Consider the following 51,655-nt stretch of genomic DNA (forward strand, 5'->3'; position numbering starts at 1 on the left):
GGCGCCGAATACGCTGCACGACGACCTGGAAATCACCGCCCCACATGTCCTAACCAGCACGTGGAAAACGACGCGCGTCTTCAATCGCTATCCCGAAAAGCATTTCGAAATTACAGAAGGTGAGTGCGTTCTCGGAGAGTTGCGCCCTAGCAAGGATAGCAACGGAAACGACATTTTCGTTCCCGCGCCTGAGGGTGAGTACGGCACCGTCCACACGGAGAAATGATCTGTGATCCATAACTGGCGCTCCTCACTCGGTCTCGGCGTTGCTGTCTCAATTATCGCTGGCAGCTTAGCCTTCGCCCATCACTCGACCGCCGGATACGACCTCGACCATCCGGAAGATTTGGCCGGTACCCTGAAGCAAGTGAACTGGGCCAATCCGCATATATCCTTCATCATCGATACCGACGCGAAGGATGGCCCGCGGTCAGGTACATGGGCCTTCGAGGCATCGAGCCCCGGCGTGCTGACCCGATCCGGCTGGACTAAGCGGTCTATCCAACCAGGCGATCACGCGATCTTCACGTTCGCGCCGCTGCGCGACGGAAAGCCGGGAGGGATCTTGAGGAAGGTCAAGCTCGATAACGGAACAGAGCTTAGCTACAGCTTCACGCCGGTCGAGTAAGCGCCATGGAATACACGCTTTACGAACTGACGGGTAGTTTGTCGCACACTTGGCTCAGCAGTGTCATCCAAACGACGCCATATCTGATCCCGGGCTTGCAGATCGTCCACATCCTCTGCGTCGCCATCGTATTTACTGCAGCTACAGTAACAGCTGGGCGCGTGTTCGGTTGGTTTGAACGCGACATTGAAGAGAGGCAGGTCGCTAGACGGTTTCTGACGTCGATCTGGAAGTTTCTGCCGATCCTAGTTCTGACCGGAAGCCTACTGGTGATCGGCGAACCGCGGCGATCGCTATTGAACGCCACGTTCGGCATTAAGATGGTTTTGCTTTTGTTTGCCATCATATTAACGGGTGTTTTACAGACGCGGGTCATGCACTTGCCCGACGGCCTACGGCGCCGCGAGGGACGCACGGCCACCATCATTGTCTCAATCGCCTTTCTGACGGTCTGGTCTGCCATTCTGGTTGCCGGACGGTGGATTGCTTACACGCCAACCGCCTGATGACCATCAGAGATCTTATCGCGCTGCTCGAAAACAGCAGCATCGCCGAAGCTATTCGCGAAGGAGACTGGCTTTTTCCCTCGATCGAGTCGGTTCACGTCATCGCGATCTGCGCAACGATCGGTTCCATCTTCATCATAGATCTCCGCCTACTGAATATAGCGTCGCGTGATCGACCCGTTGTCAACCTCGCGCGATCTGTCCTTCCCTTGACGTGGGTCGCTTTCGTGATCGCCGCGACGACGGGCTTCCTTCTCTTCATCTCGAACGCAAGCCGGTACCTTGCCAACGGCTATTTCGACACGAAGCTGGTTCTCATCGCCCTTGCTGGGGCAAACATGATAGTCTTCCACTTCCTCGGTGGCCGTGATCTCGCCAAGTGGGTTGCAGACGCTCCGCCTCCGGGCGCAGGGCGGATAGCTGGTGCGTTATCTATTGCTCTCTGGGTTGCGGTGGTGATCTGCGGTCGAATGATCGGCTTCACGATGGATCCGATATGAAACGCGCAGCTACGCTCAGTGTCCTGTGTGGTGTCGGAGCAATTCTGCTCGGGTCCGCGGTGAAGGCGCAGAACACGCCGTCGCCTTTCGTTGAACAAGTCGATATGAAGACCTTTATGGAGCACGTGCTGACGCCCGCAGCGACTAAGATCTGGGACGTCAACGCAGTCACCATCGACGTTCAAGGCGAGCATGACCTTGGTCCGAAAACGGAGGAGGATTGGGAAAATCTTGTGAGTGCGTCGGCTACGCTAGTGGAAGCGACGAACGCACTGATGATCCCGCAGCGGCAGCGCGATGCGCAATGGAACGACTATGCCACGCGCCTCGCTAATATTGCTAAGAAAGCCTATGTCGCGGCGGAAGCGCAGGATCTCAAGTCCATCTCCGAGGTATCCGATCACCTTGATGGCGTCTGTGCCGCATGCCATCGCCACCTCGGATTGGAGTGATGTTAGCCCGTCCGATCATGGGGGTTACCAACCGCCATTCTGTACCTGCAATCCCGAACTGGGACCTAGGCGCAGGCCGCCGTTGAGCCTCAGCTAATCACCCCCCGCCATCCTGCGTCTCGGGCCGGGTCGCGTACTTGCCCCTCGCCGTGAGGAACGGCACCGAGCCCCGCCAGCCCGTGATCAAATCGGGTGGCGGAAGATCGGCTGGGGTCCGGTTCCAGGATTGAAAGAGTGATCGGTATTAGACAGCTACCTCACCCAAAAGAGTCGAGGTGGTTTGCTGCTCGGTTAGGCACGGGGCACAGTTTGGCGCCCATCGTATCTTGAGCGCAAATCGTTGATCCGATTGAGCGCTCCGGCCGTTTCTGGACGTATCCAGGATCGGTCATGCGGTTCGTTCCGGTTTGCTGCCCCCAATGCGGCCTGTCGTTCAGTGTCGTCGTATCCTCCAGGCATCGTTCAGCGTGGGTTGATCGGGAGGCTTGGGGGCGAATGTGCCTGCGCGCCATAGAGGCTGCGGAACCACGCCTCTGCAACGATTTTCGGACAGTGACGATGGCGGTGCCCGGGGAGAACGAGACGCCCGTTCTCGTCGGCGCAAAGCAGCCACGGAACCATCACCGGAAGCCGGGGCCGGGTCGTGGACACAAGGGCAAGCGAACTGAGTGAGCCCGCTATAACGCGCTGCTTTGGCCGGGCGGCCATATCATCACGGCTCGCCCGGCCTCGCGCAGGAAGGCATCAACCAAAACAGCGTTGTCGGCCTACTTCAGCGCATCTGCCCCTGTCTGACAGATCAGCGCATCTTGATCTCCAGTGCCGCCGGAGCAGCCGATCGCGCCGATGACCTTGCCGTCCACGATCAGCGGAATGCCACCCGGCGAGGCGGCCAGATCTGGATCGAGAGTACCGTAGTAGGTCGAGCCTGCGGCATAGCCGTTGAAGAACACGCGGCTCTCGCGGCGCCACCGCGCGGCCGTTCGGGCCTTGTTTTGCGAGATGCGGATCGAAGGAAGCTGTGCGCCGTCAAGCCTGGCGAAATGGACGAGTTCGCCATGCGTGTCGACGACAGCGATGTTCATCGGCCACCCGCGCTTCTTCGCTTCGGCCTCGGCAGCACCCAGGATGGCTTTCGCCTGCTCGTAGGTGACTGGGGTGCCATACGGGAACCCGAACGGGATCTTCTCCGGTGTTCCTCCGGCCGGCGCCTGTGGTGGCCCCGCGGGCTTCGGAGGTTCGGTAGGCTGCGCCAGAGCCGGCGTGCCGATCAGCGCGAGGCACAGAGCCACGGTGCGAGCAAGTTTTGGCGTCATGTGGTTCCTCCGGTGCATTGGCCTCTCCAGGGCCCATCGCATCAGGTGAACTAAGCCAATGCCGATAGGACGCCCATTCCAGAAATCATGATCTGAGACAGAGTTGGCGTTTCGTAGGGCCATGCGAGACAAATGGCCGGGCGGTCGCATAATCACGGCTCGCCCGGCTTCGCGCACCTCCCGACCGCTCCCGCGGCTGATGCGGTTCAGATAGCGCGAGCAGCTCTGCACCACTACGGCGCCTCGATGCTTTCACGCTGTAATGCTGTAGCGCTACACCACTATCGCACGATGGTGCTGCCAGACCGTAGCGCTTTCGTGTCGTCGTGCCTTGCTGCTACAGCGCGACGGCATCATGAGGGGGCCATGCGAACGATAACCCTGGTCACACAAAAAGGCGGATCCGGAAAAACCACGATCGCCGCCAGTCTCGCTGTCGCGGCCGTCGAGGCGGGGGAGAAGGTCGCCGCCCTCGATCTCGACCCGCAAGGCTCGCTCGCGGCGTGGGGTGACGTTCGGACGGAGGATGCGCCGGCCGTTGATCGGCTCGGTTCGGATCGTCTCACGGATCTCCCGCAAATCCTAGCCGCGCTTGGTGCGCGGGGGTTCACGGTCGCGGTGCTCGACACGGCCGGCGTCGCCTCCACCGGGGGCAATCTGGCCATGCAGGCCGCAGACCTGGCGCTCATCCCCGCCCGGCCGTCGCGCCTCGATCTACAGGCAACCATGCCGACCATCGAAACCCTGATGCGTCTCGGCATGCGGGACCGGTTCGCGTTCGTGCTGAACCAGTGCCCCGCCGGGCGCTCGGCTCGAACCGTCGAAGCGGCCAGCGGGCTCGGAATGTTCGGCGTTCTAGCCGAACCGTCCCTGACGCAACGCGCCGACCATCAAGACGCGCTCGCGGCGGGGAAAGGCGTCACGGAGTACGCGCCCGACGGCAAGGCTGCCGAGGAGCTGCGGGCGCTGTGGGCCTGGGCGGATCGCAAGATGAAGGCGAACAAGGCATGAGCAAGCGCCCGTCCCTGATCGGCGGCTTGACCCTGCCGGGATCCGAACCCCGTGAGCCGGCGGCATCTGCTGCCCCTGCCCCGGCATCCGCGCCAGCCTCGCCCGAACTGGCGAGCGCCAAGCCTGCGAGCCGGCGAGCCCGTCCGGATGTGGTGCATACCTCCGTGTACCTGCCGAAAGAGGTGCATCGCCGCCTGCGCGAGATCGCGTTCACCCGGGACGTGAAGGTTCACGATGTCATCATGGAAGGGATCGACGCAGCCTTGCAGAAGCACGGGCATCCGCCGGTCTCGTCGCTCAAGCCCAAGGGCGAGGCGTAGCACGATAGCGGAACAGTGCTGTAGCGCTATCGTGCTATGGCATCGCGAGACTACCACGCTATGCCGGTTTCGTGCTGTCATGCTGCAGCACTACAGTGCTTTTGTCGAACATGGACGGCGGTTGCCTCCGCTTCCGACCTTTCGCAGACCCTCAGAAGGTCCGCTTCGTGGCAGCATGATAGGCGGCGACCTAAGACCGGGTTGGGTGGATTTCCGCCTGTCTGCTTTCGGGCAACGATCGATGGATGCGGACATCGCCTCCGCGCCCGCACACGACCCCTTGCCGACCCTCGGAAGGTCCGCTTCCAGGCTGTTGAAACAGAGGCCAACGACCGGGTCGGGTGGATAAGAGACTGTCTGGTTTCCGGCGTCGCATACGCTAACGCGGACATCACCGCGTGCCTGCGCTGGGGCGATCCCGATCCGCGGGCGAACCGGCATCAAACCTATTTTCTACCTTGTGTCGGCAACAGGCCGATGATCAGGCGCTCGGCCACGCGGGCCGCTAAGGCGTCGATCACCTGGGGGCGAACCTCGCGGTCCACCACACGATCGATTGTCAGCAGGGTGAACCCGTGAACGAGCGACCATGCGGTGACGACCGCCACTGAGACCTCCTGCTCATCCTCCGGGTCGATCGCGAATGCGCCCGCGCGTGCACCGGCCAGGATCACGCCCCGCAGCACAGCACGCGCCTCGGTCAGAACAGCCAAGACCGCGGGCGGAAGGCCCTCGATGCTGGGTAAGGCTTGACCGAACATCAGCCGGTAGAGGGCGGGGTTCGCCACGCCAAACCCGATGTAGGCTTGCCCGATGGCACGCAGGGTCCCGACCGCACCCGTGGCCTCATCGATCGCCGCGGTCATGCGGGTATGCAGCGTCTCGTAACCCGTGAGCGCCACCGCGGCGATCAGCGCTTCCTTATCCGTGAAATGCCGGTAGGACGCCGCATGGCTCACCCCGGCGCGGCGGGCGACCTCGCGCAGCGAGAACTCCCATCGGCCCGTTTCCGTCAGGATCGCCGTGGCGCTGTCGAGAAGGGCACGGCGCAGATCGCCGTGGTGGTACGGGGCGGCTGACGCGGATGTGTTCACGAGAACCTCGTGCGGTGTGTTGACGGTGGTAACATTAAGCGTATGTTGCCAATGGTAACACGCTCCTTGCGGGAGCGCATCCCGTCCAGGGCAACGACGCAGAGGTCATGATCATGCAGCAGATCGTCGAGGATGCTTGGCTGTTGGCGCTGGGCAACGGCAACGCCATCCTGCTGCGTCAGGGTGAGGAACTGGCCCTGATCGACGCGGGCTTCCCCGGCAAGGAGCAGATCGTCTTCGACGCGATCAGCAAACTCGGTCGGCGTCCCTCAGACCTGAAGCACCTCGTCTTCACGCATGGGCATCCCGATCACATCGGGAGCGCGGCCGCCATCATCCGCGCGACGGGTGCACGGACCTATATGCATGCCGCCGACGCTCCCCTGGCGGAAAGCGGCGGCCCGTTCCGGCCGATGGCCCCTGCGCCCGGCCTCGTGCACGCACTGATGTACAAGCTTGTTTGGGATCAGAACGAGCGCATGCAGCCGTTCCCGATCGACCAGCACATCGCTGACGGTGAGACGCTGCCGATCTTGGGTGGCTTGCACGCGATACACGTACCCGGTCATTGCGCCGGACAGGTCGCTCTGATGTGGCGAGGCGGACGGCTCCTGCTCGGCGGCGATACGTTCATCAACATCCTGGGTGTGAGCGACCCGATCGCGTTCGAGAACGAGGCGGAAGGGCGAGCCAGCCAACGCAAGCTCGCAGCGCTCGACTTCCAGGCCGTCGCGTTCGGGCACGGCAAGGCCATCACGAAGGATGCCCCCGGCAAGCTTCGTCGCTTCGTCGCGCGACGCTGACAGGCGTGCACAGATCACCGTAGGCCATAGGGATGGGGAGCGGGCCCATGACCGCTTTCCGGCCGCTCCGATGATCAGCGGTACGACTTACTTGGGTCGGATGCGGAACGTCCGCTTACGGACGCAAGGCCGGGGTCCGCTTGCCACCCCGAGCCGCAGTTGCCGCACGGCTGACGAACGTCCGCTTCGGGGGATAGCCGACAGCGTTTTGGGCGGCTGAGTTGGGTCGAATGCAGAACGTCCGGTTCGGAGCGACAGCCCAGCGTCCGCTCCCCTCCCGCAGCCGACAGCACCGCGTGTCGGGTTGCGCTCTTCAGTGCTGTAGCATTACAGCGCCAAAGCATTGCAGCGTGACGGCAGTCAGTGTAACTTCCGATAAACGTTATTCTCGAAAGTTTCAGTCGGGCGGGACCAAAGGCGCGTGATGAAATGAAGCCTCAGCTATCTTCGCCCGCCGATGCGTTCGCATCCCTGCGGGACGCCGCCTCGTCCGCCGCCTGTAACCTCGGGCTTGCCGCCGACGTGCAGCGGATCTCGGCCGAGCACTGGCAGCGCGTGCTCAACGCCGTCGAGGCGCGAGCCAGGATGCGCGGCCTCACTCTGCCAGATGGCTGGCGCGGGGAGTTGGCCGAACAGATGGGCCGGACCGAAACCAATACCTCCACCGAACCGGGGAGCTAGACGATGGATGCGCAGACCATGGATCTCCTGCCGCTCGACACCCCGCCTTCGGCCACCGCAGGGTTCGATTATTCCCAGCTGAACGATGCAGCAGCGAACCAAGCCAAAGCAGCGGTCGACCGCTACCGTGATCGACAAATGGCCTACGTCATTGAGACCGGCCGGGATCTCTTGGCGATCAAGGCTCAGCTTGAGCACGGACTGTTCCTCGAATGGGTGCAGGCCGAGATGGGTATGACGCCCCGATCCGCGCAGCGCGCCATGAGCGCCGCTGAGGTGCTGGGGGATAAAAGCGACACGGTGTCGTATTTGCCGCCGAGCGTCCTCTATGAGCTGTCGGCCCCCTCGACGCCTGAGCAGGTGCGCGCCGCGGTGCTGCGCCGGATTGAGGCCGGCGAAACGGTTCGCCCTGAGAAAATTCTGCATGACGTACGTCAAGGTCGGGACCAAGCTCGACAACACATCGCAGCCGAGAAGGAGAGGACGCGGCGAGCGGCGCTCTCCCAGGAGGAGCGAGATGAAGAGGACGCCCTGCGGGGGAAGGGTGAAAAGCGACAAGCGGCCGCCGCCCGGAAGCAGGAACGGGAGCGGGTGGCTCGCGAGGATGAGCAGCGCCGGAAAGACGCGATCATCGCGGAGGGCGCCGTAGCCCTGGTGGACATGATCGGGGCTGATCGCGTCGCGAAGTTCTTCGCACGGTTCGGCAACCTGTCTGACGCGGCATTCCAGGAGGCAGAGAGAGAGGCGCACCGGCAGCGGGCGCAGGCAGTTGAGCCAACCGAGATTTCGATCAACGACGTGTGGCGTATCGGATCGCTGTACGGCTGGCTTGCGCCAGTAGACCGGCCGCGGGTCGAGGCATTGGCTCGGGACATCGAACGGGATGGGTTGTGCGAATACCCTGTCGTTCTGCGGGACAGTCGCAATAGAGTTCACCCTTATCGGGTGCTCTCGGATCACGACACGGTGCGGGCTTTGACCGACGTGCTGGGACGGCAGAATTTCCCCGTCCGCATCGCACCTCCCGTCACCACCGCTCCCGCCGATGGAAGCGATGGCTGAACCCGAAACCCTGTTTGTCGAACTACCGGGTGATCCCCGGCAGTTGCCCGCTGAGGCCGCAGCGATCGTCCGCGCCTATCAGCAGGCCAGCAAGGCGCCCTCGACGGTGCGCGCCTATCGCGGCGATGTGCTGGTGTTCCAGGCGTGGTGCGACCGGTACGGGTTCCGGTCCCTCCCGGCGAGCCCGGAGGCCGTGGCGGGCTTCATCGTGTCGGAAGCGGAGGACGGCCGCGCCGCCTCGACGCTCGGCCGCAGGCTCGCCGCGATCCGGTACGCTCACAAGCTGGCCGGTGTCGCCGATCCGACAGACGACGAAGGCGTGCGAGCGGCAATGAAGGGGGCGCGGCGGAAGGTAGGCGTTGCCCCGACGCAGAAGGCGGCCGCAACCGCCGAGATCCTGGCTGCTCTCCTGATGCGGACGCCCGACAGTCTGACGGGCAAGCGAGATCGCGCTCTTATCGCCCTCGGCTTCGCGGGCGCGTTCCGGCGCTCCGAACTGGTGGCGCTCGATGTCGAGGACCTGCGCGAGGATCCCGAGGGCCTTCGCGTCATGGTCCGCCGAAGCAAGGTCGACCAAGAGGGCAGGGGCTTTGAAAAGGCCATCCCGCACGGCCGGTTCATCCGACCGGTAGCCCTGGTGCGCGAGTGGCTGGACGCGACCGGCATCGTCTCGGGCCCGGTGTTCCGGCCAGTGTCGCGGTCGGGCAACGTGCGCAAAACGGAAACCGTTTCCGGTTTGCCGCCCCGCCTGACCACGCAGGCCGTGGCCGACATCATCAAGCGCTACTGCACGGCTGCCGGCCTCGATGCCTCGACATTCGGCGCGCACTCGCTGCGGGCCGGCTACATCACGACCGCGGCCGAGCGCGGGGCGGATTTGGCGCGCATCATGGATCAGTCGGGGCACCGGGATCCGCGGACGGTGGTCGGCTACATCCGCCGGGCGAACGCCTTCAAGGGGCACTCGGGGAGCGGGTTTCTGTAGACTGATGGCTCGGCGCCCGGTCCCCAAAGCATTGATCACTCATCAGCAACACAGGTGGAGAACCACTAGCCCATAACATGATCGTGAATTTCCAACGGCCTCTATGTCGTAATCCCTGTCTCGATTTCGCCCACCTACAACGCTGTACCTATGATGCCGGCAATGGAAGCGTCGGCGCAGCGAGCTTGAGGCCAGCACAGATGTCGATCGCGCAGCTGTTTCGCGGCACATTGATGACGCCCGTGTGGCTCGCCCAGCTCGCGACCGGAGCGAAATCCTTCGTCGATAACCCGATCCTCGGCTCGGAGAGGCTCAACCGCGCGGGCCTGCACACGCTGCGCGTGCGGCTCGCCCACGCTATGGCGACCCTACGCCGCCGCCAGCTCGCGCATCTCGTCGACGAGCAGGACCGAACCGACTTCGCCCGCGACGGCTTCATCAAGCGCGCGGACTTCATGCCGGGCGACCTGCACAGGGCTGTCTACGCAGAGGTCACCGGCGTCGCAGCCGAGGGGCGTGAGCAGGTGCAGGGCGACACTGTCACCCGCCGCATCCCGCTCGATCCGGAGACGCTGAAGCAGATGCCGGCCATGCGCCAGCTGCTAGCGATGCCCGAGTGGAAGAACCTCCTGCGCTACGTGTCGAGCTTTAACTGCGAGCCGATCCTGACGGTGCAGACGATCCTGTCGCACGTCACGGACGCGCCCCCCGATCCGCAAACCAACTTCCATATCGACACCTTCCACCCGACCATGAAGGCATGGCTGTTCCTCACCGACGTCGCGGCCGACGAGGGGCCGTTCACCTACGTGCCGGGCTCGCACCGGCTGACCAAGCGCCGGCTCGCCTGGGAGCGGCGCACCGCCATCAACGCGGCGAGCGGTCTCGATCGGCTCAGCGGCCGTGGCTCGTTCCGGGCGAACCCCGCAGAGTTGAAGCGGATGGGCTACGTCGACCCGGTGGCCTTCGCGGTCCCGGGCAACACACTGGTGGTGGGCGACACGGTGGGCTTCCATGCCCGTGGCCCGTCGCTGCGGCCAGCGGTGCGCATCGAAGTCTGGGCCTACGACCGGCACAACCCGTTCCTGCCGCTGGCCGGGGTCGACGTCTGGTCCCTCACCGGGCTGGCCCGTTGGCGCACCCGGATCGAGTGGTGGCTGCTCGACCGGCTGGAGCAGTTCGGCGTTCGCAAGAACGTCTGGCGCCCGGTGGGCCCGCTCACCGCCGACGCACCGCCGCGGATCGTCTGATTTCAGTCGAGAGGTACCATGTCGGTTTTGTCCGGCACGTCTCCGCCTCTGGTAACGACTTCAGATCGAGGATCCGTCAGGTGTCTGTTGGATCATAAACACCAAGAGCACTTGATCGGTGCCATCGCAGGGAATGTCGTCTCTATCCTGAAACACAGGCCGTTGGAGTGTGGTTTTCGCTCGGCCGGGGATGCGAACGTACTAGCTGGACTGATGCGCGAACTGGCGGCGGTTATGCCAGCCACGTCCAGCGACACGCTTGCCGCCGCCTGCAATCGCGTTCTCGACCGGCTGCCTAGTACGGACGAGCGACGCCTATGGGTCGAAGCTGTCGATCCTGTCGGTGGGGGTGTGACGATGCGGGACGGTCGGCGCGTCAACGCCTTCAAAAGGCATAGTGGGAACAAGTTTCTTCAGGATTGACCGCGACTTATCACCAAAGAGCCTATCAGCTCAGACGCTTTCAGTAGGCGCCCTTCTTGCCGACGCCCGCGAAGGTGAAGTCCTGAACGACGTCGAAGGGCTCGAACCACGGCCCGACGCCCGTCTCCTTGTCCACGTGCCGGCCGAAATGGCTGTCCTTGCCGGGCGGCGCGACGGTCACCGTAAGGCGATAGCGGCCGGGACCGGACAGCTTGACGTTGTCACCGTAATGCGGCCCGTCATTGGCCACCATCGGCATCAGCATCCCGGACACCTTCTTGTCCGTGGGCTTGTCGCCGTCGAGCTTCACCGCCTCGAAATGCACCTCCAGCGCCGGCACCCAGTCGCCCTCGGCGAAGCCGTTGCGGTTGTCCTTGGCAGCGCGGATGTCGGTCTCGAGGTGGAGATCCGACTGCGCGGCGTCGCACATCATGCCGGCGGGCTCCATCTCGATCGGCTGCAGGTAGACGGCGGCGACCTCCAGGCCGTTCCGGGTCACGTGCGGGCCGATCGGCACCTCCTTGGCCGCGGCAGGCCCCGCGAGCGCGCAAAGGCCGATCCCGACGAGGGCGTAAACAGTGTGGAGCCGAGAGGCGGTTCGGGGGATCTGAGTCCGCATAATCAAGGTCTACATCGCGCATTCGGCAAAGTACAACCACGCCAGTTGCCTAAATTCTCAAACTATAACAATTCTAATGTATTATGATCTTGTGTCTCGCCGAGCACACCGTAGATTTTCCCGTCCGCAGATCGAGTTAAAGCATTGTTAACGTGGCGATCAATTCGTAAGCGCTGTCAGGTCCGGTGTGAGCCGCGCCTCGAACAGCGCTCTGATGTCAGCCAAGCCCGCTTTCACGATCAGGCTGCGATCCGCGACGATGCTTTGCGGTTTTGCGATGCTCGTCAGCCCATACGCTCCAGTCGCGGCGGCCGACCTCGTCGCGCCGCGCCCTACGACGGACACTCTCACCTACACCGATTGGTCAGGCGGATACGTCGGCTTGGAAGGTAGCGCCAGCGGATCTTACGGTGCCTTCAACTTCGGAAACAGCACTGTCGGCGGCCGCCCCGTCCCGGCCTTCAAGACCGGCGATGGGACCGGTCGCAACGACCAGGGTGGCGACGCCACCACCGCGGTCGGCGGCGGCTTCGCGGGATGGAACTGGCAGAGCGGGCCCTGGGTCTACGGCATCGAGGGTAGCCTCGACGCGGCCAACCTCAAGCGCCCGGTCGCTTCCACTATCACTGGCTTTGGCTACGAGGACGCAGACCAGGCCTTCAACATCATCCGCGCCAAGACCGACGTGTACGGCACCCTGCGCGCCCGGCTCGGCTACAGCTTCGAGCGCTACCTCATCTACGCCTCCTTCGGGCTCAGCGGCGCGAACGCCCGCTTCCTGGCCAGCTATCCGGATTTGAACCTCGGCGGCCAGAACACGGCGCGGCGGGAGCTATCCTACCTCGGCTTCACCATCGGGGCGGGCGTGCAGTACGCAATCAGCGACAGCCTCGCGCTAGGGATCGACTACCGCTACGTCGACCTAGGTGTAAGCCGCGCTTTCACCCTTGGCAGCGTGCCGGATCTTGGGCCGGTGACGACCCGGGCCAGCTTCACCTCGAACCAGGTATTCCTCCGTTTCATGTGGTTCCCAGGCGGTCTGAAGGTGCCTCCGGATCCGGATGAGACCGCCCCGCACGACCCCGACAACGGCGATACTGGCCGGTTCTCGCTGCACGGGCAGACGACACTGATCGCGCAGGGCACGCCGGGCTTTCACTCGCCCTACCAAGGCGACAACAGCCTCGTTCCACACCAAGCCCGGCAGACCACCACGGCCACCGCGTTCCTCGGCCTCAAGGTCACCGAGGGGACCGAGCTGTACTACAACCCCGAGTTCAGCCAGGGCTTCGGCCTGTCGGGCACGCATGGCGTCGCCGGCTTCGTCAACGGTGAGGCGCAGAAGGCTGGCGCCCCGTTCCCGAAGTTCCGCTCGGAACGCTACTACGTAAAGCAGACGATTGGTTTTGGCGGCGAGACCGAGGACGTGCCCGACGGCCCCAACCAGGTCGCCACGACCCGCGACGTGGAACGGATCACACTGATCGCCGGCAAGTTCGCGCTGGGCGACTTCTTTGACGGTAACATCTACGCGCACGATCCGCGGGTGGACTTCTTCAACTGGTCGCTCTGGGGCTCCTCAGCCTGGGACTTCCCGGCTAACCTCCCTGGCTTCACCCAGGGTGTGTACGCGGAGTACAATCGCCCGGAATTCGCGATCCGCGCCGCCTACACGCAGGTGCCCAAGGAGCCGGGCAGCGACGTGCTCGACCCGCGGGTGTTCAGACGCGCTGGGCTGAACGCCGAGTTCGAGGAGCGCCATGTGCTGCCCTGGCTGGACCAGCCGGGAAAGATCCGCATCGGGATTTTCTCGAACGTCGGCGTGACAGCCGACAACCGGGAGATCGTCACGCTGACGCAGCTCGGGTTGTTCGACAACGCCAACGACGCCGCCATCGCGACCCGCGCACCTCGGCGCAAGACCGGCGGCTACATCAACCTGGAGCAGGCGTTGACGCCGGAGCTAGGGCTATTCGCTCGTGCCAGCCTGAACGACGGGCGCACGGAGGAGCTATCGTTCACCGACGTGGACCAGAGCTTCTCGGGCGGGCTGTCGCTGAAGGGCAAGGCCTGGGACCGGCCGGACGACACGATCGGCATCGGCGCTGCGATGAACGGGCTCTCGCCTTCGCACCGGGCAGCGTTCGCGGCGGGCTTGGACGGCCTGCTGATCGGCGACGGGACGCTGCGCTACGGCCGGGAGCGGGAGATCGAGACCTACTACGCGATCAACCTGACGAAGTTTGTGACCCTGACCTTCGACTACCAGTTCGTGGAGAACCCCGGCTACAACCGAGACCGCGGACCGGCGCACTTCTTCGCCTCACGCCTACACGCGGACTTCTGAGCAGAGGTACGGCCTGCCCCTTCGCGATTTCGTGGTGCTGAGCCGCGTTACCTCGGCCAGTGAATTACCGCACGACCATTGGAAACTTCCGAGCGATCTCCCGGCAGGACGCTTCCCGTCCCTGTATTGCCGCCATCTGCTCGAACTGCGCGCGCCCTGCATACATCAGTGGGGCTGCTACGGAGGAGCCAAGCAGGTCAAAGCAGCGCTTGGCATCCTGGACGACTTCCGGATTGTACTGTTTGAACGCACACTGCCCAGCACTCCAGCGCAATAGACCGTGCATCTGAAGTATGCCTGGGCAATCGGCTCCCAGCGCTCCCCCGTACCCTGCCACAAGCAGACATGCTCCGCCCGTGACTACAGCCCAGGATCGAGAGATACGTTTGAGGATCAGCGCTCTCTGCTCTGCCGATTGAGGAGCGCGCGAGTTCATCGGCTTATGCACGGGCGCGCCTACACCCCTAACTCGCTTCAATCTAAGGCGAAGGTTCGGCGGGATGCTCCTCGCAAGCGCCCTACGCCTCAGCGGCCTCCTTGACCTTCCGCGGCCGTCCAGCCTTCTTGGGCTTTTCCGACACAGTCTCAAAGGGCTCGGCCGCCTTCGAGGCCGCCTTCTTGCGCTGGCTGCCAAGGCCGAGGCTCTTGGCGAGTGCGGAGCGATGCGCCGAGTAGCTGGCGGCCGTGGAGGGGTAGTCCCGCGGCAGGCCATAACGCTCACGGTAGTCCTCAATGGTCATGCCGCTCTTGCCAAGGTGCCGCTTCAAGGTCTTGTACGGCTTGCCGTCGATGAAGCTGATCAGCGCGTCCGGCGTGATCGACTTCCGGATCTGGGTGGGTGTGAGCTTCTCAGTGGTAGGAGCAGCACGTGCGCCGGCATTGCCAAGCCCCGTGAGTGCAGCGTGCGTACTGGCGATCAGCTCCGCCATGTCGGCAGGCCGTACCGAGTTCTTGGACACGTAGGCCGATACGATGCCAGCCGTCAGCTCAATAAAATTGACGGCCTGGGCCTCAATGGTTTCAACGTTCTTGCTCACGATGCACCTGATTTTGAGTAAGACATAACGATCTATCGGTGCCCGGCAAAACGCAATACGATATGCTGAAGAAGTTCTCTTCTTGTAGGCACCTCCGAGATGATGCCGAGCCCCGACCTTGAGCGGTTCGCCACGCTGATCGCCGATAACGTCGTCTCTGCCGTCGAGCGCAGTCGGGATGGGTTGCCCTTTCACCCGACCATACGTGTGACCGTCGTGTCCGTCTTGGTGCGCAGCCTTCTGCCCGTCCTACCTACTGTCTCCAGCGACGCCCTTGCAGCAGCGTGCAATCGCGGGCTCGATGATACGGTCGGCGCGATCGGTCTCGGCGGGCCCGTGCGTCGAGGCGGTCGACCCAGAGGACGGGTCGGTGACGATGCGTCCGTGATGAGAGAGCGGGCCGGATCCCGTGACGACGTGGTTCGGCCCTGTGCCGTTCGGCGTTCGCGCCGGAGCGACGGCTACTGTGTAGCGCGCGGTGGCGGCGACGTGCCCGCGGTGAGTGCTGAGGGTGTTCGGCAGACAAACGCGGACGCTGAGCAGTTCGTCGGCATCGAGTTGGCTGATGCGTTCGCAAGCAGATTGCTCGATGCCGCGCCCATCGCATTTTGAATACAATCCGCTGAACGAGCATCGCCCGAGGAGCGTTTTTCCACGCCCCCGGGGTTTGTCATGCGCTTCGTGCCCGTTTGTTGTCCGCACTGCGGGTTATCGTTCAGCGTCGTCGTGTCTAACCAACACCGCTCCGCGCGCGTCGATCGGGAGGCCTGGCGTAGGATCTGTCCGCGTGCCTGTGAGGCCATGGAGCCGCGGCTATGCAACGATTTCCGCGCGGTGGTCATGTCGGTGCTGAGCGAAGGTGAGACACCGGTGCTGGTCGGTGAAAAACAACGAGTAGAGCATCACCGAAAGCCTGGACCAGGTCGCGGCCATAAGGGAAAGATGATTGTCTGAGCCACTGGTACCCGCGGACCGTGATCGGCTACATCCAGCGGGCGAACGCCTTCAAGGGGCACTCGGGAAGCGGGTTCTTATAGGTTCGGGTGATGTGCCGCGATCATGAGAGCAAGGCTCGCGCCATCGCTGAGAACGTCGTCTCAATCCTGAGGCATAAACCGGTCGAGTACGGCATCCTCTCGGCTGGGCATGAGGCTGTACTGGCCGGGTTGATGCACGAGCTGCTGACCGTCATGCCGACCGAGTCCAGCGACGCACTTGCCGCCGCCTGCAGTCGCTTCCTCGATACGCTTCCGAGCCCTAGCAAGCGACGCCCTTGGGTCGAAGCCGTCAATTCTGTTGGTGGGTGCGTGACGATGCGGGAAGGTAAGCGCGTCAACGCCTTCAAGGGGCACTTGGGGAGCGGCTTCCTCTGACACGGGAGACCAGATCATGCAGGAATTCGACGCTGAGACCGCCGCTCGCATCATCGCCGAGAATGCCGTCTCGGCCTTCCTCCGGAACCGATCCGGGCCGCTCAACCTGAAGCCGGACGCGCGCATGCTGGCGATCGGCGCCGTGATGGTCGAACTGGTCCGCATCCTGCCGACCGATAGCGGAGCCCAAGCCGCGGACGCCTGCAACCGCGGGCTCGCGTTCTTCTCTCGGATGGGGGTTGATGGGCCATCTGTTACCGATGTCGATATGACGGACGGAGCCGTGATGGTTCGTCCAGGCTGAGCCGCGCCGCTCGGGTTTCGCAACCAATACGCGCACGCGCATGCGCGCGAAGGGGCGGGGCAAGCGAACGCATTCCGTTCGGTTGGTGCCATCCCGGCAACTGAACGCGGATCTGCGCTCAGATCGGGGAGCTGCCTGTTATGATTTGCTATGATGGGCCGGGTTGCCGACCACTCGGCCTGCTGTGAAATGTTGTGGTCGAGGCCGGGCGACCTGTTCAAGTTTGTTAAGGTCCGGGCCGAGTTTCGCAACCAATACGCGCACGCGCGCGAGGCCGGCGCTTTACTAAAATAGTGATGTTTAGTGATGGGGAGGCCGAGTTTTCGGCAGCAGTACGCGCACGCGCGCGAGGCCGGCGAGACGGGGCCAGAACGGGGTACAGTGCCATCTTGGTCGGGGGACGGATGCCGGGCCGCCTGTTGACATTTGTTGACCTTCGCGGGTCTCGGCGGCGAGTTTCGGGACCGGTACGCGGCCGCGCGCGCGAGGGCTTCGGCCTGGGCCATCGATTCCCCAAGACGATTGTCTGCCAATGGCTTAGCGCCTCTCGGGCGATAGCATGCGGGGTGTCCAAAATGGGCAAGCCGCACAACCTGCACACCCTAAAAGGGCCGGCGCGGATCAGGCCCCGATTTGAAAAACAATCAACGGAAATCAAAGCGCACGCGCGGGCGAAGGCCGAATAAACAAACAGAAAAAATTCGGCGGCGGCCTGTTGAAGAATGTTGAGGTCCGAACCGGTCCGCGCCTGTTGGTAGATGTTGGTCTCGGACCGCGTTTCGGGACCAGTACGCGCGCGCCGCGCGAGGCGGCACTGCGTGGCTAAAGTAGCTCGAAATAGCCACACCGTTCGGAGTTAAGCGCACGATACGCAGGCGCGCGCGAGGGCCAAACCGGACAACTCGGACACCTGAAAAAGGGACTACCGCCGCTTCTAAAGTAGAGAGATTTAGAGCGCGCAGGCCGGTGGGCAGCTATTTTTCGGAAGCCGCTACGCGAGGAGTTTTCCGGGGCAGTCATCGCGGGAGTTTCCGGAGTTTTCGGAGGCAGTCTCACGCGATGGAATTTCGCAGGGTGGGCTCCGGCCCGACTGGGTTTTTCAGAAGCCGCTACGCGAGGCGCTTTCCGACCACAGTGCGTTGAGTTTTCTCAGGCAGTCATTGCGCTGATGCCAGCCGGGCGGCTCGCGATTCCTCCTGGGACGCAACGCTAAACCAGCACGGCGCAGGTTTTGGCGGATGGCGCCTAAGATCGCCAGATTTGACCCAGGACGGCCGCTAGCTGAAATCCGTTGCACCTGGTCGCGAATTTCGCTCATGGCCCTCATGCGCCAAATTTGGCGGCTTTCTAGCCTTTCCTGACGGCGGACACCGTCGAGGGCGACACGCCAGCCCGCCGGGCGATCTCCCGATCCGAAAGGCCTTCGGCGAGTAGGGTCTCGACGGCGGCACGGCGCTCGGCGACGGGGCGGTGCGCGGGCTTGTTCGGCTGAGAGGCCGGGCGGGCGGCAGACCTGGCGGTCAGCTTGCGGGCCTGTCCATTTTGGGCGGGCGGGCGGCGCGATGGTTTCGGCGAGGGGGTAGCGTTCTGCGACCCCTGGCCTGCCCCCTGAAAAGTGGTCCTCCCTGAGGTATGGCTTCGCGCCATGTGGAGGATGTTATGATGCGTCGGAAGAAGCATACGGCTGAAGAGATCGTCGCGAAGCTGCGTCAGGTCGATGTTTTGGTCTCGCAGGGCCGCAAGGTCTCCGAAGCAATCCGATCCATCGAGGTGACGGAGGTCACGTACTATCGTTGGCGATCCGAGTACGGCGGCCTGAAGGGTGATCAGGTCAAGCGGCTGAAGTCCTTGGAGACGGAGAACCTGCGCCTGCGTCGGGCGATCTCGGACCTGACGCTGGAGAAGCTCATCCTGAAGGAGGCAGCTTCGGGAAACTTCTGAGCCCGGCTCGCCGCCGGGCTTGCGTCGACTACGTCGTGGCCGAGCATGGCGTGTCGGAACGGTTCGCTTGCCGCGTTCTTGGTCAGCACCGCTCGACACAGCGCAAGCGCGCCGTGGTGGTCGAGGACGAGGCGGCATTGACCGCCGCCATCGTCGCACTGGCTCTCCAGTACGGGCGCTACGGCTACCGTCGGATCACGGCGATGCTCCGCCGCGATGGCTGGACGGTGAACGTGAAGCGGGTCGAACGGATCTGGCGGCTGGAGGGGCTCAAGGTTCCAGCGCGACAGCCGAAGCGAGCCCGCCTCTGGCTCAACGATGGCTCCTGCCTCCGTTTGCGGCCGGAGCGGCCCGGCCACGTCTGGTCTTACGACTTCGTCGAGCACCGCACGCACAATGGGCGCAAGTATCGGATGCTGAACGTGGTCGATGAGTTCACCCGTGAGTGCCTGGCCATCCGTGTGTCCCGTAAGCTGAAGGCGTACGACGTGATCGATGTCCTCTCGGATCTGTTCAGCCTGCGCGGCGTGCCCGAGCATATCCGTTCGGACAATGGCCCGGAGTTCATCGCCAAAGCCGTCCAAGACTGGATCACAGCGGTCGGCTCGAAGACGGCTTACATCGAGCCGGGCAGTCCTTGGGAAAACGGGTACTGCGAGAGCTTCAACGCGAAGCTACGGGATGAACTCCTCAACGGCGAGGTGTTCTACACCCTCAAGGAAGCCAGCGTCGTGATCGAGCGATGGCGGAGGTACTACAACAGCATCCGACCCCACTCGTCACTCGGCTACTGCCCGCCTGCGCCGGAGGTCGTCATCCGGCCACCGGAACCGGGCGGCTCAGTACCGTCCGCTCGCCCCGCCATCGTCACGCGACCGACGATGCACTAACTTCAAACCTGGGCCACCGGATGGGGGCAGGCCACCAGTCAAAGTACCACCGATGTGCCACAAGCTCAGGGGTATCACACCTCACGCACTGAAGGTGCGAGCGATACTGAACCCACCGCTTCAGTGTGGTGCTTCGGTTCCGAGATCGGAGGGGTAAGGGACCTTGGCCAGGGCCGCCCCGTTCTCATCTAGGATCGCCACGTGCCAGCGGAACGGGTCAGGGGTACCTGAGGCGCGCTCTCTGAGGACACGCTTCCAGACTTCAAGGGCCTCGATCTTTGCCGCCTCAAGGTCGGGTAGGTCGATCCCATTATGATCACGTGTCACGTCCTCCCCTTCCTGCAGAACGTCGAAAAAGTAGCGTGGCATCCACCCTCCCGTGATGCTGGACCTATCTGCTTGCGCAGCGATGGTATGTGTATTCAAAATTGTTTAACCCGGGCTTCTCTGCGCACGACGTCAGCCCGAATTGGGCGCACAGGGCAAAGCACAAGCCCCGATCTTTCAGAGTACGGCCACAGGTGCTCTGCGTGACCGTGTCAGCCGCTGATAGGGAGTAACAGGGGAGTACCGGGGTCAGGGGTCAGCCGCTGATCGAGAACGGCGTTACCTCAGCCCTTGCCGATGCTTTGGAAGACCCGTTCTGATCCCGCCTGTGGGCGTTCCGCATATCAGTTTCGCCAGCGCCTAACGCGCAGCTTGGACCGACTTACAATCGATCGGCCTGAGAGGAGCGTGCGTCGGTCAAGCCTTCACACCCCTGTGACATCGGCGTCGGGACCTATTGTGCACGATCGACTGTTCCCCACGCCCACAGACGAAAGAACCTTATGACCAAGCTCATTCTCGCCGCGGCTTTTGCTGCGGCGCTTGCTACCCCTGTCTCTGCAGAGGTCTTCGAGACCCCGACTAGCACGACCGTAATCGTCCCACGTGGCGCTCCCGGTGTCGTTACCCGGCAGCCGGGCTCGACCGGGGAAGAAGGCGCTGCAACCTACTCACCCACCGGCCGCGCTGCAGACAGCATTTCAAGCGACTCAGCCGCTTCCGGCAACGAAGGGCAGCCTTCGCGGATGGGGTCGACGGGCAGCGGTGGCGGGAAGTAGGCGTCATCGACAATCGCCAAATACGTGATGTAATCGCCGCCACCAAAACTAAAGGCCGTTCTTCTGAGTGGAGAACGGCCCTGCATAATTTTTGCACGTCGATGTCAAACTATCTGATTGGACAGAATAGTTGATCTACTTCGATGGTGCTGTTGGGTTATTGCCGGAGGGGGCTGCTGCCTGTTGCTCAACTGGCGCCTGCGGATCTTCGCCTGGCTTGTAGGTGGTCGGGGCGGCTGGCACGGGCCGCTCCTTGTTCTGCGCTACCGACTTCCCGCCAGGGTTGGGGGCATCTTTGGCTGCGGACTCCTCCCGCGGCACTGGTGCTTGGCTCCAACCGTCCTGGGCGCTTCGACCTTTATCGCCCATCACATCGAAACCCTTGATCTCGCCGGGCTTGGTCTGGGCCTGCGCCGATGCGGTGAGCGCCAGGGTTGCGAACGCGGCAAAGGCCACGCTCAGGGGAAGGGGAGAGCGGGCCATCGGCTTGTCTCGGCTGGCGTGAAAATATTTGAGTGCAACCTGTCACGCCGTCGGCATGTTCCGGCTTCACAGAACTGTCTCAAAAACGAGATCGCACCGCCGATGCCCAATTTAATTCTCGACCGCGAGAATAAAGGGGCTACGCCCATCCTGCCTGCGCACATCGAGGACACAGTCCGCGCAATTGCGGATCTGCATCACGAACATCATCGTAAGGCCACACCGGTCCAACGCACCGTCGCCCGCATGACCAGCGCCGTCGGGCGCCCGCGCTTCGTCGGCGTACTCACTCTCGCAATCTTCGCCTGGGTCGGTTTGAACCTCATCCTCCCGGCACTCGGTCACGCCAGTTTCGATCCGCCACCTTTCGCGTACATGCAGGACGTTGGCGGCGTCCTGAGCCTATACGTCACCAGTCTGATCCTAATCACGCAGCGGCACGATGAGCAGTTAGCCGAGCACCGCGCTCAGCTTACCCTGGAACTCGCGATCGTTTCCGAACAGAAGAGTGCCAAGATCATCGCCCTGCTGGAGGAGATGAGGCGTGACCATCCCCACCTCACCGATCGGGTCGACGACGAAGCGGAGGCGATGGCGCGGCCGGCGAACCCCCAGGCCGTGCTCGACGCCATCAAGGATACGCATGGCGACCTGCTCTCAACGGGGGGACAGATCACCCCGGCGTAACCTGGGACCAACGCTAGCGGAATAGTTCCGCAGATCGATGTCTGCGGAACCCTGGTAACTATAACTACATGCGCGAACGACGCATATGATGGCGCCGATGGCGCTTCATGTGCCTCATACCCATCATGCCCTGCTGGCCGCCCATGCGCTTCTCTGATGGGCTCTTCACGCTTCCCGGATTGTTCATGTTGCTCTGAGCACTACCGCTGCCACTGCCGGCAGGCATCTGAGCGAGAGCCGTTCCCGTGACGGCGAGCGTCAGTGCAGCGGCGAGGGCAAGGGTCTTCATCGACATGGCGTTTTCCTCCCGACAGATCGAGTTGATCGGTCCGAGGCTGAACGTGACGGCACTCGATATCGTTCAAGCTTTCGCTAGGTCTCAGGTTACAAACCTCGCTTACGTTGCAGCCGCAGCGCCAGGATCAGCGCACCGGGCCAGAACACGAGGCTGAGCAGGGCGATCGGCAAGATGGGACGGCCCATCCACCACGCGATGATGACCGGCAGGAATAAGCCGGGAATCGCCACCGCGAGAAGGGCCCAGAATTCGACGTCGGACAGGTCCATAGGCGTCCCGCAGATAGCGCCGCTGCTACGCTTTCTTCACGATAGGTGGCACAGTCCGGCCCCCATGCCGATCCGGCCCGAGCATCGCTACTTCTATCCAATCGACTGGCGCGAGCTGTCGCTGGCGATCCGCTTTGGTCCGGCGAAGGGCTGCTGCGAGGGCTGCGGACGGCCGCATGGGCGGATGGTCTACCACCTCGGCGATGGGCGCTGGTGGGACGCGGACGCTAGCCGCTGGCGCGACGGCTGGGGCAGACGGATCCGGATAGCTGCGGAAGCTGACATCCTTGGACGAGCTCGCCGGACTTGGGTGGTGTTGGCTGCAGCCCATCGGGACCACGACACCGCAAACAACGCCGACGCCAACCTCGCGGCCTTCTGCCAGCGCTGCCACATGATCCACGACCGTCCGGAACATCAGAGGCGACGCTGGCGCACGCTGTTCCGGCGGAAAGCGCTCGGTGACCTGTTCGGGGGCCCCTATGCCTGAGACGACAGCGACGTGATCGTGTGCATCATCGGCACCAAGAGGCGGCACCACACCACCGGATGGGACCCTTATCGATGGCGCCTGTTGTCGTGGGATCAGCGGACGGCAGGTGCGCTATCGCTCGTTCAGTAGGCCTGTTGGCCCCCATCAGCATTACGGCCGAGAAGCAGCAGAGCGCCAGGGCGGCGATCCAGAGAACGCCTCTCAAGGTTCGGGTCGTTCGCTTAGACATATCGACGTTGGTGACGGTCGTCGGTTAGCGAACCCTTGCACGCTCACGATGCGTCCGGCGGGCGCTCGGGACCGGACCTGCGCACCGGCGATTGTCGAGGGCCGTGAGCCGGCGCCCTGCGGTCTCCAGTCCCGCCGCCGCACCGACCCTCATGCGACTGCCCGGCCAAGGCTTCACGGGCGAGCCCCGAGGAACTGGCTCGGGCCCGCCTGTCGTCGCATGCTCGCCCGCTGCGCGCCGTTTGGTGTCGCGAACGCCTCGGGCGCGCGTCCGGGGGAGGCAGGTGCTGTAGCAGCCGGCCAAAGCGGTGTCGCCTGTGTCAGCCCGTCCTCAGGACCTTCCTGGCCAAGCGCTCGGCCTCCTCCCGCCACGCATCCCGCTCGGTCTGCATGCCTCGACGAGGGCGTGCTTGTTCCCAGCGTCGATCGCGGTCTTGACGAGCATGTCTTGAGCGGAGGCCAGTTGCTCGCGCAACTCGGCGTTCTCGGCCGCCAGCGCCAGGAGTAGGGCGGCCACAACATCGCTCATTCCTGCTCCCGCCCCCCCCCCGAGGTGGCGCGCATAGCTGGGCTCAAGCTTGGCCGCAATCGTGTCCGATCAGCGCGACTGCGCCAGCGAGGCCGCACCTGGGCGTTGTGAGACGAGACCCCCTAGTGCTGCTCTTCCGGCGCGCGGCCGAAGCCGATCGCTGAGGGCGTGGCAGAATATGGTAGGAAACAAGTACAAAATTTATCATTCAAGCTCTATGTCATCCAGCTTTAGCGCTTAAAGATTTGTTTTCTCGCGAGAACCGCTCAAAGGCTATTAACTCATGCCCAATCTTAATTGCTTTATAATACTGATGACAATCAATCTGTTCTTTTATCCTTTGTAAATAAGGTGCATATGAGTGCTGCGAAAAAAATAAATCGCGCATTTGTCCATAAAGTATTTCAGTCGCCTCGCTAGGATCATTATCAAAGTATATCCGTTGAAGGGTAACAGATAATTTTTTACATTCTGTGTCCGCTTCTTCTTCGTAGACTAGCTCGCGCTCACGAAGTAACTTACACTGCGTTTCAATTAGACAAGCGGTCTGTCGTCCTACGTTACGGATTGACGCCCCGTTGATAATCAAACGCTCATAGGGCATTAGGAGGAGGCGCAAAGGCATATCAAGGACCTTTCTCAATTTGAAAAACTTTGCGCATCGATTTTTTAATGATGTGTTAATAAGACACAAAGAAATTCAATTTTATACGATAAATTAATCGATATTTTACTCGTGATAAAACCTCCTTCAGTGAACTGTATTCAAAGAGATGTAGGTAGGCGGGATAAATTTGAGATGCTCAGTTAATTGCCGCTTAATGATCTTCCGTCATTATATAAATTAGGGCCGTTCTTTAACTTGGCTGAAATTTTTGAGCGCTATAGTCGCTAGCACTCAAGAAACGAGTGAATTTTACCAGAAAGATAAAGCGCGATGTCTTCAATCACCCTTTCTGCTGCCACGCGTCAGAACCTGCTGTCCCTGCAGGATACGGCAAGTTTAGAGTCGACCACCCAGAATCGCCTCGCGACCGGTAAGACGGTCAACTCGGCCCTCGACAATCCGACCAACTTCTTCACCTCGGAGGCCCTCAACAGCCGCTCTTCGAGCCTGACCTCGCTACTTGATGGCGTCTCCAACGGCATTCAGTCGATCCAGGCTGCCAACCAGGGCATCACCTCGATCCAGAGTCTCGTCAGTCAGGCCAAATCGCTGGCCAACCAGGCGCTATCGACGCAGCTGACGACGGCGGGGACCGCGACCAACGCTTTCCCGGTCACCACGAGCACGGCCACCACGACAGCCTCGTTCACGATCAACGGCACCTCCGTTTCTGCGACCTTCGCCGCGTCTTCGAGCATCACGGCCGTGGTGTCGGCGTTGAATTCCGCGGTTAGCTCGGCCAGCACCACGTCGAGTGGCTCGTTCGGCGCCGGCGCGATCTTCTCGGTCGATAGCACCGGCACCAAGATCGTCCTGAACGCGCAGGCCGACGTGGAATTCCAGAACTCCACCAGCCAGGCGGCGCTCGGCTTCGCGTCGTCCTCAACCACGGCCTCGGCCTATGGCAGTGCGCTCAGCACGGTGGTCTCCAGCGACCTAGCTGTTAATGGCGTCAGCCAGCGCTCATCGCTCGCCCAACAGTACAACAACCTGCTCAACCAGATCACCCAGCTCGCCGGCGATGCCAGCTACAACGGCGTCAACCTGATCGCCGGCACCGGCAACAACCTGACCATCAAGTTCAACGATACCGGCAGCTCCAAGCTGGACGTCTCGTCGGTGGACGCGACTGCCAGCGGCTTGGGCCTGAACTCGATCACCAACTCGAACAGCTCCACGAGCTCAAACGGGTTGGGCAACTTCCTGCTAAATTCGGATGTGAACAAAACTCTGAGCACGCTCACTAATGCGAGCAGCCAACTTAACTCAGCGGCAAGTACGCTGGGCTCGAACCTTTCGGTGGTGCAGAACCGGCAGGACTTCTCCAAGCAGCTCATTAACGTCTTGGATACGGGCTCATCCAATCTGACGAGCGCGGACCTCAACGAAGAAGCCGCCAACTCGCAGGCTCTGTCGACTCGCCAGTCGATGGGTATCTCGGCTCTCTCGCTTGCCAATACGGCTCAGCAGGGCGTACTGCAGCTTCTGCGCTAAGCATTGAAACTATCGACTACGCAACGGCCGGGCATCACCCGGCCGTTTGCATACGTTGTACTTAAGATCGTCGTTTCAAGACCGGTCTAACCGGCTGATCCTCGACTCGAATGGTTTCAACGAGTCCGGCAATTTACGCTTCAAACCACTGTTGCAGACCTGCTTCGGTCATCATCTCGTATTCGTTCGTCATATCGTCCGCCCGCAGTCCCTCACCGCATGGCTTGACCGCCTCCAACGCCCGCACGGATTTTTGCACGGTCTGATCGGTCAAGGTCGCCCGCTGTCCTCGGCAGCCTTCAGCCAGACGAGACTGACGAGAGCAGCGCGCCGTAGCGGAACATCGCGGTGCGCCCGGATTGCTCCGTGAACGTGCCCTCACCTCGATCAGCCCGTGCCGTGGTCACGGTCCCGTGCAGGATGCCGATGCCGGTGCACTCGACGCCCACGGGTACGGGGGCATGCTTGAGGTCGAGCGTGAAACTGCCGCTGCACGCGGCAAGGCCCTTTGCATCTTGAGCGAAGAACTGGACGCGTAGCAGGCGGACTGAGACGTGGCCTGTCAGTACGCTGCCGTCCGCGCGTCGAATTTCCAGGGGGAGCGAGTCGAGGCCGAGGGTACTACCGCCATCATCCTTGCCGAACTGAATGCTGGGCAGAGCATCCCCACTGCACCCGGACAGGAAGGTCAACGACACGCCGGCACAGGCAGAAAGAATGCCCCCTCTCATCGGCCCTCCGTTCGTCATACCGTCCGCCTGCAGACCGTCACCGCATGGCTCTGCTCGCTCTACCACCCACGGGGATTCGAGAATGTGTCTGATCGGTCGAGGTCGAGCGCCGCTCGTCGGCAGCCCTTCTTCGATTCCGCATCTACAACCTGCCTCTGTGGATCTCCCCTATCCGTGGGGTGAATCGTTTTGCACCCTATGCCTGCGGAGGTGGCCGGCCCCGTCGCGCTGAATGCGAAACGGTTTCGCATTTGCCCGCCCCGTCGGAGCCACTGCAGCCACTCCCGGCTGATGATGCGGATCACGTTCGGCTCGTTCTTCCGCCCCTGGTGGCGGCGCTCCTGGATGGTCAGCAGCCCGTCGCCCTCGGCCAGCCGGATCGCGGCTTGTGCCAACCTCCGGCAGACGCCGGCCCGTGCTGCGATGGCGTCGATGCACAGCCCGCAGGCGCCGTTCTTGGCGACCTCGTCGCCGACGATCCGCAGGACCGCGAGCTGCCCGGTTGTGAACCGGGATCCGAGCGCGGGCGGCATCGGGCCCGAGAAAGCCAGCCGACGGCGGCGCTCGATCGCCACGGATCGCTCAGGAGCCCGCTGGGGGCGCCTCGGCGGGAACAGCGTCACACGGCCGAGCGGAATGCCAACGGGCGCCACGGCCTCGCGCACGGCGCTCCTGCGGGTGTGCAGCGCTTCGGCCAGCCCTTGCGCTTCGTCATCAGCGACGGCGCCGGATGCGTGGGCCTGCCAGATGGTACGCGACAGGTCGTCGAGCTGCGCGAGCGTGCGCGCGCCCTCGATCGCCGACCGCATGGTGGCGTGAAACATCGAACCCGGTCCCTCACGGGCCGCGGCTAGGGTCCAGGCAAAGCCTTCCCGTTGACGGAAACGGGTTCCGTCTTGACTCCCAAGGGAGGTCATGGCTTGTGGGGAGTCGGTGAACAGGCCCCACAAGGCCCCAGGATTTTCAGCAGCCTCTTCCTTGCCGGGAAGGGGCTGTTGGCTTTTCAGGGTCTCTGTCTCGCGGCGTTGCTCTCCTGAAAGTGGCCGCGACTCGCCGAGGCGAGCCTAGCCGTGACCGCCCATGTCGGCCGGCAGCGGCGGCTAAGTCAACGGCGGGGCCGTTCGCCATCACGAGGCTGATCGTTTCTACGCCGCCAGTCAGGATCAGCTAACACTGACCGTTGCGCGCCCACCGTTAGGCACTGTGTCTCGCCGGACGCTGTAGCCATCCCCGGCGTTATACGCCGTTGACGTATGTGCGCCATTGGTGTACGACAAGATATGACGAAGCCCCTGCACACCGTCGTCGAGACGCCCGACTACCTTGCGGACGCGAAGCGGGCGGCCATGACTGATGCCGAACGCGAGGCAGCGGTGCAGCAGTATGCGAATGACCCAGAGACGGGCGAGGAGATTGTTGGCTCCGGCGGGGTCCGCAAAGGAAGGTTAGCCGGACGCGGCAAAGGTAAGTCAGGAGGCTATCGGATCGTGGCCGTGTTCCTTGGCGGCTCGATCCCGGTCTACCTCATCGGCGTCCTCAGCAAGGGCGACCGCGAGACGTTCACGGATACCGAGGTGAAGGAGTTCAAGACGTTCACGACGGCCCTCAAGGCCGTATTTCGTGCGCAGCGACGGGCCGACTGATCCCGCCTCTGAGCAACCCCTCTCGGGCGTCAGGCCAACGCCCTATCCAAACCGGCCATACAGAGGGATCCCAGATATGACCGATAGCTTCAGCCGCCTCATCGGCGGGCTTAACAGCGCCCTTGCCCATGCTCAGGGCAACCCTCCCGAAGGGACCCGCGTCCACGTCCCTGAGATGCTGGACGTTGCGGCTATTCGAGGCCGCACAGGTCTCGCGCAACCTGCTTTTGCCGCGACGATCGGTGTGAAGGTCGGGACGCTCCGAAACTGGGAGCAGAAACGTCGGGATCCAGAAGGCCCCGCCCGAGTGCTATTGGCCTTGGTCGACAAGCACCCTCAGATAGTGACGGAGCTTCTAGGTCGAGCTGCGGCCTGATCGGCGTTTTCGGTCAATGATCTAGCCGCGCGGGGTGCGGGCGGCCTCTTCAGCCGCCACCGCCTCGACGGCCGCGATGACGTTCTCCAGCTCGGCGACCTGGCGCAACATGCTCCCCGCCGGCAAGCCGCTATGCTCGGCCATCGCCAGGATGAGCATGCGCTGCTGCGTCTTGAGGCGTTCTAGGAGGTCGGTGAGCTTGTCCGGCATAGGCGGGCTGTAGGCGCGAGGCCAAATTTCGACAACCTCCTACCGCTCCAGACGGTAAATCACCCCGTCGACCATCTCGACGCGGTAGCCCATACCTATGAGCGTGTCGTGGGCCAACTCGGCAGCCGTCGCGCACCCGCTCGCCTCAGCCTCCATCTTCGTCCGGATGTCGCGCATCTCAAGCACCGAGGGGATGCCGTGCGCGACGTGATGATCCTCGATCAGGGCGAGGGCTTTGACGATGGTGGGGTCCATGGCTGGCTGTAGCCCGCCGGTGACGGATCGGACAACCTAGGCATCTGGACAGCCGCGCTCGGTCTCGCCACCTTGAGCCTGTGCCGTGGCGAGGAGGGCTAAGCATGATGCCCGACCGCCAGTTCTGGCTGGAACGAGTCGGCGGTTGCCTCACGACTGAGCGAGGGACGTGATCGCTAACTTGCAACTACCCAAGTCTTGCCCTCGGAGTTCTCGATCAGCTTGACAACCGGACTGCGCGTGAAAGTAGCCATGTACGCGTGATGAACGCTCAAGACTGACTCCTGAAGATCCTGATCATCCTCCAGCGCGCCCACGTTGAGACCCATCGCCCTGCACTTGTCGATCAGGTAATGCTCACCGTGCCCTGTCGTGCCGCTGTAGTTCATCAGGGCGGTAATCACGCCTTCCGCCGCATCCTCCGGTGAGGGCATGTCGCGGAGCATATTAGCTTGCAGCCAGTCCTTGACCATGGCACGAGCACCTTTGACTGATCGCTCGCAGTCCAAAATAAAAGCTGGCGGATACTTTGAAAATACGGCTTGCCAAACGAGTTGCTTGAGTGGTTCAGCCTTGATTTCTTTGATGGCTTGATCGACCTCGGCCAGAACGCCCATAGCTGGCAAGCCGTTGATCTGCGGATCGGTCGGGCCGAGGCAGGAATGCTTGCCCATGATGACTTCCCGGGACGCGCAGGCGATCATGGTTCCCACGCTCATCGCCATGTGCGGGACGATGACGCGGATGTCCTGGCCGAACATCTTGTAAAGGTATTCGACGAAAGCACGCCCCGCCTCGATGCCACCACCCGGCGTGTGTAGAACGAGGTCGAGCCCCTTCGTGCGATCAAGGCAGTGGACCACGGCCATCAGGCCGTTCATGTCCAGATCGCTGACTGCGCACTCTGGGTGTATACGCCCCGCGGGATCGCGGCGGACTAGGAAGCCAGAGTAATAGGCGATCACTGGACGGCCGACGCGGTCACCCAGAGCCTTGAGGTACTTGTGCCTAATTACATCCTGGGCGTCGTTCGGACGGGTCCCGCGTAGGGCCTCAATCTCTTGATCGATCTCGTTCCAAGTCGGCATTGTTGGTCCGCGCGGTGCCGGACCGGATAGTCACAGGCGTGAACTCGCCGAAGCCCGAGAGAGAGGGAAACACGGGCGCGGCATAAGCCGGCACCGTCTCTGCCGGGTTGCCACAAGCCTGCGGTTCGGCGGCCAGCAAAACGCCGAGTGCCTTTAGATCGGCCTCCCGGTCAGTCATGGCGCTCCTCCCAGCCCTGCGCTTCGCGGCACGTCGAACGGCTACCATAGGGCCGAACCTCACGACAATCGCGAGAGACGACCTCAAGTTTCGGTCTCGCCCGCGTGAAACCGCGTTCGCCGCGGCCTCATCATGCAAGCGTGACCGTCATTTACGCGGACTGACAAGTAGGAGCCGCATCCCCAATCCACCCACTGTCCACAGATAGGCTCTCGCGAATGGGCTGGCAGTGTGACGAAAAAGTCCTGTCGGCCGCTGAGCTGGTCCGGAGGCGCAAGAGCCTCGACAGCCACGTTGTCTACGGCCATCCTGCCGGAATGCACGCGGCGGTTGAGGCTCGCGTGTGATCCACCTCGGCAAGGTGCGCCGCATGTCGAACCTGTTGTTCTCGGTCCGGTCGAGTTCGAGCGACGAGGTCTACACGCTGGAGGCCTACCGGACTGAGAGAGGCGTGCGGTTCTCGTGCACTTGGCCTGCCCCCATCCGGTGGCCCAGGTTTGAAGTTAGTGCATCGTCGGTCGCGTGACGATGGCGGGGCGAGCGGACGGTACTGAGCCGCCCGGTTCCGGTGGCCGGATGACGACCTCCGGCGCAGGCGGGCAGTAGCCGAGTGACGAGTGGGGTCGGATGCTGTTGTAGTACCTCCGCCATCGCTCGATCACGACGCTGGCTTCCTTGAGGGTGTAGAACACCTCGCCGTTGAGGAGTTCATCCCGTAGCTTCGCGTTGAAGCTCTCGCAGTACCCGTTTTCCCAAGGACTGCCCGGCTCGATGTAAGCCGTCTTCGAGCCGACCGCTGTGATCCAGTCTTGGACGGCTTTGGCGATGAACTCCGGGCCATTGTCCGAACGGATATGCTCGGGCACGCCGCGCAGGCTGAACAGATCCGAGAGGACATCGATCACGTCGTACGCCTTCAGCTTACGGGACACACGGATGGCCAGGCACTCACGGGTGAACTCATCGACCACGTTCAGCATCCGATACTTGCGCCCATTGTGCGTGCGGTGCTCGACGAAGTCGTAAGACCAGACGTGGCCGGGCCGCTCCGGCCGCAAACGGAGGCAGGAGCCATCGTTGAGCCAGAGGCGGGCTCGCTTCGGCTGTCGCGCTGGAACCTTGAGCCCCTCCAGCCGCCAGATCCGTTCGACCCGCTTCACGTTCACCGTCCAGCCATCGCGGCGGAGCATCGCCGTGATCCGACGGTAGCCGTAGCGCCCGTACTGGAGAGCCAGTGCGACGATGGCGGCGGTCAATGCCGCCTCGTCCTCGACCACCACGGCGCGCTTGCGCTGTGTCGAGCGGTGCTGACCAAGAACGCGGCAAGCGAACCGTTCCGACACGCCATGCTCGGCCACGACGTAGTCGACGCAAGCCCGGCGGCGAGCCGGGCTCAGAAGTTTCCCGAAGCTGCCTCCTTCAGGATGAGCTTCTCCAGCGTCAGGTCCGAGATCGCCCGACGCAGGCGCAGGTTCTCCGTCTCCAAGGACTTCAGCCGCTTGACCTGATCACCCTTCAGGCCGCCGTACTCGGATCGCCAACGATAGTACGTGACCTCCGTCACCTCGATGGATCGGATTGCTTCGGAGACCTTGCGGCCCTGCGAGACCAAAACATCGACCTGACGCAGCTTCGCGACGATCTCTTCAGCCGTATGCTTCTTCCGACGCATCATAACATCCTCCACATGGCGCGAAGCCATACCTCAGGGAGGACCACTTTTCAGGGGGCAGGCCACATTGGCTGCGTCCGGTGCGGCTGCTATAATCTAGTTATAGGGCTCGTACTACGTTCGTGTCAATAGCCCTATTACTCAGTTATTGCCCGCAGGGCCATGTTCGATTAATGTCCTGCTAACAGAGGCCCGCATGTCCGGTTCAGACCATCGCCTTACCCCTCGCCTGCTTCGGGCCGCGCGTGCGCTGGTTGGATGGCAGCAGGCGGACCTTGCGACAGCCTCCGGCGTGCCGAAACCGACCATCTCGGCTTTCGAGCTGAAGCCGGAGACGGGTCGACTGACGACGATGAATAACCGGGCCTTGGTGGAGGCGTTCGAGGGCGCCGGGCTCGAATTCATCGCCGAGAACGGCGGGGGCGAAGGTGTCCGGTTCCGGATGCGCCGCGACGGCACCCGCGAAGATCACTGACCGACTGAAAGGCCCTCGTGCGCCCCTGGCCGAGGAGCGGCACTAGAACATTTTGGCAACTGTTGGAGATCGACCATGCCGAAGTCGAGTTCACGAGGCCGGGCTAAGGAGCGCGCTCAAGCCGACCGGGAGCGCGAGCGGCAGGCCAACGCGGAGTACGATGCCGAAACGGCCGATGCGCCCGGCTCAGAGTCGGACATCGAGGCCCGCAATACCGCTCGGCAGGTTCTGGAGTTGCTGAAGGGCTTCGATGGCGATTTGCCAACGGGTCTGGCCGATACGGAAGAGGAGAAGCTGACCGCCAACCTCATCTTTCTCCGGTCGATGTGCGCGAATTACGTCAACCGGTTCATGAACTTCCCGCAGATCGCCGAGGCTGAGCTTGAGCGATTCCGTGTGGCGCAGGACACCCTGCGAATGCTGGACGATATCGTGACGCTGAACCGGCACCCCATCCACCGGTTCTTCCGCGGGTGTATGGGGGGCGTAGGCTCCAGCGGCCCATCATCGAAAGAGGTGCTGGCCGACTGTCGGATCCTGGCGTGCTTTGAGGAGGCTACCGACGCCTTGCTCAGAGCCGATGGTAAAAAGCCGATGAAGGGCGCGGTGCTGGACCTGATGCTTGAGCGCCCTGCGATAGCCGCGCGGCTCAAGAACGCGAAGCGCTATGACAACCTCAGGGACGGGCCGGCTCGCAAGCCGCGATACCTGCAACAGGTGAAGTCCTGCCGGGCCATGCTTCGATGGGGCATCGGGGTGAATGCAACGGTTGAGCAGATCCTAGAGTGGACGGATGCAACGCTGGACGTGGCCGAGCGCCCGCTCTCGTTTGATGAGGCTGGCCGCCAAGAGGTTCAGGGTGTCGCCCGTCGTGGCGCCAACGGTGCCTTGGAGATGCTGCGCCCTCGGCCGGTCCCGCTGCCCGCGATCCCGCCCAGGCCGAGTATGCTAGCGATATCGCGGTTGAAGCCAACGGAGCGCGGGCGCGGGAAGGGGTGACGCGCCATGATCGTAGGAGATGCCCCCACCGACGAAGCATGGGAGCAGCGGTTTCACGCAGCCATCGCTGCCGAGCGGAATGCCGACAGGCAGGGTGCGCGGGCCTTCGCTGAAGCGTGTCAGGACGGGGACGTTGACCGGATGCTGGCCGCCGTCGACTTCCTGAACGCCAACACCATCACCGGATGGCGGCTCGCCATGCGGCGAGTTGGGCAGCAGCCTTCCGTCTCGGCCGAGATCCGAGCGGCCTTCCTCAACGTCTGGATTGAGGCGAAGCATCTACCCCTCGCGGTCGGGCATCGGCCTACGATGGCGCGGGCGCTGCACGTCCTGATGCCGCCGATCCCGTTGCAGGAGCCGCTTCGCCTATTCAGAGGCGCGGGGGCCCTAGAACGACAGCGCGGGCTCTACGGGTTCTCCTGGACCACGCATCGCGAGATCGCCGACCAGTTCGCGGATCAAGCGCGGCAGGGGCTCACTGGCTCTGTCCTACTCGAAACCATGGCGCTGCCGGGCTCCGTCCACCTCAGGCGAGAGGATGAGGGCTACTATGATGAGAGCGAAGTCGTGGTTGACCCCTACCGTCTAGGGAAGGTTCACGTTGCGGCCAGGCTGCCTTCGGCTGGCGGGACAGCCTGACAGGATCGACCTACCCGCAGGGGGCCTCCGGCTTTCCGTCGCATAGCGTTCCTGGTCTCGCTCCCGTAGCTCGGCCGTATGGCTTCCGATTTCGCACCCACCATGCTCCCGAACGCCGCTGCCGTGTGGCGCAGCGCCCTTGAGGATCTATCCCCGCACGCCTCGCCCTGCCGGTATCTGACGCCTACCCGCTGGGTGCCGATCCGCGAGGCTGCCATCGATTTCTGCGACCGGCTCGGGGCTGAGGCCCATGCGCTCGGTTGGACGGCGGCCGAGCTGTTCGCAGTTCATCCAGAGCATGGAAGGCTGCGGATCGACTTCTGCGGGGTGATGATGGTCTCCGGGGGCAAGGCTTTGGCGGTGGATCCCGCCAGGGTCGTGTTCGCAGACGGCTCAGGCTACCGGACCAAGCAAGGTCAGGTCTGGGGCATTCCGGTCTGGGAGTATGCGAAGAAGGCCGCAGGCCGATGATGCGTGGGGCTCATGGTGGGATCGGCGGCACCGTCTCGCTCGTCGGTTTCACGGTCCTAGTTACTGCGCTGGTGGCCTGCGGGCTCGCCGGGCTGGTGTGATAAACCCTCAGCCTTGAGTTCATCCCCGAGAACGGCGGCGGGGCCGGGATTCGGGTCCGGGAGCGGAAGGGGTGACCATGAGCGCGTTGACGGCCTCGGAGTTCGCTTCGCTCGTTCGCGCCGGCGTTCTGCAGGCGGACGAGACTTATCGCGACTGGACGCGTGGCTGGGGCTTGGCCGACTGTGGTGTGGAGGGCTTCACCACCACCTTGATCGCAAAGCGCCTTTTGGATGAGACGCGGCGCCAGCATGGTCCGGAAGGCGGCTTCGCAGCCCTGGAACTGCGGCTCAACGACCTGCTGTACGATCTAGCGATCGACGACCGGACCGAGCATTTCAGCCACCTTCTAGACAAGACGCGCGAGTCGGATCGCGATATCGCAGACAGTCTGAAACAGCAGGCCCGGTTGGATCTGGTTTACTATGACGGGCTGTGGCCCACGACCGAGGGCAAATTTCGCCCACGCGGCATCGTCGAGGTGAAGCGCTGGTTCGATAAAAGCACCTACCCGAAGGACATGCGCCGGATTGCCAACCTACTCGAAGCCTTCGGGCCGAGGAATGGTGGAAGCCTCCTGTACGGCTGCTTCGTGTTCTTCATCTTCGAGCGAGGCCAAGCGAGGACGCCACTCCACGGCGCCATCGAGAAGATTGAAGCGATGCAGCGCACCTTCGCTGAGTACGGCTGCAATTGCCGGATCGAGCCTACGTTGCTGCCGACCTCAGACGGCGAGCCAGCCAAGGCTGGCGCTATATCCGTGACCTTTGAGGCGCGGCTTTAATGGCGACCATCGGAGGCACCGCCTCGCTGGCGGGCTTTACCATCATCGTCACGGCCTTGGCGGTGTGCGGGTTCGTAGGGCTGGCGTGATGAGTCTCGATGCGGCGGTCCTCATGCTCGACAGCAACGTCTTCTCGCGCGTGCTGGACGGCGTGCTGCCCCTGCCTGAGAAGTCGGGCCGCCGCTTCCTCGTGACAGGCGTCCAGGCCGACGAGTGCCGGCGAGCGCCCTGCCCCGCTCGTCGTGCAGGCCTACTTCAGGCAATGGAGGAGATTGCGCCTGAGCTATGCCTAGCCTCTACCTTCTGCCTCGACATCGAAGGCGCGGGCCTTGATCAGGCCAACTGGAACGACGGAACCGGCAGGTTCGACGCTATGCTCTCGCGGCTGAAGGCCATCGACAAGAAGCCCCGTCGCCAGCATGCCAATCAGATCCGAGACATCGTGATCGCCGAGACAGCGCTCAAGCTCGGCGCCACGCTCGTGACCGATGACGCCGGCCTGCGACAGGTGGTCGGAGAGTTCGGCGGGGTAGCCGTGCTCTCGTCTGCGCTGGCATGAGACCGGGCGGCCATATCATCACGGCTCTCCCGGCTTGCACACGCGTAAAAAGGTAAGATCGTGGGCTGCTCACAAATCTCGACAGACGCGTGGAAAGGTAAGAGCGTGAAATTTTAAGCCTTTCTACGGGTTTGATGGTGAACTGGTGAAAGCGTGGACGCGTGGGCGGGGAATGCGCGATGAAAGTCGTCAGCGTCATCGGGCAGAAAGGCGGAAGCTCGAAGAGCACCGTCGCCCTCAATCTCGCCGTCTGTGCCGAACAGGCCGGCTATTCCGTCGCGGTTATCGACACGGACCCGCAGGGGTCGGCCCACAAGTGGTTTGAGCGCCGGGAGGCAGAGACGCCATCCATCGTCCGTGAGATTGATCCGGATGCCCTCCCCCGGCTCATCAAGATCGCAGCCTCGAACAAGACCGACCTTCTCATCGTGGACACCCCCGGTAAGGCCGAGGCGACCGCGCTGGCCGTATCCGAGTTGGCCGATCTCATCCTCGCCCCCGTGAAGCCGACGCAGTTCGATCTGGAGACCTTGGGTGCGGTTAAGCGCACCATCCGGATCGCTGAGAAGATGGATGCAGGCTGGGTGATGCTGAGCCAGGTGCCGCCTAGCTCCAAGAAGGTCGCCGACGAAGGCGAGGCGGCCGTTCAGGGCTACGGCCTCAAGCTAGTGCCGCACAAATTCATGACCCGCGCGGATTTCGCTTACTCGATGTCCAGCGGCCTCGCCGCCACCGAGTTCGAGCCAAAGGGCAAGGCAGCCGAGGAAGCCCGGGCTCTGTTCGGGTGGGTTCGCGACACACTCGGTCTCGCCGACCCGTCGAAGCGTAAACAAGCCCACGCGTGAAACCGTAGGAGCGTAAGATCGTGGCCAAGAAGGCATCGGCGTTCACGCCGCCCCTAGAAGACGAGCCCGAATTGGTAGGCGTCCTGCTGTCAAAGGCTCATGAGTCTGCTGGCGAGCCCGTTACTGCGCCTCTGCCGGTCGCCGCACCGTCCCCTGGGTCCAAAGCCCTTCCGAGCTACCGGGTAGGCAAGCGCAACCTGTCGGCCTGGATCGACGAGAAGGCGTTCAACCAGTTCAAGGCCATGGTGTCCGAGGAGGGGAAGACAATCCAGGATTTCATGGTGGAGATGGTCAACCGGGAGTTCGCCCGGAAGGGTCGACCGCAGATCGCAAAGTGACCGGCGGGCTCCAGCCCGCCCCTCGGCGCAACTTACGCTCTTACGCTTCCACTTTTCCACGCTTACACGCGTCCACGCTTTCACGCGTAAATTAGCTTGCTGGGGTCATTGATGCGTTGTAGCTTTTGATAAACCGCATTCTCGGAAGTTTGAAAGTTAGTCCGCATCTATCGTTTCAACGCGGCTGATAGACAGAGGCAGGGTATGAGCGAGGCGAGTTCGATGGACCGGCTGACCGCGTTGTGCGGCGCTGCCTCGGCGGCCGCGCGGAACATGGGCCTGACTACCGCCCCGCAGCATCTGCCGGCCGAGCACTGGCAGCGGGTGCTGTCCGCCGTGGAGGCGCGGGCCAGGATGCGCGGCACGGCCCTGCCGTTCGGATGGCGCGATGCCCTGGCCGAGCAGATGGGCCGGACGGGTCTCGATGCGCACGACGGGCCGGAGAGCTAGCGCCATGATCCGCGCGACGGGCCGCCGGCCGCTCACCTGCCATCACGAGGCTGGGCACGCCCTGGTGGGCTGGTACTTCGGCCACCGGACGGATCGGGCCGTGGTGCTCGCAGTCGAGGAGGTCCGCGCCGGGCGGCAGGTCGAGAACCGCCGGGGCGTCATGGTAGCCTGCGAAGGCCTGGTCGATGGGTACGATATCTGCGGCTACCCGCACGGCCCTGCTGGAGTGAGCCTGGATCCGGCGACTGCCACCGATCTGCTCCGGCGCTGGGCCGTTGAGCGGGATATCGGCCTCATCCTTTGCTACGCCGGGTTCTACGCTGAGGCGGCCTATCGGCGCTCGTCGGTCGCCGGGAGCATGTTGGACGGCGGCGGCGGCGACATGAAGGGTGCGGCCGCTATCCTCGACGCATGGGACCTGAGCCATGATGATCGCACCGCAGTCGCGTGGGAGGCCGAGAGGCGGGCATCGGCTCTGGTTCGCTCGCGGATGGGAGCCGGTGCGATCCGAGATATCGCCGTCGCCCTTCTGGAGCGCGGCGAGATCGACGGGGATCGGATTGCGGAGCTGTGCCGCGCGGCCTACGGCGGCCGGGAATGCGCCTTCGGAGCTTGGACGGATCATTGGCCGCCGACGGTCGCGCAGATCCGAGCGGGCCACATCCCGGACGCTCCAGCCGCGTCGCAGGTGGCGGCATGAAGCCAACCGCGCCCGAGCCTGAAATCCTACCGTCCGAGCTGCCTAACGCCGCTGGCCTTCCCGCCGAGGCTGCCGCGATCGTCCGCGCTTATCAGCAGGCATCGAAGGCCGATGCGACGGTGCGGGCCTACACGTCCGACGCTCGCGTATTTCAGGCTTGGTGCGGCCGGTACGGATTCAGGTCCCTGCCGGCCACGCCCGAGGCGGTCTCGGCGTTCCTGGTGGCGGAGGCCGAGGCCGGGCGGTCCGCGTCGACCATCGGCCGGCGGCTCGCCGCGATCCGGTACGGCCACAAGCTGGCGAAGGTGGCGGACCCGACCGATGACGAGGACGTGCGCGCCACCATGAAGGGCATCCGGCGCCGCATCGGCGTGGCCCCGACGCAGAAGGCCGCCGCGACGGTCGATGTCCTGCAGATGCTGCTCGCGCGCATCCCCGACACCCTGACGGGCAAGCGGGACCGGGCGCTGCTGGCCCTTGGCTTCGCGGGGGCCTTCCGCCGGTCCGAGCTCGTCGCCCTCGACGTCGCCGACCTGATCGAGGATCCCGAGGGCCTGCGGGTCATGGTCCGCCGGTCTAAGGTCGATCAGGAGGGCAGGGGGTTCGAGAAGGCCATCCCGACCGGCCGGTTCATTCAGCCCGTGCGCCTCGTGCGCGAATGGCTGGCAGCCGCCGGCATCGTCTCGGGCCCGGTGTTCCGGCCGGTCTCGCGATCGGGCCGGGTGCGGGGGAACTGTGCGCAGCTCGCGCCCCAGGCTGCCCGCCTCACGGATCGGTCCGTCGCCAACATCATCAAGGCCTACTGCACGGCCGCCGGGTTCGATGCGGCGCTGTTCGGGGCACACAGCCTGCGGGCCGGCTACATCACCACGGCGGCCGAGCGTGGGGCCGATCTCGCCCGCATCATGGATCAGTCGGGCCACCGGGATCCGCGGACCGTGGTCGGGTACATTCGCAGGGCCAACGCCTTCAAAGGACACTCGGGGAGTGGGTTCTTGTGAGATGATACACGGGGCTACGAGACCCGATCTTCGACTGGCTGGCAGATCGGCACGATGTATTACGTCAGTACACCGTTCGTCCGCAGCCACGCTTCGTACCAGGCTGGCCACCCTGCGCTCGCCGTTCCCGGCCGCCCCATCGCGAAGCCGTGGCCACCGTCCGCAACGACGTGCAGTTCCACCGGTACACCGGCGCGTTCGCACGCCTGAGCCATGATCCGGCTGTTCATCACGTTGGAAATCGGGTCGTCCTTAGCTTGGGTGAGGAAAATCGGTGGGCAGCGCGATCGGACGTGCTTATCGACAGACCACTCCGCACTCGCGGCCTGATCGGGGTGACGCCCGACGAGCTGGACCCGCGTCGAGGTGTGGTCGTAGGGCGGCTCCAAGGTGATCACCGGGTAGATCAGCGCGGCTTCCGCCGGCCGGGCCGAGAAGCCGTCCGTGGTGTCGTTCGGCGTGTACGATCCGAAGGCTGAGCGCGTGGCCGTAAGGCCCATCAGATGGCCCCCAGCCGAAAAACCGAGCACCCCGACCCGATCAGGATCCACCCCGTAGCGTCGTGCGCCCGCCCGGATCATGCGCAAGGCGCGCTGGGCATCCTGTAAAGGGGCGAGCGGACCGGCATCCCAGCCCTCACCCGGGAGCCGATACGCGAGCACGAAGGCGGTGATGCCGTGGGCAGCGAGCCAGCGAGCGGCTGGGCGGGCTTCGCGCTCGACTTCGATACGTTTGTAACCGCCGCCGGCGGCCACGAGCATGGCCGCGCCGTTCGGGCGAGCTGGAGCGAACACTTCCAGGCTCGGCACGGCGATGTTGCTGATCGCACCTTTAGCATCCACCATCACCGGCCCGGACGGGCCGCCACCGCCCGGCGGGCCACCAGCCCACAGTGGCAGGATCGTTCGTTCGCTTGAACCAGCGAGTGAACGCCCAGTAGCGACAGAGGCGAGGGCTGACAGGACGAGGGTTCTACGCGTGACCGGCATGGGGATCCGACCATGTTTTGTGATGCAGGGACATTTTCGGCGGGCCTGACGGCAAGGTCGAGCGAGCCGCGTGCACGGCGAGGCCAGCAGATAAGGCGATCAGCAACAAGCGGACGATGAGCGTCATGGCAACGGTGTCACGAGTTCATCGTCGGCTGGCACAATGCCATCAGGAGCCCAGTGGTTTAATGGTGAGGCCAGGACGGCATCACACGCGGGTAAAGGGCCAGTTCTGAGAGAGGACGGCGCCGGACACGTTCCGGTGAGGGGTTCAGCGCCGTCCATTCAGGCAGCTGGGTTCACTAGAACCGGCGCGGGCCGTAGAAGCCGTAGGGGCGATAGTACGGGCGAGGCCGATAGTAGCCCCAGCCTGGGCCATAGACCCGGCGCGGCCCCCAGCCCCAGTTCGGACGACAGATGCCCCACGGATTAGGATGGAAGCCGGGGCCGCATCCGAAAGCAACCGTTTGGACAGTAACATTACCTGCGAGGGGTGCCGGTGATAAGGGGGCAGCCTCAGCGATCGTAGCAAGGCCACCGGTCAGGACCGCGGCCATCGCGAGCACCTTCGCGTGCATCATGACAGTTCCTCCATCGCTGTCCGTCGGCAACTTGCCGACCGGGCGATGACTAAGCTGCGCCGCTGTCGATGAGCGGGAGCTGAACTATCAGTGTCTATTTTGTGGCATGTGTATCCATTGGTCTCAAGTTCAGGTCGCACGAGTGCATTCAGTCGACGACGCACAGTCGATCACATCAAGTTGAACGATTTTCATTATGCTGAGGCGGAGAGATCCACGTGGGGGTTACAGCCCACCCAATCCGAGCGGAGGGATCGCTATGGATACAGGCCGGATCCCGTGATGACGTTGTTCGGCCCTGTGCCGTTCGGCGTTCGCGCCGGAGTGACGGCTACTGTGTAGCGCGCGGTGGCGGCGACGTGCCCGCGGTGAGTGCTGAGGGTGTTCGGCAGACAAACGCGGACGCTGAGCAGTTCGTCGGCATCGAGTTGGCTGATGCGTTCGCAAGCAGATTGCTCGATCCCGCGCCCATCGCATTTTGAATACAATCCGCTGGACGAGCGTCGCCCGAGAAGCGTTTCTCGATGCCCCCGGGGTTTGTCATGCGCTTCGTGCCCGTTTGTTGTCCGCACTGCGGGTTATCGTTCAGCGTCGTCGTGTCTAACCAACACCGCTCCGCGCGCGTCGATCGGGAGGCCTGGCGTACGATCTGTCCGCGTGCCTGTGAGGCCATGGAGCCGCGGCTATGCAACGATTTCCGCGCGGTGGTCATGTCGGTGCTGAGCGAAGGTGAGACACCGGTGCTGGTCGGTGAAAAACAACGAGTAGAGCATCACCGAAAGCCTGGACCAGGTCGCGGCCATAAGGGAAAGATGATTGTCTGAGCCACTGGTACCCGCGGACCGTGATCGGCTACATCCAGCGGGCGAACGCCTTCAAGGGGCACTCGGGAAGCGAGTTTCTATAAACGGCAAGACACGAACTACGAGTTTTAAAATCTATTGCTATGCCGGTTGTGGTTATCAGGCAACGCGAGACTACTAACGCCATTTCGCTCGCGCAAATGTGAACATTTCTACCACTAAAAAGGTTGTTAGCCAAAATTTGGCCTCGACTCATCGATCGGATGCTGGTGCTGGCTACGGGGGAGCTGGCTCACTCCGCCTCGGGTCAGCAAATATGGCGATCACTCAGCTCCTACGAAACACCCTCAAGTCGCCGCTCTGGGTGGCCCAGCTCGCGACCGGAGCGAAATCCTTCGTCGACAATCCCATCCTCGGCTCGGAGCGGCTCAACCGGGCTGGCCTGCACACGATGCGCGTCCGGCTCGCCCACGCCATGGCGGCCTTGCGCCGCCGCCAGCTCGCCCACCTGGTGAGCGCACAAGACCGGACCGACTTCGCCCGCGACGGCTTCATCCGGCGCGCCGACTTCATGGCCGCCGATCTGCACCGGGCCGTCTACACCGAGGTGACCAACATCACCGCACAGGGCAGGGAGCAGATCCAGGGCGACACTGTCACCCGCCGCATCCCGCTCGACCCCGGGACGCTCACGCGCATGCCGGCGATGCGCAGGCTTTTGGCCCTGCCAGAGTGGCGGAACCTCCTGCGCTACGTGGCGAGTTTCAACTGCGAGCCGATCCTGACCGTGCAGACGATCCTGTCACATGTCACCGACGCGCCCCCGGACCCGCAGACCAACTTCCACATCGACACCTTCCACCCCACCATGAAGGCGTGGTTATTCCTCACCGACGTCGCCGCCGACGAGGGGCCGTTCACCTACGTCCCGGGCTCGCACCGCCTCACCAAGCGACGGCTCGCCTGGGAGCGCCGTACTGCCATCAACGCGGCGAGCGGCCGCGACCGCCTCAGCGGGCGAGGCTCGTTCCGGGCGACTCCGGCAGAGCTGAAGCGGATGGGTTATCCCGACCCGGTGGCCTTCGCGGTCCCCGGCAACACGCTGGTGGTGGGCGACACGGTGGGCTTCCATGCCCGCGGGCCGTCGCTGCGGCCGGCAGTGCGCATTGAGGTCTGGGCCTACGATCGGCACAACCCGTTCCTGCCCCTGGCCGGCGTCGACATCTGGTCGCTCACCGGTCTGGCCCGCTGGCGAACCCGGATCGGATGGTGGCTGCTCGACCGGCTGGAACAACTTGGGCTACGCAAGAACGTTTGGCGCCCGGTCGGCCGTCTCACCGCCGACGCCCCGCCCCGGATCGTGTGAGCCGCGGGGGGCTCCGACCGAAAGCTCGGCGCGGTTCCAGGACATGTAGGAGCAGAGGGCTTCAACGCGCGCGAACCAGTGCCTCGAACTCGGATATGGAGCCGAACCGAGCGAGTTTGTGTGCGTACTCAAACGACCACCGGGGGTCCGTGCGGTCGACCTGCCGCCCCCGCAGGCCGTCGATGAAGACATTGAAGTGCGCACGCTCCTCAGCGATCAGGCGCAGTGTCGTGGCGCGCACGTAGTCCGGGGGTAGCGCACGCGCCTTCATCGCCACGACGCCATCCTGTACGGCGCGCGGGTCGTCGTCCACGATCAGGGTCGTGTCCGGGTGGAAGAAGACGTCGCGCCCGCCTCGGCTACGCGTCGATACCACCGGCAACCCAGCCAGCAGGTACTCGATGCTCGCGTACATCGCGCCCTCAAGCCCGGACAGGCACAGGCCGACGTGAGCCGACGCCATCGCCCGGTTCACCTTCACGTGGTCCATGGGGACGACGTCATCCGCGGTCACGTCGTTCAGGATCACGTGATTGTACGGAAGGCTGCAAACAAACTTGCCCAGATGCTGCCGCTTCAGCTGCGGCGACCACGTGGTGAACATCTTCGTGACGTAAGCGCAGCTCGGCAAATTGCGCGCGAGCTCATGCCGTTTGAAGGGGGCGAGCTGGGCGTTGTAGATCGCATCGAACCGCCGCTTACACCCCGGGATCGGGTGGTACATGCCCTCGTCGACGAACATGTTCTGCGGGGCATATCGCACGTCGACTCCGAGCCGTCGCAGCAGCCTCTCCTCGTCGCGAGTGTTGGCTAAGATGATGAGGCTCGCACGCGGATGCGTCTTCTGGAACCGGCGGTGCTGAGCGGCCAGTGCGAGCGCGTTCACCCTGCGCTCCAAGCTCATCGTAATCGGTACCAAGAAGACGAACGTTTCGTCCGGAAACCGAGTAGCCAAGTGATGTGCCACTCCGAACGGTCGCGGCTGTGGTTGGCAGCAGAAGATCAGCGGGTCGAGGCAGAGGAACATCCCGACGACCGGCCTGTCCGATGGCCAACCGCGCGGATCGCGCTTCAGCAGGCCAGCGAAGCCGGCCATGTGCTTCAAGACAGGAACTTCGAACAGGAAAGGGTACTGGATGTTCCGCAGGTTCATCGTCTACGGCCACCTTGTCACCGCTTCACCTCTGAGCTGCGACGCCATCGGGTGACGCACACGGCAGGCGTCGCGCATCGCGGCATGCAGTACGAGCCGGTGCGGGCGCTTGATCAGAAGCGGGTCACCGACACGAAATTAGGCTGATATCACAAACCTTTGCCGCTTGGTGTCTGGCGGTCGGCTGACACCGGATCGTGATCAGGCATGCAAGCGCTATCAACCGACTCCATCAGAAAGTCGGCGACGCCGAGCCTCGGCAACCGTAGAGCGCCGCAGCTCGGGGGCCGTCTCGGTGGCAGCATCGGCCTCGGCGAGGTCGCTGTAGCCCAAGAGGCGGGCGAGCCCGTCGTTCAGGGTGTCGGCCTCGCTGTTCGGGTAGTCGCTGAGGTGCTGGACCGCGTCGCACAGCAAGGTCTCATAGAGACCGGGCGGCATGGCGTAGCTATCGCTCCGCGCCGTGGCCTGCCACTGCTCAAGGCGGGCGACCCGCTCGGCGAGGCGCAGGCTCATGCGTGCAGCCCCGGGCTGTCGAGCTTGAAGGTGAACCACTCGCAGCCCTTCGGCCACCGTCCAGCCGGCGGGGCCGCCGCGCGCTCTTCCTCCGTCAGAAGGGCGGGCGATAGGTCCCGCGGCGCATCGCCCTCAGTCATCCCGTAGGCGCCGACGTTCATGACGAACACGTCGTCACCCTCGTGGATGGCGTGGCCACGCTTCCGCAAGAAGGCGATGATGTCGCTGGTTGGCGTCCCGTGCGGGGCCTCCACCTGGAAGGTGAGGTGCTTGCCGGTCGATGGCGGGACGGCTGCCGCTTCCAGCCGCGCTATCCGATCGATCAACCCCACCATTGCCGCTTCCCTCCCGTCGATGCCTGCTCTGCGGCCTGCTCCAGTGCGGCAAGCCGGGTGGCGACGTCCCGGACCTCGACGGCCTTCACGTGCGCCTCGACCAATTTGGACAGTTCAGCCGCCTCGCTCGGGGTGATCTTGGCCTGCCCCCTGAAAAGTGGTCCTCCCTGAGGTATGGCTTCGAGCCATGTGGAGGATGTTTTGATGCGTCGGAAGAAGCATACGGCTGAAGAGATCGTCGCCAAGCTGCGCCAGGTCGATGTCTTGGTCTCGCAAGGCCGCAAGGTCTCTGAAGCAATTCGGTCCATCGAGGTGACGGAGGTCACGTACTATCGTTGGCGATCCGAGTACGGCGGCTTGAAGGGGGATCAGGTCAAGCGGCTGAAGTCTCTAGAGACTGAGAACCAGCGCCTCCGCCGGGCGATCTCCGACCTGACCCTGGAAAAGCTGATCCTGAAGGAGGCGGCTTCGGGAAACTTCTGAGCCCGGCTCGCCGCCGGGCTTGCGTCGACTACGTCGTGGCCGAGCATGGCGTATCGGAACGGTTCGCTTGCCGCGTTCTCGGTCAGCACCGCTCGACACAGCGCAAGTGCGCCGTGGTGGTCGAGGACGAGGCCGCACTGACCACCGCCATCGTCGCGCTGGCTCTCCAGTACGGGCGCTACGGCTACCGTCGGATCACCGCGCTGCTCAGGCGCGATGGCTGGACGGTCAACGTGAAGCGGGTCGAACGGATCTGGCGGCGGGAGGGGCTCAAGGTTCCAGCGCGACAGCCGAAGCGGGCCCGCCTCTGGCTCAACGACGGCTCGGGCAAACGCCTGCGGCCAGAGCGACCCGACCATGTCTGGTCGTACGACTTCGTCGAGCACCGGACGCATAACGGTCGCAAATACCGGATGCTGAATGTCCTCGATGAGTTCACCCGTGAGTGCCTGGCGATCCGCGTATCACGTAAGCTGAAGGCGCACGATGTGATCGATGTCCTCTCGGATCTCTTCAGCCTGCGCGGCGTGCCTGGCCATATCCGCTCGGACAATGGGCCTGAGTTCATCGCTCGATCTGTCCGAGATTGGATCGCAGCGGTCAGCTCAGAGACCGCCTACATCGAGCCTGGCAGTCCGTGGGAGAACGGGTACTGCGAGAGCTTCAACGCAAAGCTGCGGGATGAACTCCTCAACGGCGAGGTGTTCTACACCCTCAAGGAAGCCAGCGTCGTAATCGAGCAGTGGCGGACGCACTACAACAGCATCCGGCCGCACTCGTCACTCGGCTACTGCCCGCCTGCGCCGGAGGTCGTCATTTGGCCAACCGAACCGAGCGGCTCAGTGCCGTCCGCTCGCCCGGCCATCGTCTCACGACCGACGATGCACTAACTTCGAACCCGGGCCACCAGAGGGGGGCAGGCCACGACCACAGGGTGACCGTCTGTGCGTCGCATCGGCGGATTACGACGAGACCGTAGGCAGGACCGGACAGGGCGGCACGATCCGCACCCTTCTCGGCACCGGTCCGGTGACGACAGCGATAGCCACGATCAGGATGGGTTTCGAACCAAGCTGCATCGTCGGCGCTGGAATTGGGATAGGGCATCGTTGATCCTCGTGCTTGCCGTTCAGATCGCCAAATTTGGCTCAGGACGGCGTTCCTTTGACTGTCGCAGCTCCCCCCCATGCGTCGAGGCGGAGAATGCGTCTCACGGGCCAATTTTGACGATCTAATTGACCTTCAGGCAGTGTCACTTCACCCGGTAGTCGATGCCGGCAAGCTCAATGCCTTGGTCGACGAGCTGCTTGTCCGACCCCTTCCGCGCGACGGTGGATGGCTTCAGCGGCGGCCCGAAATATTCGGTAATGGCCTGCTGTAGGTCGCCCTTGATGATCTCACCCATGAGCGCGAGCGCCTTATCCGTGTCGTAGCGGTTGGCCGTGAGCAACACCGCGAACTTGGCCTGCCACTCCGTCGCCTTGACCGCGATGGTGTTGCGGATGGCGGGGCGCGGCGGTTGGCCCTAAGCCGCGTTGCCGAATTCGTTGATGAGGGCCACGAGGGCGACCGGCGTCCCATCGGGGTAGGTCGCCCCGTCGAGCCAGCCAACCTCCACGGTGGATGCGCGACGCAGGCCGGCTGCGATCTCCTTCAGCCGCGCTTCGAGCTTGTCGCCCCCTGTGACCGTGGCTGTCATGGCCGAGCCCTCCCACCAGGTCCGGGGAGCAGATCGGCCCAAGCAGCCCGCAGGATCGCGGTGCGGGCGTCCGCGCGGTCGGGATCTACCGCTGCGGCTGCATCCATCAGCCTGTCGAGAGCGGCGAGACCGCCGGCTGCGTCCGCCTCAAGGCCGGCACGGAACAGGGCAGACCGGAAAGCGATGGCCGCCGGAGCGGCCGGCCCATGGCGCTCAATGCCCTGGATCAGGGCGAGGATGCTGGCAGGAGTCGGCGGATCGGGGAGGGCGGCAATCACGGCGTCGGCCCTCCGATCCCATGCCACGCCATTTCCAGGATGATCGCGCGCCGGCCCGCGTGCGTCGGCGAAGCCATCCATGGCGTTCGCGAAAGTGAGCGTTTCGGCCCCGGGGAAGAAGGCGGTCGGGCACGCCATGCTCGCGAGTGGCTACCGAAGATCCAGGCGCCCGATCAGCCAACGCAGCGGGATAAGGATCTAGAGACCATTCGGGCCGCCACGACACCGCCAACTGGCGACACACTTCCGAACGGCGCCCCTCGTGTGCTCAAGCCAAACAGCATGACGGATGCCCCCGGTCAGACGATGGGCGAGGCCGAGCGCGCGCGCAGCGGCTCGCGTCGGGACATTCTCGCGGATCCGAAGGATGATCGGCGGAAGCCTATGGCCGCGCTACTGTACGGGGACACCCCGCCAGCCGCACGGGCCGGCGCCGCATCGGTGGTTGCGTCTGCTCAGACGGCGCAGGCTGACCGGCTGGCATCGGTCATGAACGACAACCGCACCAGCAGCACGTCCAGCACTGAGACGCACTTCCACGGTGACATGAACTTTAACAACGCGGGCGATAGTCGGGAGATCGCCAGCAACTTGCGCGACCGGCTTAAGGAACGGCAATTCGCGCAAGCTGTGAACTACGGGCAGGTTTAATTGCTTCTGTAGGGGGCCAGGTCATTCGATATGATCGATCGTGGACCGCATCGGTGCCACCGCTTCTGATATTGCGCTTCGCCTTCATGTCCGTAGCACCATCCAGCGTCATTGAGATGCGCGCGGAGGGCGGCTTGGCGGGCACACTCGTCTGAGCGCAACTGTTCGTCTCGGGTGCTTCCGCCGCACGTCTCGCCTGCGGAGTTCCACGCGGCGATTAAATCCTTGACCGCGGGTGCCGCGGTTGCGGGCGCGACCAAGGTAGCGATGATCGCGGCGGCGAGGGCGTAGCGCATCCCAGCAAGATGGGCGCAGGAAGCGCGGCTGTCGAGATGGGACCTTAGGCTGCCTATGCTGGGACGGGTGGGGTCATGGAGCAAATGCACCAACAGAGCTAAGCTCGGCGGCGACTCAATGGCCGGGGGCCTGCATGCCGCTCTACAATTTCACGCTCGGCCACCTCAGCGGCCAATCATCATTCCAGCGGCCGGGAGTTGAGGCGCCTGACCTCGATCAAGCCGTTCAAGAGGCCATGGCGTGGGCAAAGAACACCCGCCGTTTGGAGAGCGCATCCAGCGACATGTCCAACTGGCCGCTCGTTGTGAAAGCAGGGGATGCCACAGACGGGCACGCGGTCGGGACGCTTCTCTTTGAGATGAAGGACGTGCGGTCCGATTAAGCAGAGGACTGGGGATGCTCAAAGACGATGCGAAACGAGAGATCGTCCGCATGTGGCTGTCTCTGCCGCCTCACGAGAGGCAAACCGAACAGCAGGCCGCGATGTTCGCCATGACTCACAAGGACCGCTTCGATTTTAAGGCCAGCGGCGATCGCTATCAGGTCGTGAAGGGGTGGCTGCGGGGCCACCTTCACGGGCTGTAGGGCGCCCGTGGCCTTATGGGGTGGATGCAGCAAGAGGGTGTATACAGAAACGGCAGCCCTGACCGTATTAGTTTCGGGTCCGTAGGCCGGCGGCAAGCGCCTCGTTCATCCGGGTCTGCCAACCAGGGCCATCAGCCTTGTATGCAGCCAGCACGTCCGGCGGCACCCGCAGCGAGACCGGGACGGCCTTGGCCTCGGACTTCGGTCGACCGCCGAGGCTCTTGAACGCCGCGGCCATCTCGACGGGCAGGCCCTCCCCGTTCGGGCGCAGCTCGGCGATCTCCGCGTCCGTCAGCTCGGGATTGTCGGACACCTCGTCCCAATCTTCCTGGCTGTAGTCGGGGTTCGGCACGTAGCCGGGCGCGGGATTAGAGGCGGTCATAGGCGGCCCTTTCCTTGTCGCTGGCGGGACGGACGCTCACCACGTCGCACGCTTCGGTGCCGAGCGGCGAGAGGATGGCGGTGACGATCTCGTCGCCGAACCACATGCCGATCACTAGGATGCGAGCGCGGCCGGTGCGGCTCGGCTTGGTCTCACGGCTAAGATAGCGGTCGAAGCTGAACGCCTCCTCGAAGTCGGCCGGGTCCAAGCCGTGCTTGGCGATGTTGGCGGCCCGCTTCGGCTGAGGCGCGAAGAATTTCATGCATTCGGTATATACCGAAACACCGTAGATGCAAGCGGTTTCTGTATATACACAGCTGCGGGATCGGCTATGATCGGACCCGCCGTTGACTTAACCGCCGCTGCCGGCCGACATGGGCGGTCACGGCTAGGCTCGCTCAAGCGAGTCGCGCCGCTATTCAGGAGACCATAGCCGCGAGACAGAGACCCTGAAAAGCCAACACCCCCGTCCCGGCAAGGACGAGGGTGCTGAAAACCTGAGGCGCTGTGAGGCGCGTACCGAATACCCCTCACAAGCCATGAACTCCCCTCGGGAGTCAAGACGGAACCCGTTTCCGTCAACGGGAAGGCTTTGCCTGGACCCTAGCCGCGGCCCGTGAGGGACCGAGGACGATGTTTCACGCCACCATGCGGTCGGCGATCGAGGGCGCGCGCACGCTTGCGCAGCTCGACGACCTGTCGCGCACCATCTGGCAGGCTCACGCCGCCGAGACCGTCACCGATGCTGAGGCTCAAGGCTTGGCCGAGGCGCTGCACACCCGCAGAAGCGCCGTGCGCGAGGCCGTGGCGCCCGTGGGCATTCCGCTCGGCCGCGTGACGCTGTTCCCGCCGAAACGCCCCCAGCGGGCTCCTGAGCGATCCGTGGCCATTGCGCGTCGCCGCCGACTGGCCTTCTCCGGTCCGATGCCGCCCGCCCTTGGCCTGCGGTTCACCACCGGGCAGCTCGCGGTCCTGCGGATTGTCGGTGACGAGGTCGCCAGGAACGGCGCCTGTGGGCTGTGCATCGACGCCATCGCAGCACGGGCCGGCGTCTGCCGGAGGTTGGCACAAGCCGCGATCCGGCTGGCCGAGGGCGACGGTCTGCTGACCATCCAGGAGCGCCGCCACCAAGGCCGGAAGAACGAGCCGAACGTGGTCCGCATCATCAGCCGGGAGTGGCTGCAGTGGCTCCGGCGGGGAGGGCGAGCCACGGCCCCAGCGCTGCTGGGCGTCATAGGGTGCAAAACGATTCACCCCACGGATAGGAGAGATCCACAGAGGCAGGTTGTGGATACGGAACCGAAGAAAGGCTGCCGAGAGGCAGCGGGCGACCCTGACCGATCAGACCGCGCAGGGATCCGCGCGGGTGGTGGAGGCGGCCGAGCTATGCGGTGAGGGTCTGCGGCCGGCCGGAATGAAGAACGAGGATCAGATGAACCTGAACACGGTGTTGTCGATCATCTCAGCCGTCAAACGGTAGCCGCATCAAAGCCAAGGACCACGCACTGCACATCACGCCGTGAAAGAAATCCCCTCATCGGAGCGCCACGCTTTGGTCGGACAGTGATCACGTTCTCGTTCATGTATAAAATGTAATGCGCTATTTCAGACGGCTTTGATGGGAATCTCTACAGATTCCCGCTGTCGAAGACTGTGAAACTGAACGGCCGCTAACGAGCCTGTTCAGCAGGCGTGTCCCGATCGGCGCGCACCGTCTCCGCACGACCAGCCACCTCGGCCGGCCGGATAGGAGACGGATCATGGGACCTCGCATCCTCGCCACGGCCGCAGCCGCCGGCCTCGCCTTGATGCTCACCGCAGCCTCGCCCGCCTTCGCCCATGGGCATGGCCATGGCGGCCACCACGGAGGCGGGCATCACCATGGGGGTGGACATCACGGCGGATGGCACCACGAGGGCCGTCACGGTGGCTGGCACCCGCATGGCGGCGGACATCATGCCTGGGGTGGCCCGGGCTGGCACGGCGGCGGCTGGCGCGGTGGCCGCACCATCGTCGTGAACCGCCCGTACCCAGTGTGGCGCGGGCCCCGCACTGTGGTGGTCGGGCGCCCGTATCCCGTCTACCGGGCGGCCGTGCCGGTCGGGTATGGCCCGGGCTGCCACGTGACCCGCAGCGTCGGCCTCACGCCCTGGGGTTGGCACAAGATCGTCACGACAAAGATGTGCCTAGTGCCGTAATCCACAACGCGCACCATCGGCCGGGACCGCTTG

Annotated in this window: 66 protein-coding genes; 38 read left to right on the plus strand and 28 right to left on the minus strand. The window is 63.7% G+C overall.

The window, feature by feature from the left end:
* The 5 genes from AC3IF1_RS28560 to AC3IF1_RS28580 all read left to right on the plus strand — a co-directional run.
* Window positions 1–226, plus strand: a 226-nt coding sequence (locus tag AC3IF1_RS28560; protein WP_489220503.1) for a hypothetical protein, incomplete at its 5' end; no start/stop codon positions are given.
* A gap of 3 nt (window positions 227–229) precedes the next feature.
* Window positions 230–628 carry a DUF6152 family protein gene (locus AC3IF1_RS28565; RefSeq protein WP_489220504.1) on the plus strand — a complete coding sequence of 133 codons (399 nt, stop codon included), beginning with the start codon at window positions 230–232 and terminating at the stop codon, window positions 626–628.
* 5 nt (window positions 629–633) lie between these two features.
* Window positions 634–1,134, plus strand: coding sequence for a hypothetical protein (locus AC3IF1_RS28570; RefSeq protein ID WP_489220505.1), 501 nt, complete (start codon window positions 634–636; stop codon window positions 1,132–1,134).
* Window positions 1,134–1,634 carry a DUF6644 family protein gene (locus tag AC3IF1_RS28575; RefSeq protein ID WP_489220506.1) on the plus strand — a complete coding sequence of 167 codons (501 nt, stop codon included), beginning with the start codon at window positions 1,134–1,136 and terminating at the stop codon, window positions 1,632–1,634. Before AC3IF1_RS28570 ends, AC3IF1_RS28575 begins: the two co-directional genes overlap by 1 nt.
* Window positions 1,631–2,086: a hypothetical protein gene (locus AC3IF1_RS28580; RefSeq protein WP_489220507.1), complete on the plus strand. Its 456-nt coding sequence runs from the start codon at window positions 1,631–1,633 to the stop codon at window positions 2,084–2,086. Before AC3IF1_RS28575 ends, AC3IF1_RS28580 begins: the two co-directional genes overlap by 4 nt.
* Window positions 2,087–2,853: 767 nt before the next feature.
* Here the strand turns inward: AC3IF1_RS28580 and AC3IF1_RS28585 are convergent.
* Complete coding sequence (locus AC3IF1_RS28585) at window positions 2,854–3,402, minus strand: GlcG/HbpS family heme-binding protein (protein WP_489220508.1); 549 nt, start codon at window positions 3,400–3,402, stop codon at window positions 2,854–2,856.
* Window positions 3,403–3,768: 366 nt separating this feature from the next.
* On the opposite strand from AC3IF1_RS28585, the gene AC3IF1_RS28590 reads away from it, so the two are divergent.
* A complete protein-coding gene (locus AC3IF1_RS28590; protein WP_489220509.1) occupies window positions 3,769–4,413 on the plus strand; it encodes a nucleotide-binding protein in 645 nt (214 codons plus the stop codon).
* On the plus strand, window positions 4,410–4,733 hold the full coding sequence (locus tag AC3IF1_RS28595) for a hypothetical protein (protein ID WP_489220510.1): 324 nt from the start codon (window positions 4,410–4,412) through the stop codon (window positions 4,731–4,733). The genes AC3IF1_RS28590 and AC3IF1_RS28595 overlap by 4 nt, the downstream gene beginning before the upstream one ends.
* A 446-nt stretch (window positions 4,734–5,179) precedes the next feature.
* Here AC3IF1_RS28595 and AC3IF1_RS28600 read toward each other — a convergent pair whose 3' ends face one another.
* Window positions 5,180–5,827, minus strand: a complete 648-nt coding sequence (locus AC3IF1_RS28600) for a TetR/AcrR family transcriptional regulator (protein ID WP_489220511.1) — start codon at window positions 5,825–5,827, stop codon at window positions 5,180–5,182.
* Window positions 5,828–5,940: 113 nt separating this feature from the next.
* On the opposite strand from AC3IF1_RS28600, the gene AC3IF1_RS28605 reads away from it, so the two are divergent.
* The 5 genes from AC3IF1_RS28605 to AC3IF1_RS28625 all read left to right on the plus strand — a co-directional run bounded on the left by AC3IF1_RS28605 (window position 5,941) and on the right by AC3IF1_RS28625 (window position 10,608).
* Window positions 5,941–6,630, plus strand: coding sequence for an MBL fold metallo-hydrolase (locus AC3IF1_RS28605; protein ID WP_489220512.1), 690 nt, complete (start codon window positions 5,941–5,943; stop codon window positions 6,628–6,630).
* Window positions 6,631–7,059: 429 nt separating this feature from the next.
* The gene (locus tag AC3IF1_RS28610) at window positions 7,060–7,311 is read left to right on the plus strand and encodes a hypothetical protein (protein ID WP_489220513.1); all 252 of its coding nucleotides are present in this window, start codon (window positions 7,060–7,062) and stop codon (window positions 7,309–7,311) included.
* A 3-nt stretch (window positions 7,312–7,314) separates the two neighbouring features.
* The gene (locus AC3IF1_RS28615) at window positions 7,315–8,373 is read left to right on the plus strand and encodes a hypothetical protein (protein WP_489220514.1); all 1,059 of its coding nucleotides are present in this window, start codon (window positions 7,315–7,317) and stop codon (window positions 8,371–8,373) included.
* On the plus strand, window positions 8,366–9,358 hold the full coding sequence (locus AC3IF1_RS28620) for a site-specific integrase (RefSeq protein WP_489220515.1): 993 nt from the start codon (window positions 8,366–8,368) through the stop codon (window positions 9,356–9,358). Before AC3IF1_RS28615 ends, AC3IF1_RS28620 begins: the two co-directional genes overlap by 8 nt.
* A 200-nt stretch (window positions 9,359–9,558) precedes the next feature.
* Window positions 9,559–10,608: a phytanoyl-CoA dioxygenase family protein gene (locus tag AC3IF1_RS28625; RefSeq protein WP_489220516.1), complete on the plus strand. Its 1,050-nt coding sequence runs from the start codon at window positions 9,559–9,561 to the stop codon at window positions 10,606–10,608.
* 463 nt (window positions 10,609–11,071) lie between these two features.
* Here the strand turns inward: AC3IF1_RS28625 and AC3IF1_RS28630 are convergent, their stop codons facing one another.
* Complete coding sequence (locus AC3IF1_RS28630) at window positions 11,072–11,650, minus strand: iron transporter (protein ID WP_489220517.1); 579 nt, start codon at window positions 11,648–11,650, stop codon at window positions 11,072–11,074.
* A 259-nt stretch (window positions 11,651–11,909) separates the two neighbouring features.
* On the opposite strand from AC3IF1_RS28630, the gene AC3IF1_RS28635 reads away from it, so the two are divergent.
* Complete coding sequence (locus tag AC3IF1_RS28635; protein ID WP_489220581.1) at window positions 11,910–13,997, plus strand: carbohydrate porin; 2,088 nt, start codon at window positions 11,910–11,912, stop codon at window positions 13,995–13,997.
* A 518-nt stretch (window positions 13,998–14,515) separates the two neighbouring features.
* Here the strand turns inward: AC3IF1_RS28635 and AC3IF1_RS28640 are convergent.
* Window positions 14,516–15,034, minus strand: coding sequence for a Ros/MucR family transcriptional regulator (locus AC3IF1_RS28640; protein WP_489220518.1), 519 nt, complete (start codon window positions 15,032–15,034; stop codon window positions 14,516–14,518).
* A gap of 1,046 nt (window positions 15,035–16,080) precedes the next feature.
* Between AC3IF1_RS28640 and AC3IF1_RS28645 the strand changes: the two genes are divergently transcribed.
* Both AC3IF1_RS28645 and AC3IF1_RS28650 read left to right on the plus strand, forming a co-directional pair.
* Entirely contained in the window at window positions 16,081–16,407 is a 327-nt protein-coding gene (locus AC3IF1_RS28645) for a hypothetical protein (protein ID WP_489220519.1), read from the plus strand.
* Window positions 16,408–16,423: 16 nt separating this feature from the next.
* On the plus strand, window positions 16,424–16,711 hold the full coding sequence (locus AC3IF1_RS28650; RefSeq protein WP_489220520.1) for a hypothetical protein: 288 nt from the start codon (window positions 16,424–16,426) through the stop codon (window positions 16,709–16,711).
* Window positions 16,712–18,058: 1,347 nt separating this feature from the next.
* Here AC3IF1_RS28650 and AC3IF1_RS28655 read toward each other — a convergent pair.
* On the minus strand, window positions 18,059–18,391 hold the full coding sequence (locus tag AC3IF1_RS28655; RefSeq protein ID WP_489220521.1) for a helix-turn-helix domain-containing protein: 333 nt from the start codon (window positions 18,389–18,391) through the stop codon (window positions 18,059–18,061).
* Here AC3IF1_RS28655 and AC3IF1_RS28660 point away from each other — a divergent pair.
* A protein-coding gene (locus AC3IF1_RS28660) for an IS3 family transposase (protein WP_489220288.1) occupies window positions 18,374–19,542 on the plus strand; the annotation gives its coding sequence in 2 pieces (ribosomal slippage) (window positions 18,374–18,638 and window positions 18,638–19,542; 1,170 coding nt in all). The genes AC3IF1_RS28655 and AC3IF1_RS28660 overlap by 18 nt on opposite strands.
* 120 nt (window positions 19,543–19,662) lie before the next feature.
* Here AC3IF1_RS28660 and AC3IF1_RS28665 read toward each other — a convergent pair.
* Both AC3IF1_RS28665 and AC3IF1_RS28670 read right to left on the minus strand, forming a co-directional pair.
* Window positions 19,663–19,911, minus strand: coding sequence for a DUF6894 family protein (locus AC3IF1_RS28665; protein ID WP_243970336.1), 249 nt, complete (start codon window positions 19,909–19,911; stop codon window positions 19,663–19,665).
* A gap of 872 nt (window positions 19,912–20,783) precedes the next feature.
* Window positions 20,784–21,131 (minus strand): hypothetical protein, encoded by a 348-nt coding sequence (locus AC3IF1_RS28670; RefSeq protein ID WP_489220522.1) that lies wholly within the window; start codon window positions 21,129–21,131, stop codon window positions 20,784–20,786.
* A 102-nt stretch (window positions 21,132–21,233) separates the two neighbouring features.
* Here AC3IF1_RS28670 and AC3IF1_RS28675 point away from each other — a divergent pair, with 102 nt between their 5' ends.
* Window positions 21,234–21,818 (plus strand): DUF1003 domain-containing protein, encoded by a 585-nt coding sequence (locus tag AC3IF1_RS28675; RefSeq protein WP_489220523.1) that lies wholly within the window; start codon window positions 21,234–21,236, stop codon window positions 21,816–21,818.
* Between the two features lie 64 nt (window positions 21,819–21,882).
* Here AC3IF1_RS28675 and AC3IF1_RS28680 read toward each other — a convergent pair whose 3' ends face one another.
* Window positions 21,883–22,113, minus strand: a complete 231-nt coding sequence (locus tag AC3IF1_RS28680) for a hypothetical protein (protein WP_243973988.1) — start codon at window positions 22,111–22,113, stop codon at window positions 21,883–21,885.
* An 89-nt stretch (window positions 22,114–22,202) separates the two neighbouring features.
* Window positions 22,203–22,385 carry a hypothetical protein gene (locus AC3IF1_RS28685; RefSeq protein WP_489220524.1) on the minus strand — a complete coding sequence of 61 codons (183 nt, stop codon included), beginning with the start codon at window positions 22,383–22,385 and terminating at the stop codon, window positions 22,203–22,205.
* 64 nt (window positions 22,386–22,449) lie between these two features.
* Here AC3IF1_RS28685 and AC3IF1_RS28690 point away from each other — a divergent pair, with 64 nt between their 5' ends.
* Window positions 22,450–22,875, plus strand: a complete 426-nt coding sequence (locus AC3IF1_RS28690) for a hypothetical protein (protein ID WP_489220525.1) — start codon at window positions 22,450–22,452, stop codon at window positions 22,873–22,875.
* Between the two features lie 562 nt (window positions 22,876–23,437).
* Here AC3IF1_RS28690 and AC3IF1_RS28695 read toward each other — a convergent pair.
* Both AC3IF1_RS28695 and AC3IF1_RS28700 read right to left on the minus strand, forming a co-directional pair.
* The gene (locus AC3IF1_RS28695; RefSeq protein ID WP_489220526.1) at window positions 23,438–23,635 is read right to left on the minus strand and encodes a hypothetical protein; all 198 of its coding nucleotides are present in this window, start codon (window positions 23,633–23,635) and stop codon (window positions 23,438–23,440) included.
* Window positions 23,636–23,855: 220 nt separating this feature from the next.
* Window positions 23,856–24,260 (minus strand): flagellar biosynthesis repressor FlbT, encoded by a 405-nt coding sequence (locus tag AC3IF1_RS28700; RefSeq protein ID WP_489220527.1) that lies wholly within the window; start codon window positions 24,258–24,260, stop codon window positions 23,856–23,858.
* 312 nt (window positions 24,261–24,572) lie between these two features.
* Here AC3IF1_RS28700 and AC3IF1_RS28705 point away from each other — a divergent pair, with 312 nt between their 5' ends.
* A complete protein-coding gene (locus tag AC3IF1_RS28705) occupies window positions 24,573–25,796 on the plus strand; it encodes a flagellin N-terminal helical domain-containing protein (RefSeq protein ID WP_489220528.1) in 1,224 nt (407 codons plus the stop codon).
* A gap of 133 nt (window positions 25,797–25,929) precedes the next feature.
* Here the strand turns inward: AC3IF1_RS28705 and AC3IF1_RS28710 are convergent, their stop codons facing one another.
* The 3 genes from AC3IF1_RS28710 to AC3IF1_RS28720 are packed head-to-tail and all read right to left on the minus strand — an operon-like array spanning window position 25,930 to window position 27,351.
* Window positions 25,930–26,070: a hypothetical protein gene (locus AC3IF1_RS28710; protein WP_489220529.1), complete on the minus strand. Its 141-nt coding sequence runs from the start codon at window positions 26,068–26,070 to the stop codon at window positions 25,930–25,932.
* Between the two features lie 25 nt (window positions 26,071–26,095).
* The gene (locus AC3IF1_RS28715) at window positions 26,096–26,527 is read right to left on the minus strand and encodes a hypothetical protein (RefSeq protein ID WP_489220530.1); all 432 of its coding nucleotides are present in this window, start codon (window positions 26,525–26,527) and stop codon (window positions 26,096–26,098) included.
* A gap of 59 nt (window positions 26,528–26,586) precedes the next feature.
* The gene (locus AC3IF1_RS28720; protein WP_489220531.1) at window positions 26,587–27,351 is read right to left on the minus strand and encodes a hypothetical protein; all 765 of its coding nucleotides are present in this window, start codon (window positions 27,349–27,351) and stop codon (window positions 26,587–26,589) included.
* 456 nt (window positions 27,352–27,807) lie between these two features.
* On the opposite strand from AC3IF1_RS28720, the gene AC3IF1_RS28725 reads away from it, so the two are divergent.
* Window positions 27,808–28,170: a type II toxin-antitoxin system RelE/ParE family toxin gene (locus AC3IF1_RS28725; protein WP_489220532.1), complete on the plus strand. Its 363-nt coding sequence runs from the start codon at window positions 27,808–27,810 to the stop codon at window positions 28,168–28,170.
* A gap of 397 nt (window positions 28,171–28,567) precedes the next feature.
* Here AC3IF1_RS28725 and AC3IF1_RS28730 read toward each other — a convergent pair whose 3' ends face one another.
* The 5 genes from AC3IF1_RS28730 to AC3IF1_RS28750 form a co-directional block, all read right to left on the minus strand.
* Window positions 28,568–28,756 (minus strand): hypothetical protein, encoded by a 189-nt coding sequence (locus AC3IF1_RS28730; RefSeq protein WP_489220533.1) that lies wholly within the window; start codon window positions 28,754–28,756, stop codon window positions 28,568–28,570.
* Between the two features lie 39 nt (window positions 28,757–28,795).
* Window positions 28,796–29,011 (minus strand): hypothetical protein, encoded by a 216-nt coding sequence (locus tag AC3IF1_RS28735; RefSeq protein ID WP_489220534.1) that lies wholly within the window; start codon window positions 29,009–29,011, stop codon window positions 28,796–28,798.
* 176 nt (window positions 29,012–29,187) lie between these two features.
* Entirely contained in the window at window positions 29,188–29,892 is a 705-nt protein-coding gene (locus AC3IF1_RS28740) for an SDH family Clp fold serine proteinase (protein ID WP_489220535.1), read from the minus strand.
* 172 nt (window positions 29,893–30,064) lie between these two features.
* A complete protein-coding gene (locus AC3IF1_RS28745; RefSeq protein WP_489220536.1) occupies window positions 30,065–30,277 on the minus strand; it encodes a hypothetical protein in 213 nt (70 codons plus the stop codon).
* 503 nt (window positions 30,278–30,780) lie between these two features.
* Window positions 30,781–31,949, minus strand: a protein-coding gene (locus tag AC3IF1_RS28750; RefSeq protein WP_489220288.1) for an IS3 family transposase whose coding sequence is annotated in 2 segments (ribosomal slippage) — window positions 30,781–31,685 and window positions 31,685–31,949 — 1,170 coding nt in all. Because the reading frame shifts where the segments join, the coding sequence is not laid out codon by codon here.
* 196 nt (window positions 31,950–32,145) lie between these two features.
* On the opposite strand from AC3IF1_RS28750, the gene AC3IF1_RS28755 reads away from it, so the two are divergent.
* From AC3IF1_RS28755 to AC3IF1_RS28805, 11 genes are all read left to right on the plus strand, one after another.
* Complete coding sequence (locus tag AC3IF1_RS28755; RefSeq protein WP_489220537.1) at window positions 32,146–32,424, plus strand: helix-turn-helix domain-containing protein; 279 nt, start codon at window positions 32,146–32,148, stop codon at window positions 32,422–32,424.
* A 75-nt stretch (window positions 32,425–32,499) separates the two neighbouring features.
* Entirely contained in the window at window positions 32,500–33,423 is a 924-nt protein-coding gene (locus AC3IF1_RS28760; protein WP_489220538.1) for a hypothetical protein, read from the plus strand.
* 6 nt (window positions 33,424–33,429) lie between these two features.
* The gene (locus AC3IF1_RS28765) at window positions 33,430–34,062 is read left to right on the plus strand and encodes a hypothetical protein (protein ID WP_489220539.1); all 633 of its coding nucleotides are present in this window, start codon (window positions 33,430–33,432) and stop codon (window positions 34,060–34,062) included.
* Between the two features lie 78 nt (window positions 34,063–34,140).
* On the plus strand, window positions 34,141–34,533 hold the full coding sequence (locus AC3IF1_RS28770; protein WP_489220540.1) for a hypothetical protein: 393 nt from the start codon (window positions 34,141–34,143) through the stop codon (window positions 34,531–34,533).
* 178 nt (window positions 34,534–34,711) lie between these two features.
* Window positions 34,712–35,416, plus strand: coding sequence for a hypothetical protein (locus AC3IF1_RS28775; RefSeq protein ID WP_489220541.1), 705 nt, complete (start codon window positions 34,712–34,714; stop codon window positions 35,414–35,416).
* Between the two features lie 88 nt (window positions 35,417–35,504).
* Window positions 35,505–35,975, plus strand: coding sequence for a hypothetical protein (locus tag AC3IF1_RS28780; RefSeq protein ID WP_489220542.1), 471 nt, complete (start codon window positions 35,505–35,507; stop codon window positions 35,973–35,975).
* A 179-nt stretch (window positions 35,976–36,154) separates the two neighbouring features.
* Window positions 36,155–36,820 carry a division plane positioning ATPase MipZ gene (locus AC3IF1_RS28785; protein WP_489220543.1) on the plus strand — a complete coding sequence of 222 codons (666 nt, stop codon included), beginning with the start codon at window positions 36,155–36,157 and terminating at the stop codon, window positions 36,818–36,820.
* A 20-nt stretch (window positions 36,821–36,840) separates the two neighbouring features.
* The gene (locus AC3IF1_RS28790) at window positions 36,841–37,158 is read left to right on the plus strand and encodes a hypothetical protein (RefSeq protein WP_489220544.1); all 318 of its coding nucleotides are present in this window, start codon (window positions 36,841–36,843) and stop codon (window positions 37,156–37,158) included.
* A 204-nt stretch (window positions 37,159–37,362) separates the two neighbouring features.
* On the plus strand, window positions 37,363–37,608 hold the full coding sequence (locus AC3IF1_RS28795; protein WP_489220545.1) for a hypothetical protein: 246 nt from the start codon (window positions 37,363–37,365) through the stop codon (window positions 37,606–37,608).
* 4 nt (window positions 37,609–37,612) lie between these two features.
* On the plus strand, window positions 37,613–38,308 hold the full coding sequence (locus tag AC3IF1_RS28800) for a hypothetical protein (RefSeq protein ID WP_489220546.1): 696 nt from the start codon (window positions 37,613–37,615) through the stop codon (window positions 38,306–38,308).
* Window positions 38,305–39,309 (plus strand): site-specific integrase, encoded by a 1,005-nt coding sequence (locus AC3IF1_RS28805; RefSeq protein ID WP_489220547.1) that lies wholly within the window; start codon window positions 38,305–38,307, stop codon window positions 39,307–39,309. Before AC3IF1_RS28800 ends, AC3IF1_RS28805 begins: the two co-directional genes overlap by 4 nt.
* Window positions 39,310–39,368: 59 nt before the next feature.
* Here the strand turns inward: AC3IF1_RS28805 and AC3IF1_RS28810 are convergent, their stop codons facing one another.
* A complete protein-coding gene (locus tag AC3IF1_RS28810) occupies window positions 39,369–40,298 on the minus strand; it encodes an alpha/beta hydrolase (RefSeq protein ID WP_489220548.1) in 930 nt (309 codons plus the stop codon).
* 302 nt (window positions 40,299–40,600) lie between these two features.
* A complete protein-coding gene (locus AC3IF1_RS28815) occupies window positions 40,601–40,879 on the minus strand; it encodes a GCG_CRPN prefix-to-repeats domain-containing protein (RefSeq protein ID WP_489220549.1) in 279 nt (92 codons plus the stop codon).
* A gap of 1,119 nt (window positions 40,880–41,998) precedes the next feature.
* Between AC3IF1_RS28815 and AC3IF1_RS28820 the strand changes: the two genes are divergently transcribed.
* Window positions 41,999–43,048, plus strand: a complete 1,050-nt coding sequence (locus tag AC3IF1_RS28820) for a phytanoyl-CoA dioxygenase family protein (protein WP_243972581.1) — start codon at window positions 41,999–42,001, stop codon at window positions 43,046–43,048.
* A gap of 61 nt (window positions 43,049–43,109) precedes the next feature.
* Here the strand turns inward: AC3IF1_RS28820 and AC3IF1_RS28825 are convergent, their stop codons facing one another.
* From AC3IF1_RS28825 to AC3IF1_RS28835, 3 genes are all read right to left on the minus strand, one after another.
* A complete protein-coding gene (locus tag AC3IF1_RS28825) occupies window positions 43,110–44,201 on the minus strand; it encodes a glycosyltransferase (protein ID WP_489220550.1) in 1,092 nt (363 codons plus the stop codon).
* Window positions 44,202–44,420: 219 nt separating this feature from the next.
* On the minus strand, window positions 44,421–44,714 hold the full coding sequence (locus tag AC3IF1_RS28830; RefSeq protein ID WP_489220551.1) for a hypothetical protein: 294 nt from the start codon (window positions 44,712–44,714) through the stop codon (window positions 44,421–44,423).
* Entirely contained in the window at window positions 44,711–45,049 is a 339-nt protein-coding gene (locus AC3IF1_RS28835) for a hypothetical protein (RefSeq protein ID WP_489220552.1), read from the minus strand. The genes AC3IF1_RS28830 and AC3IF1_RS28835 overlap by 4 nt, the downstream gene beginning before the upstream one ends.
* Before the next feature lie 204 nt (window positions 45,050–45,253).
* Between AC3IF1_RS28835 and AC3IF1_RS28840 the strand changes: the two genes are divergently transcribed.
* Window positions 45,254–46,422 (plus strand): IS3 family transposase gene (locus AC3IF1_RS28840; protein WP_489220553.1). Its coding sequence is split into 2 segments (ribosomal slippage): window positions 45,254–45,518 and window positions 45,518–46,422, totalling 1,170 coding nucleotides; the frame shifts between segments, so codons are not numbered across the junction.
* A 362-nt stretch (window positions 46,423–46,784) separates the two neighbouring features.
* Here AC3IF1_RS28840 and AC3IF1_RS28845 read toward each other — a convergent pair.
* Both AC3IF1_RS28845 and AC3IF1_RS28850 read right to left on the minus strand, forming a co-directional pair.
* The gene (locus AC3IF1_RS28845) at window positions 46,785–46,985 is read right to left on the minus strand and encodes a hypothetical protein (protein ID WP_489220554.1); all 201 of its coding nucleotides are present in this window, start codon (window positions 46,983–46,985) and stop codon (window positions 46,785–46,787) included.
* A 72-nt stretch (window positions 46,986–47,057) separates the two neighbouring features.
* A complete protein-coding gene (locus AC3IF1_RS28850) occupies window positions 47,058–47,231 on the minus strand; it encodes a hypothetical protein (protein ID WP_489220555.1) in 174 nt (57 codons plus the stop codon).
* Window positions 47,232–47,437: 206 nt separating this feature from the next.
* Between AC3IF1_RS28850 and AC3IF1_RS28855 the strand changes: the two genes are divergently transcribed.
* From AC3IF1_RS28855 to AC3IF1_RS28865, 3 genes are all read left to right on the plus strand, one after another.
* Window positions 47,438–48,160, plus strand: a complete 723-nt coding sequence (locus AC3IF1_RS28855; RefSeq protein ID WP_489220556.1) for a hypothetical protein — start codon at window positions 47,438–47,440, stop codon at window positions 48,158–48,160.
* Between the two features lie 430 nt (window positions 48,161–48,590).
* Window positions 48,591–48,839 carry a hypothetical protein gene (locus tag AC3IF1_RS28860; RefSeq protein WP_489220557.1) on the plus strand — a complete coding sequence of 83 codons (249 nt, stop codon included), beginning with the start codon at window positions 48,591–48,593 and terminating at the stop codon, window positions 48,837–48,839.
* A 14-nt stretch (window positions 48,840–48,853) separates the two neighbouring features.
* Complete coding sequence (locus tag AC3IF1_RS28865) at window positions 48,854–49,042, plus strand: hypothetical protein (RefSeq protein ID WP_489220558.1); 189 nt, start codon at window positions 48,854–48,856, stop codon at window positions 49,040–49,042.
* 67 nt (window positions 49,043–49,109) lie between these two features.
* On the opposite strand, the gene AC3IF1_RS28870 is transcribed toward AC3IF1_RS28865, so the two are convergent.
* On the minus strand, window positions 49,110–49,424 hold the full coding sequence (locus tag AC3IF1_RS28870) for a BrnA antitoxin family protein (RefSeq protein WP_489220559.1): 315 nt from the start codon (window positions 49,422–49,424) through the stop codon (window positions 49,110–49,112).
* Window positions 49,411–49,686, minus strand: coding sequence for a BrnT family toxin (locus AC3IF1_RS28875; RefSeq protein WP_489220560.1), 276 nt, complete (start codon window positions 49,684–49,686; stop codon window positions 49,411–49,413). The genes AC3IF1_RS28870 and AC3IF1_RS28875 overlap by 14 nt, the downstream gene beginning before the upstream one ends.
* A gap of 371 nt (window positions 49,687–50,057) precedes the next feature.
* Here AC3IF1_RS28875 and AC3IF1_RS28880 point away from each other — a divergent pair, with 371 nt between their 5' ends.
* Together AC3IF1_RS28880 and AC3IF1_RS28885 are read left to right on the plus strand one after the other, a co-directional pair.
* Window positions 50,058–50,819, plus strand: coding sequence for a hypothetical protein (locus tag AC3IF1_RS28880; RefSeq protein WP_489220561.1), 762 nt, complete (start codon window positions 50,058–50,060; stop codon window positions 50,817–50,819).
* A 365-nt stretch (window positions 50,820–51,184) separates the two neighbouring features.
* On the plus strand, window positions 51,185–51,622 hold the full coding sequence (locus AC3IF1_RS28885; RefSeq protein WP_489220562.1) for a hypothetical protein: 438 nt from the start codon (window positions 51,185–51,187) through the stop codon (window positions 51,620–51,622).
* Window positions 51,623–51,655 lie beyond the last annotated feature (33 nt).

The organism is Methylobacterium sp. E-012, assembly GCF_057836545.1.

What these genes read in the sequence shown, in the direction of transcription:
- AC3IF1_RS28810 (WP_489220548.1), bottom strand. Translation starts at nt 40,298, where the DNA reads ATGCCGGTCACGCGTAGAACCCTCGTCCTGTCAGCCCTCGCCTCTGTC.
- AC3IF1_RS28860 (WP_489220557.1), top strand. Translation starts at nt 48,591, where the DNA reads ATGCCGCTCTACAATTTCACGCTCGGCCACCTCAGCGGCCAATCATCA.
- AC3IF1_RS28720 (WP_489220531.1), bottom strand. Translation starts at nt 27,351, where the DNA reads ATGTTTCACGCCACCATGCGGTCGGCGATCGAGGGCGCGCGCACGCTC.
- AC3IF1_RS28795 (WP_489220545.1), top strand. Translation starts at nt 37,363, where the DNA reads ATGAGCGAGGCGAGTTCGATGGACCGGCTGACCGCGTTGTGCGGCGCT.
- AC3IF1_RS28880 (WP_489220561.1), top strand. Translation starts at nt 50,058, where the DNA reads ATGTTTCACGCCACCATGCGGTCGGCGATCGAGGGCGCGCGCACGCTT.
- AC3IF1_RS28625 (WP_489220516.1), top strand. Translation starts at nt 9,559, where the DNA reads ATGTCGATCGCGCAGCTGTTTCGCGGCACATTGATGACGCCCGTGTGG.
- AC3IF1_RS28815 (WP_489220549.1), bottom strand. Translation starts at nt 40,879, where the DNA reads ATGATGCACGCGAAGGTGCTCGCGATGGCCGCGGTCCTGACCGGTGGC.
- AC3IF1_RS28870 (WP_489220559.1), bottom strand. Translation starts at nt 49,424, where the DNA reads ATGACCGCCTCTAATCCCGCGCCCGGCTACGTGCCGAACCCCGACTAC.
- AC3IF1_RS28700 (WP_489220527.1), bottom strand. Translation starts at nt 24,260, where the DNA reads ATGCCTTTGCGCCTCCTCCTAATGCCCTATGAGCGTTTGATTATCAAC.
- AC3IF1_RS28655 (WP_489220521.1), bottom strand. Translation starts at nt 18,391, where the DNA reads ATGCTTCTTCCGACGCATCATAACATCCTCCACATGGCGCGAAGCCAT.
- AC3IF1_RS28675 (WP_489220523.1), top strand. Translation starts at nt 21,234, where the DNA reads ATGCCCAATTTAATTCTCGACCGCGAGAATAAAGGGGCTACGCCCATC.
- AC3IF1_RS28865 (WP_489220558.1), top strand. Translation starts at nt 48,854, where the DNA reads ATGCTCAAAGACGATGCGAAACGAGAGATCGTCCGCATGTGGCTGTCT.
- AC3IF1_RS28690 (WP_489220525.1), top strand. Translation starts at nt 22,450, where the DNA reads ATGCCGATCCGGCCCGAGCATCGCTACTTCTATCCAATCGACTGGCGC.
- AC3IF1_RS28765 (WP_489220539.1), top strand. Translation starts at nt 33,430, where the DNA reads ATGATCGTAGGAGATGCCCCCACCGACGAAGCATGGGAGCAGCGGTTT.
- AC3IF1_RS28590 (WP_489220509.1), top strand. Translation starts at nt 3,769, where the DNA reads ATGCGAACGATAACCCTGGTCACACAAAAAGGCGGATCCGGAAAAACC.
- AC3IF1_RS28800 (WP_489220546.1), top strand. Translation starts at nt 37,613, where the DNA reads ATGATCCGCGCGACGGGCCGCCGGCCGCTCACCTGCCATCACGAGGCT.
- AC3IF1_RS28635 (WP_489220581.1), top strand. Translation starts at nt 11,910, where the DNA reads ATGCTTTGCGGTTTTGCGATGCTCGTCAGCCCATACGCTCCAGTCGCG.
- AC3IF1_RS28650 (WP_489220520.1), top strand. Translation starts at nt 16,424, where the DNA reads ATGCAGGAATTCGACGCTGAGACCGCCGCTCGCATCATCGCCGAGAAT.
- AC3IF1_RS28805 (WP_489220547.1), top strand. Translation starts at nt 38,305, where the DNA reads ATGAAGCCAACCGCGCCCGAGCCTGAAATCCTACCGTCCGAGCTGCCT.
- AC3IF1_RS28585 (WP_489220508.1), bottom strand. Translation starts at nt 3,402, where the DNA reads ATGACGCCAAAACTTGCTCGCACCGTGGCTCTGTGCCTCGCGCTGATC.
- AC3IF1_RS28645 (WP_489220519.1), top strand. Translation starts at nt 16,081, where the DNA reads ATGTGCCGCGATCATGAGAGCAAGGCTCGCGCCATCGCTGAGAACGTC.
- AC3IF1_RS28685 (WP_489220524.1), bottom strand. Translation starts at nt 22,385, where the DNA reads ATGGACCTGTCCGACGTCGAATTCTGGGCCCTTCTCGCGGTGGCGATT.
- AC3IF1_RS28855 (WP_489220556.1), top strand. Translation starts at nt 47,438, where the DNA reads ATGGCGCTCAATGCCCTGGATCAGGGCGAGGATGCTGGCAGGAGTCGG.
- AC3IF1_RS28875 (WP_489220560.1), bottom strand. Translation starts at nt 49,686, where the DNA reads ATGAAATTCTTCGCGCCTCAGCCGAAGCGGGCCGCCAACATCGCCAAG.
- AC3IF1_RS28775 (WP_489220541.1), top strand. Translation starts at nt 34,712, where the DNA reads ATGAGCGCGTTGACGGCCTCGGAGTTCGCTTCGCTCGTTCGCGCCGGC.
- AC3IF1_RS28730 (WP_489220533.1), bottom strand. Translation starts at nt 28,756, where the DNA reads ATGCCGGACAAGCTCACCGACCTCCTAGAACGCCTCAAGACGCAGCAG.
- AC3IF1_RS28885 (WP_489220562.1), top strand. Translation starts at nt 51,185, where the DNA reads ATGGGACCTCGCATCCTCGCCACGGCCGCAGCCGCCGGCCTCGCCTTG.
- AC3IF1_RS28610 (WP_489220513.1), top strand. Translation starts at nt 7,060, where the DNA reads ATGAAGCCTCAGCTATCTTCGCCCGCCGATGCGTTCGCATCCCTGCGG.
- AC3IF1_RS28605 (WP_489220512.1), top strand. Translation starts at nt 5,941, where the DNA reads ATGCAGCAGATCGTCGAGGATGCTTGGCTGTTGGCGCTGGGCAACGGC.
- AC3IF1_RS28670 (WP_489220522.1), bottom strand. Translation starts at nt 21,131, where the DNA reads ATGGCCCGCTCTCCCCTTCCCCTGAGCGTGGCCTTTGCCGCGTTCGCA.
- AC3IF1_RS28745 (WP_489220536.1), bottom strand. Translation starts at nt 30,277, where the DNA reads ATGACTGACCGGGAGGCCGATCTAAAGGCACTCGGCGTTTTGCTGGCC.
- AC3IF1_RS28615 (WP_489220514.1), top strand. Translation starts at nt 7,315, where the DNA reads ATGGATGCGCAGACCATGGATCTCCTGCCGCTCGACACCCCGCCTTCG.
- AC3IF1_RS28595 (WP_489220510.1), top strand. Translation starts at nt 4,410, where the DNA reads ATGAGCAAGCGCCCGTCCCTGATCGGCGGCTTGACCCTGCCGGGATCC.
- AC3IF1_RS28740 (WP_489220535.1), bottom strand. Translation starts at nt 29,892, where the DNA reads ATGAACGGCCTGATGGCCGTGGTCCACTGCCTTGATCGCACGAAGGGG.
- AC3IF1_RS28680 (WP_243973988.1), bottom strand. Translation starts at nt 22,113, where the DNA reads ATGTCGATGAAGACCCTTGCCCTCGCCGCTGCACTGACGCTCGCCGTC.
- AC3IF1_RS28770 (WP_489220540.1), top strand. Translation starts at nt 34,141, where the DNA reads ATGGCTTCCGATTTCGCACCCACCATGCTCCCGAACGCCGCTGCCGTG.
- AC3IF1_RS28755 (WP_489220537.1), top strand. Translation starts at nt 32,146, where the DNA reads ATGTCCGGTTCAGACCATCGCCTTACCCCTCGCCTGCTTCGGGCCGCG.
- AC3IF1_RS28695 (WP_489220526.1), bottom strand. Translation starts at nt 23,635, where the DNA reads ATGAGCGATGTTGTGGCCGCCCTACTCCTGGCGCTGGCGGCCGAGAAC.
- AC3IF1_RS28570 (WP_489220505.1), top strand. Translation starts at nt 634, where the DNA reads ATGGAATACACGCTTTACGAACTGACGGGTAGTTTGTCGCACACTTGG.
- AC3IF1_RS28630 (WP_489220517.1), bottom strand. Translation starts at nt 11,650, where the DNA reads ATGCGGACTCAGATCCCCCGAACCGCCTCTCGGCTCCACACTGTTTAC.
- AC3IF1_RS28705 (WP_489220528.1), top strand. Translation starts at nt 24,573, where the DNA reads ATGTCTTCAATCACCCTTTCTGCTGCCACGCGTCAGAACCTGCTGTCC.
- AC3IF1_RS28830 (WP_489220551.1), bottom strand. Translation starts at nt 44,714, where the DNA reads ATGAGCCTGCGCCTCGCCGAGCGGGTCGCCCGCCTTGAGCAGTGGCAG.
- AC3IF1_RS28785 (WP_489220543.1), top strand. Translation starts at nt 36,155, where the DNA reads ATGAAAGTCGTCAGCGTCATCGGGCAGAAAGGCGGAAGCTCGAAGAGC.
- AC3IF1_RS28735 (WP_489220534.1), bottom strand. Translation starts at nt 29,011, where the DNA reads ATGGACCCCACCATCGTCAAAGCCCTCGCCCTGATCGAGGATCATCAC.
- AC3IF1_RS28780 (WP_489220542.1), top strand. Translation starts at nt 35,505, where the DNA reads ATGAGTCTCGATGCGGCGGTCCTCATGCTCGACAGCAACGTCTTCTCG.
- AC3IF1_RS28580 (WP_489220507.1), top strand. Translation starts at nt 1,631, where the DNA reads ATGAAACGCGCAGCTACGCTCAGTGTCCTGTGTGGTGTCGGAGCAATT.
- AC3IF1_RS28575 (WP_489220506.1), top strand. Translation starts at nt 1,134, where the DNA reads ATGACCATCAGAGATCTTATCGCGCTGCTCGAAAACAGCAGCATCGCC.
- AC3IF1_RS28820 (WP_243972581.1), top strand. Translation starts at nt 41,999, where the DNA reads ATGGCGATCACTCAGCTCCTACGAAACACCCTCAAGTCGCCGCTCTGG.
- AC3IF1_RS28825 (WP_489220550.1), bottom strand. Translation starts at nt 44,201, where the DNA reads ATGAACCTGCGGAACATCCAGTACCCTTTCCTGTTCGAAGTTCCTGTC.
- AC3IF1_RS28665 (WP_243970336.1), bottom strand. Translation starts at nt 19,911, where the DNA reads ATGCCACGCTACTTTTTCGACGTTCTGCAGGAAGGGGAGGACGTGACA.
- AC3IF1_RS28620 (WP_489220515.1), top strand. Translation starts at nt 8,366, where the DNA reads ATGGCTGAACCCGAAACCCTGTTTGTCGAACTACCGGGTGATCCCCGG.
- AC3IF1_RS28850 (WP_489220555.1), bottom strand. Translation starts at nt 47,231, where the DNA reads ATGACAGCCACGGTCACAGGGGGCGACAAGCTCGAAGCGCGGCTGAAG.
- AC3IF1_RS28760 (WP_489220538.1), top strand. Translation starts at nt 32,500, where the DNA reads ATGCCGAAGTCGAGTTCACGAGGCCGGGCTAAGGAGCGCGCTCAAGCC.
- AC3IF1_RS28835 (WP_489220552.1), bottom strand. Translation starts at nt 45,049, where the DNA reads ATGGTGGGGTTGATCGATCGGATAGCGCGGCTGGAAGCGGCAGCCGTC.
- AC3IF1_RS28725 (WP_489220532.1), top strand. Translation starts at nt 27,808, where the DNA reads ATGACGAAGCCCCTGCACACCGTCGTCGAGACGCCCGACTACCTTGCG.
- AC3IF1_RS28715 (WP_489220530.1), bottom strand. Translation starts at nt 26,527, where the DNA reads ATGAGAGGGGGCATTCTTTCTGCCTGTGCCGGCGTGTCGTTGACCTTC.